At 66.9% G+C, this 55,118-nt stretch carries 48 protein-coding genes and 1 other RNA gene (1 of these 49 running past the window's edge); 12 read left to right on the top strand and 37 right to left on the bottom strand.

Annotated elements, in window-relative coordinates:
* Positions 1–174: 174 nt before the first annotated feature.
* From phaC to WT97_RS06550, 3 genes are all read right to left on the bottom strand, one after another.
* Positions 175–2,037 (bottom strand): class I poly(R)-hydroxyalkanoic acid synthase, encoded by a 1,863-nt coding sequence (phaC, locus tag WT97_RS06560; RefSeq protein WP_060353170.1) that lies wholly within the window; start codon positions 2,035–2,037, stop codon positions 175–177.
* A 360-nt stretch (positions 2,038–2,397) separates the two neighbouring features.
* Entirely contained in the window at positions 2,398–3,237 is an 840-nt protein-coding gene (gene pgeF, locus WT97_RS06555) for a peptidoglycan editing factor PgeF (RefSeq protein ID WP_059505031.1), read from the bottom strand.
* Between the two features lie 6 nt (positions 3,238–3,243).
* Positions 3,244–4,449: an RluA family pseudouridine synthase gene (locus WT97_RS06550; protein WP_060353169.1), complete on the bottom strand. Its 1,206-nt coding sequence runs from the start codon at positions 4,447–4,449 to the stop codon at positions 3,244–3,246.
* Between the two features lie 41 nt (positions 4,450–4,490).
* On the opposite strand from WT97_RS06550, the gene WT97_RS06545 reads away from it, so the two are divergent.
* Positions 4,491–5,315: an outer membrane protein assembly factor BamD gene (locus tag WT97_RS06545; RefSeq protein WP_034207426.1), complete on the top strand. Its 825-nt coding sequence runs from the start codon at positions 4,491–4,493 to the stop codon at positions 5,313–5,315.
* A 120-nt stretch (positions 5,316–5,435) separates the two neighbouring features.
* Here the strand turns inward: WT97_RS06545 and WT97_RS06540 are convergent, their stop codons facing one another.
* From WT97_RS06540 to WT97_RS06530, 3 genes are all read right to left on the bottom strand, one after another.
* Positions 5,436–7,685 carry an ATP-dependent DNA helicase gene (locus WT97_RS06540; RefSeq protein WP_059504905.1) on the bottom strand — a complete coding sequence of 750 codons (2,250 nt, stop codon included), beginning with the start codon at positions 7,683–7,685 and terminating at the stop codon, positions 5,436–5,438.
* A 55-nt stretch (positions 7,686–7,740) separates the two neighbouring features.
* Positions 7,741–7,956, bottom strand: coding sequence for a YdcH family protein (locus WT97_RS06535; RefSeq protein WP_006478692.1), 216 nt, complete (start codon positions 7,954–7,956; stop codon positions 7,741–7,743).
* A 76-nt stretch (positions 7,957–8,032) separates the two neighbouring features.
* Positions 8,033–8,782 carry a hypothetical protein gene (locus WT97_RS06530; protein WP_060353168.1) on the bottom strand — a complete coding sequence of 250 codons (750 nt, stop codon included), beginning with the start codon at positions 8,780–8,782 and terminating at the stop codon, positions 8,033–8,035.
* A 160-nt stretch (positions 8,783–8,942) separates the two neighbouring features.
* Here WT97_RS06530 and WT97_RS06525 point away from each other — a divergent pair, with 160 nt between their 5' ends.
* Positions 8,943–11,267, top strand: coding sequence for a Tex family protein (locus WT97_RS06525; RefSeq protein WP_059790776.1), 2,325 nt, complete (start codon positions 8,943–8,945; stop codon positions 11,265–11,267).
* Between the two features lie 111 nt (positions 11,268–11,378).
* Here WT97_RS06525 and WT97_RS06520 read toward each other — a convergent pair whose 3' ends face one another.
* From WT97_RS06520 to ndk, 17 genes are all read right to left on the bottom strand, one after another.
* Positions 11,379–13,295: a potassium transporter Kup gene (locus WT97_RS06520; protein ID WP_034207430.1), complete on the bottom strand. Its 1,917-nt coding sequence runs from the start codon at positions 13,293–13,295 to the stop codon at positions 11,379–11,381.
* Positions 13,296–13,567: 272 nt separating this feature from the next.
* The gene (locus WT97_RS06515) at positions 13,568–14,164 is read right to left on the bottom strand and encodes a phosphoribosyltransferase (RefSeq protein WP_006485899.1); all 597 of its coding nucleotides are present in this window, start codon (positions 14,162–14,164) and stop codon (positions 13,568–13,570) included.
* A 7-nt stretch (positions 14,165–14,171) separates the two neighbouring features.
* Positions 14,172–15,518, bottom strand: coding sequence for an adenylosuccinate synthase (locus tag WT97_RS06510; RefSeq protein WP_059504911.1), 1,347 nt, complete (start codon positions 15,516–15,518; stop codon positions 14,172–14,174).
* 113 nt (positions 15,519–15,631) lie between these two features.
* Positions 15,632–16,780: an ATP phosphoribosyltransferase regulatory subunit gene (locus WT97_RS06505; protein ID WP_006496416.1), complete on the bottom strand. Its 1,149-nt coding sequence runs from the start codon at positions 16,778–16,780 to the stop codon at positions 15,632–15,634.
* Positions 16,781–16,893: 113 nt separating this feature from the next.
* Positions 16,894–17,085 carry a DUF2065 domain-containing protein gene (locus WT97_RS06500; RefSeq protein ID WP_034207433.1) on the bottom strand — a complete coding sequence of 64 codons (192 nt, stop codon included), beginning with the start codon at positions 17,083–17,085 and terminating at the stop codon, positions 16,894–16,896.
* A gap of 36 nt (positions 17,086–17,121) precedes the next feature.
* A complete protein-coding gene (gene hflC, locus WT97_RS06495) occupies positions 17,122–18,021 on the bottom strand; it encodes a protease modulator HflC (protein WP_059790775.1) in 900 nt (299 codons plus the stop codon).
* Positions 18,022–18,036: 15 nt separating this feature from the next.
* The gene (gene hflK, locus WT97_RS06490) at positions 18,037–19,383 is read right to left on the bottom strand and encodes an FtsH protease activity modulator HflK (RefSeq protein WP_059504915.1); all 1,347 of its coding nucleotides are present in this window, start codon (positions 19,381–19,383) and stop codon (positions 18,037–18,039) included.
* A gap of 47 nt (positions 19,384–19,430) precedes the next feature.
* Entirely contained in the window at positions 19,431–20,603 is a 1,173-nt protein-coding gene (gene hflX / locus WT97_RS06485) for a GTPase HflX (protein ID WP_179949341.1), read from the bottom strand.
* A 72-nt stretch (positions 20,604–20,675) separates the two neighbouring features.
* Positions 20,676–20,915 (bottom strand): RNA chaperone Hfq, encoded by a 240-nt coding sequence (hfq, locus tag WT97_RS06480; protein WP_006399927.1) that lies wholly within the window; start codon positions 20,913–20,915, stop codon positions 20,676–20,678.
* Positions 20,916–21,056: 141 nt separating this feature from the next.
* Positions 21,057–22,394 (bottom strand): ribosome biogenesis GTPase Der, encoded by a 1,338-nt coding sequence (gene der / locus WT97_RS06475; protein WP_052100298.1) that lies wholly within the window; start codon positions 22,392–22,394, stop codon positions 21,057–21,059.
* Between the two features lie 247 nt (positions 22,395–22,641).
* Positions 22,642–23,787 (bottom strand): outer membrane protein assembly factor BamB, encoded by a 1,146-nt coding sequence (gene bamB / locus WT97_RS06470; protein ID WP_059504919.1) that lies wholly within the window; start codon positions 23,785–23,787, stop codon positions 22,642–22,644.
* A 41-nt stretch (positions 23,788–23,828) separates the two neighbouring features.
* Positions 23,829–24,458: a tetratricopeptide repeat protein gene (locus WT97_RS06465; RefSeq protein ID WP_059504921.1), complete on the bottom strand. Its 630-nt coding sequence runs from the start codon at positions 24,456–24,458 to the stop codon at positions 23,829–23,831.
* A gap of 55 nt (positions 24,459–24,513) precedes the next feature.
* Positions 24,514–25,854, bottom strand: coding sequence for a histidine--tRNA ligase (gene hisS / locus WT97_RS06460; protein ID WP_059790772.1), 1,341 nt, complete (start codon positions 25,852–25,854; stop codon positions 24,514–24,516).
* Between the two features lie 20 nt (positions 25,855–25,874).
* Complete coding sequence (gene ispG, locus WT97_RS06455; RefSeq protein WP_034207441.1) at positions 25,875–27,179, bottom strand: flavodoxin-dependent (E)-4-hydroxy-3-methylbut-2-enyl-diphosphate synthase; 1,305 nt, start codon at positions 27,177–27,179, stop codon at positions 25,875–25,877.
* Between the two features lie 112 nt (positions 27,180–27,291).
* A complete protein-coding gene (locus tag WT97_RS06450) occupies positions 27,292–28,314 on the bottom strand; it encodes a helix-turn-helix domain-containing protein (protein ID WP_059504924.1) in 1,023 nt (340 codons plus the stop codon).
* A 163-nt stretch (positions 28,315–28,477) separates the two neighbouring features.
* A complete protein-coding gene (gene rlmN / locus WT97_RS06445; protein ID WP_059781063.1) occupies positions 28,478–29,617 on the bottom strand; it encodes a 23S rRNA (adenine(2503)-C(2))-methyltransferase RlmN in 1,140 nt (379 codons plus the stop codon).
* A 55-nt stretch (positions 29,618–29,672) separates the two neighbouring features.
* Positions 29,673–30,098 carry a nucleoside-diphosphate kinase gene (ndk, locus tag WT97_RS06440; protein WP_040144283.1) on the bottom strand — a complete coding sequence of 142 codons (426 nt, stop codon included), beginning with the start codon at positions 30,096–30,098 and terminating at the stop codon, positions 29,673–29,675.
* A 249-nt stretch (positions 30,099–30,347) separates the two neighbouring features.
* Here ndk and WT97_RS06435 point away from each other — a divergent pair, with 249 nt between their 5' ends.
* Positions 30,348–31,046, top strand: coding sequence for a Bax inhibitor-1/YccA family protein (locus tag WT97_RS06435; protein ID WP_059790770.1), 699 nt, complete (start codon positions 30,348–30,350; stop codon positions 31,044–31,046).
* Between the two features lie 64 nt (positions 31,047–31,110).
* On the opposite strand, the gene rlmD is transcribed toward WT97_RS06435, so the two are convergent.
* A complete protein-coding gene (gene rlmD, locus WT97_RS06430; protein WP_059504928.1) occupies positions 31,111–32,508 on the bottom strand; it encodes a 23S rRNA (uracil(1939)-C(5))-methyltransferase RlmD in 1,398 nt (465 codons plus the stop codon).
* 223 nt (positions 32,509–32,731) lie between these two features.
* On the opposite strand from rlmD, the gene WT97_RS06425 reads away from it, so the two are divergent.
* Positions 32,732–33,586 (top strand): endonuclease/exonuclease/phosphatase family protein, encoded by an 855-nt coding sequence (locus WT97_RS06425; protein WP_059790767.1) that lies wholly within the window; start codon positions 32,732–32,734, stop codon positions 33,584–33,586.
* Positions 33,587–33,617: 31 nt separating this feature from the next.
* Here WT97_RS06425 and WT97_RS06420 read toward each other — a convergent pair whose 3' ends face one another.
* The 10 genes from WT97_RS06420 to ffs form a co-directional block, all read right to left on the bottom strand.
* Entirely contained in the window at positions 33,618–34,394 is a 777-nt protein-coding gene (locus WT97_RS06420; RefSeq protein WP_059504932.1) for a 3'-5' exonuclease, read from the bottom strand.
* Positions 34,395–34,397: 3 nt separating this feature from the next.
* The gene (rpoS, locus tag WT97_RS06415; protein ID WP_059504934.1) at positions 34,398–35,486 is read right to left on the bottom strand and encodes an RNA polymerase sigma factor RpoS; all 1,089 of its coding nucleotides are present in this window, start codon (positions 35,484–35,486) and stop codon (positions 34,398–34,400) included.
* Between the two features lie 11 nt (positions 35,487–35,497).
* Positions 35,498–36,403 carry a peptidoglycan DD-metalloendopeptidase family protein gene (locus WT97_RS06410; RefSeq protein WP_060353167.1) on the bottom strand — a complete coding sequence of 302 codons (906 nt, stop codon included), beginning with the start codon at positions 36,401–36,403 and terminating at the stop codon, positions 35,498–35,500.
* 5 nt (positions 36,404–36,408) lie between these two features.
* Positions 36,409–37,341, bottom strand: a complete 933-nt coding sequence (locus WT97_RS06405; RefSeq protein ID WP_060353171.1) for a protein-L-isoaspartate(D-aspartate) O-methyltransferase — start codon at positions 37,339–37,341, stop codon at positions 36,409–36,411.
* Positions 37,338–38,099: a 5'/3'-nucleotidase SurE gene (surE, locus tag WT97_RS06400; protein WP_034207450.1), complete on the bottom strand. Its 762-nt coding sequence runs from the start codon at positions 38,097–38,099 to the stop codon at positions 37,338–37,340. Before surE ends, WT97_RS06405 begins: the two co-directional genes overlap by 4 nt.
* A 216-nt stretch (positions 38,100–38,315) precedes the next feature.
* Complete coding sequence (locus tag WT97_RS06395; protein WP_060353166.1) at positions 38,316–39,521, bottom strand: CaiB/BaiF CoA-transferase family protein; 1,206 nt, start codon at positions 39,519–39,521, stop codon at positions 38,316–38,318.
* A 48-nt stretch (positions 39,522–39,569) separates the two neighbouring features.
* Positions 39,570–40,166, bottom strand: coding sequence for a recombination mediator RecR (gene recR / locus WT97_RS06390; protein ID WP_034207452.1), 597 nt, complete (start codon positions 40,164–40,166; stop codon positions 39,570–39,572).
* A 31-nt stretch (positions 40,167–40,197) separates the two neighbouring features.
* Positions 40,198–40,524: a YbaB/EbfC family nucleoid-associated protein gene (locus WT97_RS06385; protein WP_006482124.1), complete on the bottom strand. Its 327-nt coding sequence runs from the start codon at positions 40,522–40,524 to the stop codon at positions 40,198–40,200.
* A 95-nt stretch (positions 40,525–40,619) separates the two neighbouring features.
* Positions 40,620–43,019, bottom strand: coding sequence for a DNA polymerase III subunit gamma/tau (locus WT97_RS06380; RefSeq protein WP_060353165.1), 2,400 nt, complete (start codon positions 43,017–43,019; stop codon positions 40,620–40,622).
* 127 nt (positions 43,020–43,146) lie between these two features.
* An RNA gene (ffs, locus tag WT97_RS06375) (signal recognition particle sRNA small type) lies at positions 43,147–43,245 on the bottom strand.
* 387 nt (positions 43,246–43,632) lie between these two features.
* On the opposite strand from ffs, the gene trxA reads away from it, so the two are divergent.
* From trxA to WT97_RS06335, 8 genes are all read left to right on the top strand, one after another.
* Positions 43,633–43,959 carry a thioredoxin TrxA gene (gene trxA / locus WT97_RS06370; RefSeq protein WP_006402348.1) on the top strand — a complete coding sequence of 109 codons (327 nt, stop codon included), beginning with the start codon at positions 43,633–43,635 and terminating at the stop codon, positions 43,957–43,959.
* A gap of 195 nt (positions 43,960–44,154) precedes the next feature.
* Positions 44,155–45,417 carry a transcription termination factor Rho gene (rho, locus tag WT97_RS06365; protein ID WP_006478662.1) on the top strand — a complete coding sequence of 421 codons (1,263 nt, stop codon included), beginning with the start codon at positions 44,155–44,157 and terminating at the stop codon, positions 45,415–45,417.
* A gap of 127 nt (positions 45,418–45,544) precedes the next feature.
* Positions 45,545–46,045 (top strand): MerR family transcriptional regulator, encoded by a 501-nt coding sequence (locus WT97_RS06360; protein ID WP_059504942.1) that lies wholly within the window; start codon positions 45,545–45,547, stop codon positions 46,043–46,045.
* Positions 46,042–47,598 carry an MFS transporter gene (locus WT97_RS06355; RefSeq protein ID WP_059790757.1) on the top strand — a complete coding sequence of 519 codons (1,557 nt, stop codon included), beginning with the start codon at positions 46,042–46,044 and terminating at the stop codon, positions 47,596–47,598. The genes WT97_RS06360 and WT97_RS06355 overlap by 4 nt, the downstream gene beginning before the upstream one ends.
* Before the next feature lie 38 nt (positions 47,599–47,636).
* On the top strand, positions 47,637–48,470 hold the full coding sequence (locus tag WT97_RS06350) for a zinc-dependent peptidase (protein ID WP_059790754.1): 834 nt from the start codon (positions 47,637–47,639) through the stop codon (positions 48,468–48,470).
* A gap of 157 nt (positions 48,471–48,627) precedes the next feature.
* Positions 48,628–48,894, top strand: a complete 267-nt coding sequence (locus WT97_RS06345; protein ID WP_011549676.1) for a type B 50S ribosomal protein L31 — start codon at positions 48,628–48,630, stop codon at positions 48,892–48,894.
* A 143-nt stretch (positions 48,895–49,037) separates the two neighbouring features.
* Positions 49,038–50,870, top strand: a complete 1,833-nt coding sequence (locus WT97_RS06340; protein WP_095211837.1) for a glycosyltransferase family 39 protein — start codon at positions 49,038–49,040, stop codon at positions 50,868–50,870.
* 2 nt (positions 50,871–50,872) lie between these two features.
* A complete protein-coding gene (locus tag WT97_RS06335) occupies positions 50,873–52,228 on the top strand; it encodes an MATE family efflux transporter (RefSeq protein WP_060033941.1) in 1,356 nt (451 codons plus the stop codon).
* 11 nt (positions 52,229–52,239) lie between these two features.
* On the opposite strand, the gene lipA is transcribed toward WT97_RS06335, so the two are convergent.
* The 3 genes in view from lipA to WT97_RS06320 are tightly spaced (at most 4 nt apart) and all read right to left on the bottom strand, a layout consistent with a single transcriptional unit that may run on beyond the window.
* Positions 52,240–53,205, bottom strand: a complete 966-nt coding sequence (gene lipA / locus WT97_RS06330; protein WP_060353164.1) for a lipoyl synthase — start codon at positions 53,203–53,205, stop codon at positions 52,240–52,242.
* A gap of 2 nt (positions 53,206–53,207) precedes the next feature.
* On the bottom strand, positions 53,208–54,323 hold the full coding sequence (locus WT97_RS06325) for an acetoin dehydrogenase dihydrolipoyllysine-residue acetyltransferase subunit (protein ID WP_060353163.1): 1,116 nt from the start codon (positions 54,321–54,323) through the stop codon (positions 53,208–53,210).
* A gap of 4 nt (positions 54,324–54,327) precedes the next feature.
* Positions 54,328–55,118 carry the 3' portion of an alpha-ketoacid dehydrogenase subunit beta gene (locus WT97_RS06320; RefSeq protein WP_059504955.1) on the bottom strand. It continues 214 nt past the right edge of the window, so only the last 791 of its 1,005 coding nucleotides appear in the window; its start codon lies beyond the right edge, outside the window; it ends in the stop codon at positions 54,328–54,330.

The raw sequence follows: 55,118 nt of genomic DNA, 5'->3' as shown, positions 1-55,118 counted from the left end.
CCGCAATCTTTGCCAGCGAGCCGCCGAATTTGCCGACCGCGGTCCGCGCGGCCGATACGATCACTACATCCGTCATTTCCCTTTCCTCCAGGCCCGCACGACACGGCGCGTCGTTACCGGCCCCGTTAAAAAACTGCGGTGCGCCGGACAGCGTGCGCCGCTGTCCGGTTTTCGTCAATCGCGCTGCAACACGTAGCGCCCGGGCGCCGGCTCGATCGCCGGGAATTGCGCTGAACCCGGCTGGGCCGGCGGCGCGACCTTACGGCCGCCGTACGCGTCGAGCCACTCGACCCATGTCGTCCACCAGCTTCCGGGCTGCTCGGTCGCCGCGGCGAACCAGTCGTCCGCGGATTCGGGCAGGTCGTCGTTGACCCAGTAGCTGCGCTTCTTCTTCGCCGGCGGGTTGATCACGCCCGCGATGTGCCCCGACGCGCCGAGCACGAACTTCAGCGGGCCCGACAGGATCGACGTCGATGCGTAGGCCGTCTGCCACGGCACGATGTGATCCTCGCGCGAACCGTAGATGAACGTCGGCACGTCGATCAGCGACAGGTCGACCGGTTCGCCGCAGACGGTCAGCGCCCCCGGCTCGCGCAGCTTGTTTTCGAGATAGGTATGGCGCAGGTACCACGCGTACATCGGGCCCGGCAGGCTCGTCGAATCGCTGTTCCAATACAGCAGGTCGAACGGCGCGGGCGTGCGGCCCTTCAGGTAGTTGTCGACGACGTAGTTCCACACGAGGTCGTTCGGCCGCAGGAACGAGAACGTGTTCGCGAACTCGACGCCGCGCATCAGCCCCGGTTGCGTACCGTTCTTGCCGCCGATGGTTTGCTCGCGCATCTGCACGTGCGCCTCGTCGACGAACACGTCGAGGATGCCCGTATCGGTGAAGTCGAGCATCGCGGTGAGCAGCGTCATCGACGCGGCCGGATGTTCGCCGCGCGCGGCGAGCACCGCGAGCGCGGTCGCGAGCATCGTGCCGCCGACGCAGAAGCCGAGCGTGTTGATCTGCTCGCGCCCGCTGATCTGCTGCACGGCGTCGATCGCCGCGAGCAGCCCTTCGTTCATGTAGTCGTCCCACGTCTTGTGCGCGACCGATGCATCCGCATTGCGCCACGACACGAGAAATACCTGATGACCGTTCGACAGCGCATGCGCGACGAGCGAATTCTCGGGTTGCAGGTCGAGGATGTAGAACTTGTTGATGCATGGCGGGACGATCAGCAGCGGCCGCTCGAACACCTTGTCCGTCTTCGGCGTGTACTGGATCAGCTGGATCAGGTCGTTCTCGTACACGACCGCACCCTCGGTACACCCGAGATTCTTGCCGACCACGAACTGCGATTCGTCGGTCTGCGAAATCTTGCCGCGCTGCAAGTCGCCGAGCAGGTTCATCATCCCTTGCCGCAGGCTTTCGCCCTGCGTTTCGAGGATCGATTTCTGTGCGTCGGGATTGAGTGCGAGGAAGTTGCTCGGCGCGGCGGCGGCCGTCCATTGCTGGACCGTGAAACGAATGCGCTCGCGCGTCTTCGGATCGGTCTGAAGCGCGTCGGCCAGCTCCTGCAGATAGCGCGCGTTGAGCAGATACCACGCGGCCGCGAAGGCATGCGCGGGCGATGCCTTCCACGCGTCGCCGCTGAAGCGGCGGTCTTTCAACTCCGGGGGCTCGAGCTTCGCGGCGGCCGCCTGCTGCATCAGCGTCATGCAGTCGCGCGCGTAGTCGGCCTGCAATGCCTGGAGCCGTTCGGGCGGAATCGCGGCAACCGGCAGCTTCAGCCCCGCGAGCGGCGACGCCATCGCGCCGAGGTCGGGCATCGACGGCATCTGGAACGGAAACGACGTCGGGAACTGGAATGTCGCGAACGGGTTGACGGAGGCCGATGCCGTCGCGGCGCGTGCCGGATCGGCAAAACCGCGCCACGCGTTCAACCACGACTCGAACATCTGCTGCATCGGCTGGGCGGCCGGATCGAAGCCGGTACTGCCCGCGGAAGTGCCCGCATGAGCGGACGTCGACGAATTTTTCGATGCTGTCATTACCTGCCTTACCGGTGATTCGTGAGCGTCAATCGTGAAATCCTGCTCGCGCGCGGCGTGCCGGCTGCGAGCCGGGCCGTCATGCTCTGGAGAGGCGTCTCCAGATTCTGCCGCAGTGCGGTATTTTTATCATTATCGTTTTCCCCATGTGAAGCGCCCGGTCGAACCACTGAACATTTCCGCGCGGAGATAATCCGCGCACGATAGACGGGACAAGGGTTCCGGCGAAACATAAAATGTTTTGCCTGACTTGACGTCGGGATTTTTCATTCAGTCGCGCATGCAACGCCGCATTGCCGCCTCAATATCGAGATAACCCGATTTCGCGGCGCAACAAAACCGGCGCGCATGCGCATGCAATCAATCGGCCAGCCAGATCGCCGCGGCCATGCGGCCCGTCACGCGGTCGCGCCGATACGAATAGAAGCGCGCGCGCTCGGCGACCGTGCAGGCCGTCCCGCCGCTCACGTGCACCACGCCCGCACGCGCGAGCCGCAGGCGCGCGAGCGCGTAGAGATCGGCAAGAAACTTGCCGGGCGCGCCGTCTCTCGCGACGAACGCACGACGGGTTTCATCATGCTCCGACTGCGGAGCCGTGTCGAGAAACGCGTCGCGCACGTCGGCGCCGACCTCGAACGCCTGCGGGCCGATCGCCGGCCCGAGATAGGCATGCAGCGTGTCCGCCGTCCCGCCCGCGAGCGCCGCGACGCGCGCGGCCGTCTGCTCGACGATGCCGGCCGAGAGCCCGCGCCAGCCCGCATGCGCAGCGCCGACCGCGCGGCCCTGCGCGTCGCACAGCAGCACGGGCAGGCAATCGGCCACCATCACCACGCAGACGGCGCCGGCCCGATCCGTGACGCTCGCGTCGGCCTGCACCGGCGCCGTGGCGGCAGGCGCCGCGGCGATCACCTCGTCCGCCCGCACGATCTGCGCGCCGTGAACCTGCTCGAGCCATGCGGCGCCCGACTGGCCAGCGAGGGCGAGCAGGCGCGCGCGATTGACGGCGACATGGTCGGGATCGTCACCGGTATGCAGGCCGAGATTCATCCCGCCCGCCAATGCCGCCCCATCCTGCCAGCGCCCGTACGGGCCTTCGCTCACGCCGCCGTCGCGCGTCGTGATCAGCGCACGCACGCGCGGCGACACGCGCCAGTCGGGCTGCACGCAGTCCTGCCACGTCAACGGCGCCAGATTCGTCATCGGCACTCACTCCTCCTCATCGTCCAGGTACGGCTCGTCGTCGTGATACTCGCCGCCGAAATCGTCATCGCCGTAGGGATTGTCGTCGTCGAATTCCTCGTCGCCCTGCCCGAAGCCGAGCGCCGCGACCAGTGCGTTCATGTCGTCCGGCAGCGGGCAGCGCCACTGCATCGCCTTGCCCGTGACCGGATGCACGAGACCGAGCCGCCACGCATGTAGCGCCTGTCGTGCGAACCCGTCCGGCAGCGGCGCGACCGAGCGCTTGCCGCGCGCACGCCCGTAGACCGGATCGCCGAGCAGCGGATGCCCGGCGTGCGCGCAGTGCACACGGATCTGATGCGTGCGGCCGGTTTCGAGATCGCATTGAATCGCCGAAACCGGCTGACGTTGCCACAGACATGTGTCAACCGTGCGGAAATGCGTGCGCGCGGGCTTGCCCGAGGCGCCGGTGACCACGGCCATGCGCGTGCGCTCGCGCGGGTCGCGGCCGATCGGCGCGTCGATCGTGCCTTCCTCTGGCATCGTGCCCCACACCAGCGCGAAATAGCGGCGCTTCACCGTGCGGGCCTGCAACTGGCGCACGAGGTCCGTCTGCGCGGCCAGCGTGCGGGCGACCACCATCAGGCCGGACGTTTCCTTGTCGAGCCGGTGGACGATCCCCGCGCGCGGCAGGCCGGCCGCCGCGTCGCCGTAGCGATGCAGCAGACCGTTGAGGATCGTGCCGCTCCAGTTGCCGGCGGCCGGATGGACGACGAGACCGGCCGGCTTGTTGATGACGACGAGCGCGTCGTCCTCGTAGATCACGTCGAGCGGCACGGGCTCCGGCGTGAACGCGAGCTGCTCGGGCAGCAGATCGGGCACGAGCTCGATCTTCGCGCCCAGCGGCACCGGCTGGCGGATCTTCGCCGGCGCGCCGTCGACGAGCACGCGCTGCGCCTCGATCCAGCTCTGCAGGCGGCTGCGCGAGAATTCGGGGAACAGTTGGGCGAGCGCCTTGTCGAGACGTTCGCCCGCGAGCGACAGCGGCACTTCGACGATGCGCGGCGCGTCGTCGTGCGCCGCGGACGGCACCACGGGCGGCTGCATGGCGTCGCCGGCCAGATCGTCATCGAGGGAATCCCCCGACGCAGCGTCGGCGGGCCGATCGCTTGGGCTATAATCTTCGCGATTTGGTGTGCCCGGCTGGGCATTCTGCGAACTTGAACGGGTCATTTAGACTGGGTCACCGAGACTTGAAGCTAGGACATGCGAGCATGATGAATTCGACCAAACGCACGGCCAGAACCGTCGCCGCCCGGGCTGCGGCGGTAGCGGCCGCGGCCCTCATCGCCGGCTGCCACGGCTTGCCGCAGAAGCAGGACGAGACGGCTACCTGGTCGAACAACAAATTATACTCAGAGGCCCAGGACGCACTGTCCGGCGGCGACTGGGGCAAGTGCGCGAAATATTTCGAATCGCTGCAAGGCCGCGATCCGTTCGGCCATTTCGCGCAACAGGCGCAGATCAACGTTGCATACTGCAACTGGAAGGACAACGAAGCGGCGGCCGCCGACCAGGCCGTCGATCGCTTCATCCAGCTCCACCCGGATCATCCGGATATCCCGTACGCGTACTACCTGAAGGGGATGATCCACTTCAACGACGATCTCGGCCTGTTCGGTCGCTTCTCCGGCCAGGACATGAGCGAACGCGATCCGCAGGCGCTGCGCGAATCGTACGATGCGTTCAAGGTCGTCGTCGATCGCTTCCCGAAGAGCAAGTACGCGCCCGATGCGGCCGCGCGGATGCGCTACATCGTCAACGCGCTCGCATCGCACGAAGTGCATGCGGCCGACTACTACTATCGCCGTGGCGCGTATGTCGCGGCGATCAACCGTGCCCAGCTCGCGATCAAGGACTACAAGGGCGCGCCGGCGATCGAGGACGCGCTGCACATCATGATCCTGTCGTACGGCAAGCTGAACCAGCCGGAACTCGCCGAGGACACCAAGCGCGTGCTCGCGGGCACGTTCCCCGACAGCCCGTACGTGACGGGCCATGCGCGCCCCGGTGCGAAGAAGTCGTGGTGGCAGTTCTAAGCACGGCGCGCTGCAACACCCGTTGCGCATACGAAAAACCCGGCCATCGAGCCGGGTTTTTTATTGGCGCCGCATTCGGTTGACGCCAAGGCGTTCACGCGGCAAGCGCCGCGCGTGCGCTCACGCGCGCTTGTCCGCGCGGTGCTCGTCGAAGAAATCCTGCACGACCGCGATCTCGCGTGTGCGCTTGAACGGCGGCAGGCTTTGCCAGATCCGGCGCCCGTAAGGCTTGTCGACGAGCCGCGTATCGCAGATCATCAGCACGCCGCGATCCGTCTCCGCGCGAATCAACCGGCCCGCACCCTGCTTCAGCGTGATCACGGCCTGCGGCAGTTGATGCACGGCGAACGGGCTCAGCCCCTTCTTCGTCAGCGCATCGAGCCGCGCGGCCAGCACCGGATCGTCCGGCGGCGCGAATGGCAGCTTGTCGATCACGACCAGCGACAATGCATCGCCGCGCACGTCCACGCCTTCCCAGAAACTCTGGCTGCCGACCAGGATCGCATTGCCGTACGCGCGGAAGCGGTCGAGCAGCTCGGTGCGGCTCGCGTCGCCCTGCACGAGCAGCGGCATGTTCCAGCCGCGCGACTCGATCGCGTCGCGCAGCTTCGACGCGATCCGGTCGACCGCGCGCAGCGTCGTGCACAGCATGAACACGCCGCCGCCGGATGCCTCGATCGCCGGCAGCGCGGCATCGAAGACGGCGTCGGTAAATGCCGGCGAAGACGGCTGCGGGAGGTTGCGCGGCACGTACAGCAGCCCCTGCGACTGGTAATCGAACGGACTGGCGAGCGTCATCGAACGACGCGAGCTCAGGCCCATCTGCGCCGCGTAGTGCGTGAAATCGCCGCGCACCGACAACGTCGCCGACGTGAATACCCATGCACGCGGTACGCCCGCACGCTGTTTCGCGAAAATCGGCGCGACCGACAGCGGCGTTTCATGGAGCTGGACGGTATGCGCGAACACCTCGACCCAGCGCACCTTCTCGTTCGGATCGCCGTCGGCGGCCGCGTTGTCGCCGGCCGCCGACGCATCGGCCTTCGCTGCCGCTTGCGCCGCGCCGGGCGCGACCCAGCCCGCCAGCAGGTCCTGCAGCTCGCGGGCGCGCCGCAGGCACGCGCCGAGCGATTCCGCGCGCTCGGCCTGGCTCGCGAGCGCCGATGCGAGCGCATCGAGCGCAACGTCGAGCGCGTCGAGCGCACCGAACATCGGGTGATCGTCGCCGAGCTGTGCGAGCGACATGCGCACGATCTGGTCGTTCGCGAACGCGAGACGCAAGTCGCGCGCCGCGCGCTCGAGATCGCCGCCGAGCTTCACCCACTCCACTGCGTCGCGCGCATGGCTCAGGCCTTCGGCGACCGTGTCGCGCGCGAGCTCGAGGATCTGCGTCGTCGACAGCGTCTCGCCGAAGAACAGCGTCGCCGTTTCCGGCAACTGGTGCGCTTCGTCGAAGATGATCGTGTTCGCGTTCGGCAGCAGTTCGGCCATCCCCGTGTCGCGCAGCATGATGTCCGCGAAGAACAGGTGATGGTTGACGACGACGACGTCGGCCTGCTGGGCCTCGCGCCGCGCCTGCATCACGAAGCATTCCTTGTAGTGCGGGCATTCCTGGCCGAGGCAATTGTCGCGCGTCGACGTGACCATCGACCACACGGGCGCCGTTTCCGGCACGCTCGCGAGTTCGGCCTTGTCGCCGCTCTTCGTGATTTTCGCGAAGCGGACGATTTCCTGCAGATACGCGGTATCCTGCCGCGACGGCAGCCGGCCGTTGTCGGCCGTGCGTTGCAGGTAGTAATGGCACAGGTAGTTCGAGCGTCCCTTGAGCATCGCGACCGTCACCGGCACCGCGAGCGCGTTGCGCACGGTCGGGATGTCGCGCTGGAACAACTGGTCCTGCAGGTGCTTCGTGCCGGTCGACACGATCACCTTGCCGCCCCACAACATGGCAGGCACGAGATACGCGTAGGTCTTGCCGGTACCCGTGCCGGCCTCGACGATCAGCGTGTTGTCGCCTGCGTCGTTGTCGGATTCGGCCGCTGCGGCGTCATCCGCGGCCGGCCCGGCCGCCTTGTCGCCGTCGCCGAGGCGGCGCGCCGGCCGCTTGCGGGTTTCGAAGATCTCGGGATCGGGCATCCGGCGTGCGGACGCCTCCATCGCGGACGCGACCGCGCGCGCCATCTCGATCTGCGACGTACGCGGCCGATAGCCGTCGAGCGCGCGCGCCAGCAACCCGCCTTCGCCGAAGATCGTGTCGAGTTCGTCGACGCGCTTGCGGCTCAGCTCGAAAGTGCCTTCGGGCGCACGAACGCGCCCGGCGGACGTCGTGTCACGCCGGGCATCAGGGGTGGCTTCAAGCGGTGAATTCAAGGCAAGCGTTCCTGTGTCCAGCGCCCGAGCGGCGCCGGCGCTTGCCAGGCCGCGCTCAGGCGCGCTTATCCGGTTCGAGCTGCGATTGCAGCAAAATGATTTTGTCCTTGGCGGCCAGCTTTTCCTTCTTCAGCCGGTGCAGCGTGATGTCATCGATGTCGGAGTGTCCTTCCTTCAGCTCGATCTCCCGAGCGAGCTGCTGGTGCTGCTCCTGCAATGCAGCCAAACGGTTGTGCAATTCCTGCTGCTGTTCCGTGTGACGGTTTTGCATACCTGCCTCCTCATCGAAGCAGCGCGACGGCTGGCGTGCCGACGCGCCCGAGACTGAGCCCGATCAATTCAACACGTTACTGCCCCTGCTGTTGCTGCCTGGCCTTCTCGGCCGCTTCCTGCTGACGCCGCTCGACATCGGCCTTGTGCTGCGCGGCTGCCTTCTGCTTCTGCTCGTAGCGCGTGGCGTTGTCCGCCCGCTCCTGCGCCTTCTGCGCCGCCTGCTGGTGCGCCTGGTCGAGCTTGCGCTGGAAATCCGCCTGCTTCTGGTCGTATGCCTGCCTGTTCGCCGCGCGTTGCGGGCCTTCCGCGCCGCGCTGCGCCTGCTTCAGTGCATTCTGCTCCTGCTTGTCGCGGAATGCAGCCGCGTTCGCCGCGTCGGTCGCCGCCCGCTGCGGCGCTTCCGCCGCGTTCCGGGCCTGCTTCAGCGCCTGCTGCTGGTCGCGCTGCTGCGCCCGCACCGCGCGCTGCTCGTCGTTGAGCGCGAGCTGCTCCTGGCGAATGCTCGCGCGCTCCTCGCGCATCTGATCGCGCGCCTTGCCGAGACAGTGGTTGACGAAGAACTTGCTGTAACAATCGTGCTCCGCCACCGCATAACGATAATCGTTTTCCGCGGAGCGTTGATTGAGCACTTTTTGACGGGCGTCGAAATCCGGGGCGGCGGAGGCTGCAACGGGCGCGGACGCGGCGGCGTCCGGCGCGCTGGCGCCCTGGGCCTGCGCGAATGCGCCGGAAGGCCCGGCAGACAAAGCCGCGGCGAGCGCTGCGCCGAGCGCGACGAGAGAAATGCGGGAAGTTGGCAACGTCGTAGGAAAGCTGCGGGACATGTGTCAAATTCTATCACCCCCGGCTGGACGCTCCGCCATTTATGGCAAAATGCCCCGCTTCATTCACCCGCGGCCTCTGGCCCGGCGGGCCAGCCGGGCAGCCCGCCGCTCCGGGCCTGCCGGCCCGCGCCGCGATTTCAGCAGGCAGACCATCCACGACATGACGGAAACCGTAGCACTCAAGATCGTACAGCGCATCGCCACCGAACTGTCCGTCCAGCCGCGCCAGGTCGCGGCGGCCGTGCAACTCCTCGACGAAGGCTCGACCGTTCCGTTCATTGCCCGGTACCGCAAGGAAGTGACCGGCAATCTGGACGACACACAGTTGCGCCAGCTCGAGGAACGCCTCCTGTACCTGCGCGAGCTCGAGGATCGCCGCGCCGCGATCCTGTCGAGCATCGACGAACAGGGCAAGCTGACCGACGAACTGCGTGCCGCGATCGACGCGGCCGACAGCAAGCAGGTGCTCGAGGACCTTTATCTGCCGTACAAGCCGAAGCGCCGCACGCGTGCGCAGATCGCCCGCGAGGCCGGCCTCGAGCCGCTCGCGCAGGCGCTGCTCGCGAATCCGCTGCTCGACCCGCAGACCGAGGCGGCCGCGTATGTCGATGCCGACAAGGGCGTCGCCGACGTGAAGGCCGCGCTCGACGGCGCGCGCGACATCCTGTCCGAACAGTTCGGCGAGACGGCGGAGTTGCTCGGCAAGCTGCGCGACTACCTGCACGCCCAGGGCGTCGTGTCGTCGGCGGTCGTGGAGGGCAAGGAAAACGAGGAAGGCGAGAAATTCCGCGACTATTACGACTACGCGGAAACGATCAAGACCGTGCCGTCGCACCGCGCGCTCGCGCTGTTCCGCGGCCGCAACGCGGGCGTGCTGACGATCAAGCTCGGCCTCGGCGAAGAACTCGACGCGCAGGTGCCGCATCCCGGCGAGGCGATGATCGCGCGCCATTTCGGCATCGCGAACCAGAATCGCCCGGCCGACAAATGGCTGTCCGACGTCTGCCGCTGGTGCTGGCGCGTGAAGGTGCAGCCGCATATCGAAAACGAACTGCTCACGCAACTGCGCGAAACGGCCGAAACCGAAGCGATCCGCGTCTTCGCGCGCAACCTGAACGACCTGCTGCTGGCCGCACCGGCCGGCCCGAAGGCCGTGATCGGTCTCGACCCCGGCCTGCGCACCGGCGTGAAGGTCGCGGTCGTCGACCGCACCGGCAAGGTGCTCGCGACCGACACGATCTACCCGCACGAACCGCGCCGCGACTGGGACGGCTCGATCGTGAAACTCGCGCGCCTCGCCGCGCAGACGCGGGCCGAACTGATCAGCATCGGCAACGGCACCGCGTCGCGCGAAACCGACAAGCTCGCGAGCGAACTGATCGCGAAACACCCGGAGCTGCGGCTGCAGAAGATCGTCGTGTCGGAAGCCGGCGCGTCGGTCTACTCGGCGTCCGAGCTCGCCGCGAAGGAATTCCCGGAACTCGACGTGTCGCTGCGCGGCGCCGTGTCGATCGCCCGCCGCCTGCAGGACCCGCTCGCGGAGCTCGTGAAAATCGAGCCGAAGGCGATCGGCGTCGGCCAGTACCAGCACGACGTGAACCAGCGCGAACTTGCCCGCTCGCTCGACGCGGTCGTCGAGGATTGCGTGAACGCGGTCGGCGTCGACGCGAACACGGCGTCGGCCCCGCTGCTCGCCCGTGTGTCGGGCCTGAACGCGACGCTCGCGCGCAACATCGTCGACTATCGCGACGCGAACGGCCCGTTCCCGTCGCGCGAGCACCTGCGCAAGGTGCCGCGCCTCGGCGACAAGACCTTCGAACAGGCCGCCGGCTTCCTGCGCATCAATGGCGGCGAGAATCCGCTCGACCGCTCGTCGGTGCACCCGGAAGCGTATCCGGTCGTCGAACGGATGCTCGCGAAGATCAACAAGCGCATCGACGACGTGCTCGGCAACCGCGAGGCGCTAGCGGGCCTGTCGCCGATGGAATTCGTTGACGAACGTTTCGGCCTGCCGACCGTGCGCGACATCCTGGCCGAACTGGAAAAGCCGGGCCGCGATCCACGCCCGGAATTCAAGACGGCCACGTTCCGCGAAGGCGTCGAGAAGGTCTCGGATCTCGTGCCGGGCATGACGCTCGAAGGCGTCGTGACGAACGTTGCCGCATTCGGCGCGTTCGTGGATATCGGCGTGCACCAGGACGGCCTCGTCCACGTGTCCGCGATGTCGACGAAGTTCATCAAGGATCCGCACGAAGTCGTGAAGGCCGGCCAGGTCGTCAAGGTGAAGGTGATCGACGTCGACGTGAAGCGCCAGCGCATTGCGCTGACGATGCGCCTCGACGACGACGTGGCAGCACCCGGCACGTCGTCGCGCGGCGGCCAGGATCGCGGCAACGCGGGGCGCGGCGCAGCCCGTCCGCAGCGTACGCGCGAGCCGGAACCGGCCGGCGCGATGGCCGCGGCATTCGCGAAGCTGAAACGCTGAGTCGAAGGCGTCGACGCACAAAAAAACCCGCCGAAAGGCGGGTTTTTTTATTACTTCGGCGAAGCGCGCAGCCCGATTCGGCATGGGCCGCATACGCGGCCCGCTCGCCCGTCAGATCTCGATCTTCGTCCCGAGCTCGACGACGCGATTCGCCGGAATCGAGAAGAAATCGGTCGGTTTCGCCGCGTTCTGATGCATCCACGCGAACACGCGCTCGCGCCAGATCGACATGCCGGGCAGATGCGTCGGCACGACCGTTTCGCGCGCGAGGAAGAACGACGTGTCCATCAGCTCGAACGTCATGTCGTGCGTGCGGCCGAATTCCTCGAGCACGGCCTTCACGTCCGGCGTCTCGTTAAAGCCGTACTCGGCCTTGACGATGTACAGTCCGCCGCCCGCATCACGCGAACTCAGGCGCCTGTCGTCGCGCACGTACGGAATGTCGCGCGTGACGAACGTCAGGAAAATGGTCCGCTCGTGCAGCACCTTGTTGTGCTTCAGGTTGTGCAGCAGGCTGACGGGCACGAGTTTGTCGTTGCCGGTCAGGTAGATCGCGGTGCCCGACACGCGGTGCGGCGGATGCGCGAGCAGCCCCTGCAGGAACGGTTCGAGCGGAATACCGTCGGCCGCCGTGCGCTCCTTGACGATGTGACGCCCCTTGTACCAGGTCATCAGCAGGAAGAACAGCAGCGCGCCGATGCCGAGCGGCAACCAGCCGCCCTGCGCGACCTTCAGCAGGTTCGCGCCGAAAAAGCCGAGGTCGATCGCGAGGAACACCGCGATGATCGCGCCGACCAGCAGCCGGTTCCAGTTCCACACTTTCACCATCACGACGCACGCGAGCACGGTCGTGATCACCATCGTCGCCGTCACCGCGATACCGTACGCGGCCGCGAGGTTGTCCGAACTCTTGAAACCGACGACGATACAGAGGATCACAAACAGCAGCAGCCAGTTCACGACCGGCACGTAGATCTGGCCGATCGCGAGCTCGGACGTATGCAGCACCTTCATGCGCGGCACGTAGCCGAGCTGGATCGCCTGCGACGTCAGCGAATACGCGCCGGAGATCACGGCCTGCGACGCGATCACGGTCGCGACCGTCGACAGCACGACGAGCGGCAGCAGCCCCCATTCTGGCGCCAGCAGGAAGAACGGGTTTTCGATCGCTTTCGGATTCTGGATCAGCAGCGCGCCCTGGCCGAAGTAGTTCAGCACGAGCGACGGCATCACGAGCCCGTACGCGGCCAACCGGATCGGCTTTGCACCGAAATGGCCCATGTCCGCGTAGAGCGCTTCCGCACCGGTCAGCACCAGCACGACCGAGCCGAGCACGACGTACGCCTGCAGCAGGTGGTCGGCCATGAACGACGCCGCGTAATACGGATTGATCGCCGCGATGATGCCCGGCACGCGAACGATGTGATACACGCCGAGCGCCGCGATCACGACGAACCACAGCACCATGATCGGGCCGAACAGCTTGCCGACCAGCGCGGTTCCGTGCCGCTGGATCCAGAACAGCGCGATCAGGATCACGATCGTGATCGGCAGCACGAGATGGGACAGGTGCGGCGTCGCGATCTCCAGACCTTCGACGGCCGACATCACCGAGATCGCCGGCGTGATCACCGCGTCCCCGTAGAACATGCACGCGCCGAATATCCCGAGCGCCATCAGCGCGCCCGCGACACGGGTTTTCGAGTCGAGCGGCCGCAGCGACAGCGCCATCAGCGCGAGCACGCCGCCTTCGCCGTTGTTGTCCGCCCGCATCACGAACAGCAGGTACTTGACGCCGACCACCAGCACGATGGCCCAGAACAGCAGCGAGATCACGCCGAGAATCGACCCTTCGGTCAGCGGAATGCCGTGCGCGGGGCTGAACGCCTCCTTGAGCGAATACAGCGGACTGGTGCCGATGTCGCCGAACACGACGCCGATGGCTGCTATCGCTAGCGCCCGCATCGAGTGTTGTTGCGTCGAATGCGGCGCGTGTGCGGCGTCGGTCGCGTGAGTCGTGTCGTTCATATGAAGCGTAATAATCGGGTCCGGGTCGGACAAAACGAGCGCTATTCTACTCGCGCCCTCGTGAAACGCCGCCCTGCCGTGTTGCCGTGGAGCCACGTGATCCACGCCGCGCATGCAATCCGGCGCGACCTGTGGCAGGGCTGCCATCATAGCCGGGGCCGCGCCGCCTGCCTATCGGGTGCGCGGCGCGGCCCCGCGGCGCCCCGGCGCGCCAATGAAAAACGGCGCCGCAAGCGGCGCCGTACAAGGCTTTCGTTCGATCGGCCGGCCGCTTACGCGCCCGAACCGTCGCGCTGCGCGCGACCGCGCTTGATCCACGCCTCGAGGTTGTGCGGCCGAACCGTATCCCACTCCTCGAACGGCTGATGAATCCACGGATTCGTCGGCAGGAACTGCGTGTGATAGTCGGGCTTGACCTTCGAGCAACCCTTGTACCAGAGCACTGCCGAACGCACGGCCGTCACGGACGGATAGCGCTCCTTCAGGTGCTCCTGCACGCGCGCGAGCGTGACGCCCGAATCGACGAGATCGTCGACCAGCAGCACGTTGCCCGCCAGGTTGCCGCGCGTCATCGTGATGTACTGCGCGATGTCGAGCTCGCCCTGCTCGGTGCCGGCCGCTTCCCGGTACGAACTCGTCGCGAGAATCGCGAGCGGCACGTCGTAGATGCGCGACAGCTGGTCGCCAACGCGCAGGCCGCCGCGCGCGAGGCACAGGATCTGGTCGAACTTCCAGCCCGAGGCGTGCACCTGCAGCGCGAGCAGCTCGATCAGCCGGTGATACTCGTCCCAGCCTACCCACAGGTTCTTGTCGTCGTTGCGCGGATCGGTCATCAAGTCTGCCGCCGTCATCGTGATTTGCTGCGTCATCTGGGAATTACACCTTGAACGGATGGCGGAGCAGGATCGTTTCGTCGCGGTCCGGGCCCGTCGACACCATGTCGACCGGCACGCCAGCCACTTCCTGGACGCGGGCGAGGTATGCCTGCGCGTTCGCCGGCAGTGCGTCCCACGTATTGATCCCGACGGTGCTTTCCTTCCAGCCGGCGAACGTCTCGTACACCGGTTCGCAACGCGCGACATCGACCGCGCCGCGCGGCAGGATGTCGACGTCCTTGCCGTCGACCTGGTAGCCGACGCACAGCTTGACTTCGTCGAGGCCGTCGAGCACGTCGAGCTTCGTCATGCACAGGCCCGACACGCCGTTGATCTGGATCGAGCGGCGCAGCGCGGCCGCATCGAGCCAGCCGGTGCGGCGCGGACGGCCGGTGACCGAACCGAATTCCTTGCCGACGTTCGCGAGCGTGACGCCGATCTGGTCCTGACGCTGCGGGTTGTCCGCATCGTACAGTTCGCTCGGGAACGGACCCGAACCGACGCGCGTGCAATACGCCTTCGTGATGCCGAGGATGTAGTTGAGCTTCTGCGGACCGACGCCCGCGCCGGCCGACGCCGCACCTGCGACGCAGTTGCTCGACGTGACGAACGGATAGGTGCCGTGGTCGATGTCGAGCAGCGTGCCTTGCGCGCCTTCGAACAGCAGGTTCTGGCCCGCATTGTTCGCGTCGTACAGGCGGCGCGACACGTCGGCCACCATCGGCTTCAGGCGGTCGGCATAGCCGAGCATCGTGTCGAGCGTGGCCTGGAAATCGACGGCCGCGCCGCCCAGATACTGGGTCAGCACGAAATTGTGGAAATCGAGATTTTCGCGCAGGCGATCGGCGAAGGTCTTCGCGTCGAACAGATCCTGCACGCGCAGCGCGCGGCGGCCCACCTTGTCTTCGTACGCAGGGCCGATGCCGCGGCCGGTCGTACCGATCTTGCCCGCGCCCTTGCGCGCTTCGCGCGCCTGGTCGATCGCGATGTGGTACGGCAGGATCAGCGTCGTGGCTTCGGAGATGAACAGGCGATCGCGCACGTTCACGCCGGCTTCTTCGAGCTCGCCGATTTCCTTGAACAGTGCTTCGGGGGACAGGACGACGCCGTTGCCGATGTAGCAGGCGACGCCTTCACGCATGATGCCCGACGGAATGAGGCGCAAGATCGTTTTCTTGCCGCCGATGATGAGGGTGTGGCCGGCGTTGTGACCGCCCTGGAAACGCACGACGCCCTGAGCGTGGTCCGTCAGCCAGTCGACGATCTTGCCCTTGCCTTCATCACCCCATTGCGTTCCCACGACGACGACATTGCGCCCGGGAGTCACGTTCACTGCGCTGGCAGACATGTTGATTCGTTAGCTGGTTAAAAACGTATTCTACCTATGTTCGCGGGCGATTCCGAATTTTTCCGTTTCGCTTCAACGATATGCACGCCGAAGCACGGCCCGCGAGCACCTCTTTATCGGGGTTCGACCACCCACGCGCCGTTGCGCTCGACGAGCGAACGATCGCACGCGAATTCGTCGAGCACGTGATCGTGGCCCGGCAGCGCCTGGATCACGACCTCGCCCGCATCGCGCAGCGCCGCGACGGCCGCGCCCAACGCATCGTCCTGCGCCCACGGCGCGAGGATCGCGGTGCCGCGCGCCTCGACCGGCGAGATTCGTGCGAGCTCGCGCAGGTCGAGCGAGAAGCCGGTCGCCGGACGAGCCCGGCCATAGGCCTGCCCCACGTGGTCGTAACGGCCGCCGCGCGCGATCGCGTTCGGCACGCCGTCGATGTATGCGCTGAACATCGCGCCGCTGTGATACGCGTAGCCGCGCAGGTCGGCGAGATCGATCGCGACTTCGACGCCCTTCGCCTGCGACGCGAGCTGCGCGAGATCGTCGAGCGCCCGTGTGATTTCAGGCAGCACCGGCAGGCGCGTGCGCGCCTCGGCGAGCACGCTCGCGTCCCCGTAGAGGTTCGGCAGCGCGCGCAACGCGGCGCGCGTGTCGGCGCCGAGATCGTCGGTGAGTTCGTTCAGCAGCGGCACGTCCTTGCCCGACAGCGCGTCGTACAGCGACTCGCCACGCTCGGCGGCCTGCGCGTCGCGCGCCAGCAGCGCCGCGAGCACGCCCGCGTGGCCGAGGTCGAGACGGATGCGCGACAGGCCCGCGAGATGCAGCGCGTCGAGCATCAGTTGCTGGATCTCGAGATCGGCTTCGAGCCCGGCGTGGCCGTAGATTTCGGCGCCGATCTGGATTTGTTCGCGCGTCGCGTGCAGGCCGCGCGGACGCGTATGCATCACGTGGCCCGCGTAGCAGAGACGCGTCACGCCCTGACGGTTCAACAGATGCGCGTCGATCCGCGCGACCTGCGGCGTGATGTCCGCGCGCAGGCCGAGCGTGCGGCCCGACAGCTGGTCGACCAGCTTGAAGGTGCGCAGGCGCAGATCGGCGCCGCCGCTCGTCAGCAGCGACTCGAGATACTCGAGCAACGGCGGCATCACCATTTCGTAGCCGTACGAACGGAAGCGGTCGAGCAGCCTGCGGCGCAGCTCCTCGATCTTGCGCGCTTCCGACGGCAGTACGTCGGCGATATTCTCGGGAAGTAACCAGGTCGACATCGGTACGGTCCTACGACGGGAAACGGCGCGCGACACGCGCGCCGCGAGTTGAATCGGAACTTCGAAATCGGGCGGAACGAACGGCGGATGCGCCGTCCGGATCGGGGCTACGGTCAGGTCGCGAGCAGCAACAGCGCGAGCCCGAGCACCATCACGATCAGCCCGCCGATCCGGATATGATGCGGCGGCCGCTCGGCTATTCTACGAAACGTGTCGCGCCAGGCGACGGGAAACACAAAGGGGAACGCCCCCTCGATGATCAGCATCAGCGCTACTGCGAGCAACAACGAGCCAGCCAGGTCCATGCGAGCGACGGCGCCGCTCGACGCGGCGCCCCAAGGTCAATGTTTGCGGGGAGCGGGCGCCGCCGGTGCGGCACCGCCCGTCGGGCTGCGCATGAAGCGGAAGAACTCGCTGTCGGGATCGACGACGATGATGTCGTTGCGCTTGAACGTATTCCGGTAGGCCCGCAGGCTCGCGTAGAACTGATAGAACTGCGGATCGCGGCCGAACGCATCGGCGGCGATCGTCGCGGCCTTCGCGTCGCCCTCGCCCTTGATCGTCTGCGCGGACTTGTACGCGTTCGCGAGCACGGCCTGCTGCTCGCGTTCGGCGTCGGCCTTGATCTGCTCGACGTCGGCCGCGCCTTGCGCACGCACCTGGGCCGCCTGATCGCGCAACGCGCCGATCATCCGTTGATAGACGGCGTCCGTCTGCGCAGCCGGCAGGTCGACACGCGTGAGCTGGACGTCGACCACGTCGACGCCGAAACCGGCCGCGCTCGCCTTCGCCGCATCGCGAGCCGCATCGGCGATCGCGCGCTGGCCGCCGAGGGCATCGTCGAGCGCGCGCTTGCCGAATGCATCGCCGAGCGCGCTCTTCAGCGTACCGGACAGTCGTTCGCTCGCCGCCGCCGGGTCGCCGCCCGTCGCGGTGAAATATTTCATCGGGTCGCTGATCCGGTACTTCACCGCATACGCGACGAGCAGGTCGTGCTTGTCTTCGGTTGCCAGTTGCAGCGGATCGGACGACTCCAGCGATTGCAGGCGCGTGTCGATCAGCGTCGCCGTCTGCAGCGGCGGCGGCAGCTTGAAATGGACGCCGGGGCCCGCGAGTTCCGGTTGCGTGCCGTCGCGGCCCGACAGCACGGCCGTATGGCGCGGATCGACGGTGAGGACCGTCGACGATGCCGCGAAGGCGACAATCACGATTGCGACGACGAGCGCAATGATTCGGTTCATGTTCTGCGCTCCCCGTTACTTCGTATCGTCTTCACGCGACCGGCTGCGAAACGCTTCGCGCGATCGCAGCACGTCGACACCTGACGCGGCGGCGGCCGATGCGGCGCTCGCCGGCGCGGCTGCAGCTGCCGACGGCGCCGTGACCGCCGGTGCCGACGCCGCATCGGCGGCGGACGCGCCGGCCGACGTCGCGGCGTTTTGCCGGCCCTGCTCGACGAGCTTGTCGAGCGGCAGGTACACGACGCTGTTACCGCCCTTGTTGCCGACGAACACCTTCGTCGCGTTCGAATAGATTTCCTGCATCGTCTCGAGATACATCCGCTCGCGAATGACCGCAGGCGCCTTGGAGTACTGCGCATAGACTTGCTTGAAGCGGTCCGCGTCGCCCTCGGCTTCCGTGACCACGCGATCGGCATACGCCTTCGCTTCGTCGACGAGCTTCGCCGCATCGCCCTGCGCCTTCGGCAGCAGGTCGCTCGCATACGCCTGCGCGGCGCGCTTCGCGGCCTCGCGCTCGTCGCGCGCCTTCGCGACTTCGGCGTAGGCGGCCTGGGTCTGCTCGGGCGCCGCGACGCTCTGCATCGTGACGGCCGTCACTTCGAGCCCCGACTGGTAGCGGTCGAGATCGCGCTGGATCGCGCTGGAAAGCTGCTCGCGCAGCGCATCGCGGTCCTGGTTCAGCATGTCGGCCGCGCTGCGCGTGCCGACGATCGCGCGCACCGCGGCCTGCGCGGCCTGCGACACGCTGCGCTCGGGATCGACGCTGCGGAACAGGTAATCGGTGGCGGAACGGATCCGGTACTGCACGATGAAGCGCACGTCGACGATGTCGGCATCGCGCGTCAGCATCGCGGCTTCCTTCACGTTCGCCAGGCGCACGACGTTATTGCGGCCGATCTCGATCGAGCGGACCTGCGACGTGTCGACGATCTCGTGCGACGCGAACGGATACGGTGCGCGCCAGTGCACGCCCTGGCCGACCGTGCCCGACACCTTGCCGAGCTGCAGCACGACGCCCGTCTGGCCTTCCTGCACGACGAACAGCCCGCTTCCCGCATAAACCGCGACCAGCACGCCGATCACGATGCCGACGCCGACCCGTGCGGCCCGGCCATTGTCGGGACGGAAGCCGTTGCCGCCCTTGCCGCCGAACAGGCCGCTCAGGCGCCGGTTGAAATTGCGCCACATCTCGTCGAGATCGGGCGGACCGTCGCCGTCGCCGCCTGGCGGACGCTTCGATTCGTTCGCGCGGGGGCGGGATCCGTCCTTGCCATTGCCTTCGCCGCGTCCCCAGCGGGGATCGTTGATCGACAGCAAGGCGCGCATCCGCCGCCAGGTACTCCGCTCGTTGTATTCGTTCACCAGAGTTTGTTCACCAGATTGGACGCCGGCGAACCGGCCGGGACCGGTTAGCGCCCGTGTTCGGAAATCGTGTGGTCTTCGTGCGATTCAGCGGACGTGCCATCGAGCGCGTCGGGCAACGTCGCGCTGGAAAGGTGTTCCGCGGAGGCGATTTCGGCGATGGCGGCACGCAACGTATCGAGACCCTGACCGGTGCGCGCGCTCAAAAAGACGCGCGAAATATTACCATACTCGTCCCGCTCGACCGCGTCGCCGCGGGCCGCCAGCTCGGGCACGGCGTCGATCTTGTTGAACACCAGCACCTGCCGGATCGTGTCCGCGCCGATCTCGTGCAGCACGCCGTTGACCTGCTCGATCTGCTCGAGCCTGACCGCGCTCGACGCGTCGACCACATGCAGCAGCAGATCCGCATGGATCGTTTCCTCGAGGGTCGCGCGGAACGCCGCGACGAGTTGGTGAGGCAGCTCGCGGATGAACCCGACCGTATCGGACACGACGATCTGCCCGACCTCGTCGCCGAGGTACACGCGCCGCGACGTCGTATCGAGCGTCGCGAACAGTTGGTCGGCCGCGTACGCCTGCGCTTTCGTCAGCGCATTGAACAGCGTCGACTTGCCCGCGTTCGTGTAGCCGACGAGCGACACCGACATCGTGCCGCTGCGCGCGCGCTGCCGGCGCTGCGTGCTGTGCTGGCGGCGCAGCCGGTCGAGCCGCGACTTCAGCATCTTGATGCGTTCGCCGATCAGGCGGCGGTCGGTTTCGAGCTGGGTTTCGCCGGGGCCGCGCAGGCCGATACCACCCTTTTGCCGCTCGAGGTGGGTCCATGCGCGAATGAGCCGGGTCGACAGGTATTGAAGCTGCGCGAGCTCGACCTGCAGCTTGCCTTCGTGGCTGCGGGCACGCTGCGCGAAGATGTCGAGGATGAGGCTCGTGCGGTCGACCACGCGCCTGTTAAGCGCCTGCTCCAGATTGCGTTGCTGGGCGGGCGCCAGCGCGTGGTTGAAGATGACGATTTCGACGTTGTGCGCGTCGCACGCAAGCCGCAGTTCTTCGGCTTTGCCGCTGCCGATGAACATCTTGGCGTCGGGACTTGAGCGACGGCCCGTGAGGGTGACGGCGGGACGGGCCCCCGCGCTGGAGGCGAGAAGACTGAGTTCTTCGAGACTGGCTTCGAAATCGGTCTTGCCGAAATCGATGCCGACGAGCGCTGCGTTGATCAAATTATCGGGTGTCAAGATAAGGCGGCTGGCATCGGTCGCTCGCGGCGACCGGATGCCGGCCGCTGCAATTGGTTAGGACGAGGCTTCCGCGTCCGGGTGGAAATTCACCGGGCGCGCCGGCACGACCGTCGAGATGGCGTGCTTGTAAACCATCTGGGTCACCGTATTACGGAGCAACACGACGTACTGGTCGAACGATTCAATGTTCCCTTGAAGCTTGATGCCGTTGACGAGATAGATCGAAACGGGAACGTGCTCTTTGCGCAGTGCGTTCAAAAACGGGTCTTGTAACAATTGCCCTTTGTTGCTCATGGCGTACTCCATCTTTTTTTGCAGGTTGATCTGGATTGGCGACGAAGAAAAAGAGATCCGGCGCCAATCGCTACACTATAGCCGATTTTGCCTGCCCCGCCCGGGCATAGGCCATGCGGCCTGGCCGTTGCGGGACATGCGTCAGCCCTTGTCCGCGTACGGGTTATTCGACGAACGGAACTCTATGCGCAATGGAGTCCCGGTCAGCGAGAAAGTTTCGCGGAATCGGTTTTCGAGGTAGCGCTTGTAGGTTTCCGTCACCGCGTCGAGCGCGTTGCCGTGAATCACGATGATCGGCGGATTCTGGCCGCCCTGGTGCGCGTAGCGCAGCTTCGGACGCACCGGGCCGCGACGGCGCGGCTGCTGGAATTCGACGGCCTCGATCAGCGCGCGCGTGAGCTTCGGCGTCGGCAGCTTCGACATCGCCGCCGCGTAGGCGTCGTCGACCGAGCGCATCAGCGCGCCGATACCCGTCTTCTTCGCGGCGGAAATGAAGTGCGATTTCGCGAAGTCGAGGAATTTCAGCTTGCGGGTCAAATCCGCTTTCGCGCGGTCGCGCGCGTGGTCGTCGAGGCCATCCCACTTGTTGACGCCGATCACGAGCGCGCGGCCCTGCTCGACGACGAAGCCGGCGATGTGCGCGTCCTGGTCGGAAATGTCCTGCTGCGCATCCAGCAGAAGAATGACGACGTTCGCGTCGGAAATCGACTGCAGCGTCTTCACGACCGAGAACTTCTCGATCGCCTCGAACACCTTGCCGCGGCGCCGCAGGCCGGCCGTGTCGATCAGCGTGTATTTCTTGCCGTTACGCTCGAAGTCGACGTAGATCGAATCGCGCGTCGTGCCCGGCATGTCGAACGCGATCACGCGGTCTTCGCCGATCAACGCGTTGACGAGCGTCGACTTGCCGACGTTCGGACGGCCGACGATCGCGATCTTGATGCCGCGCGACGGATCGTCCTCGTCCGCTTCCTCGGGCTGGCCCGCGTACGCGACTTCGAGCGCCTCGTTGATCATGTCGGTCACGCCGTCGCCGTGCGCGGCCGAGATCGCGCGCGGATCGCCGAGCCCGAGCTCGTAGAAATCCGTCGCGACCGCCGTGTACTTCATCCCCTCGGCCTTGTTGACGACCAGGAAGATCGGCCGGCCGGTCTTGCGCAGGTAGTCGGCGATCGACTTGTCCTGCGGCGCGAGCCCGTTGCGGCCGTCGACGATGAACACGACGACGTCGGCTTCCTCGACGGCCTGCCGCGTCTGGCGCGCCATTTCGTGCAGGATGCCGTCCTTCGCGACGGGCTCGAAGCCGCCGGTATCGACGACCAGGTACGGCCGCGCGCCGACGCGCCCTTCGCCGTAATGGCGATCGCGCGTGAGGCCCGGCAAGTCGGCGACCAGCGCATCGCGCGAGCGCGTGAGCCGGTTGAACAGCGTGGATTTCCCCACATTGGGGCGCCCAACGAGGGCAATGACCGGTTTCATCTGTGTTTTCTACGGTGAAGCGCAGCAGCGGGAGGCCCGCTGCTGCGGGCGGCTGCGCTGAATGAAAATATCACGAATTCGCGCCGCGCCGGATGCGCGCGCCCGGCGCGCGTTGCGCGCCGTCGTCTTTCGTCTCGAACTGCCTTTCAAATACCGAGCGGCCGGGAACACCGGCCGCTGTCAAGTCGCGTGGCCGCGGCGCGCGGGACCCGCCCGCCACGCCACGGCCACGCCGGTTTCCTGCGCGTCAGCGCGGGCGGAACCCGTACAGGCCGCCGTCCTTCGTCTGCACGACGAGCGTATTGCCCGCGAGGACCGGCGCCGCCGTAATCGCGCTGCCGTCGGTCTTCATCCGCGCGATGAAGCTGCCGTCCTCGCGCGACAGGAAGTGCACGAAGCCCTTGTAATCGCCCATCACGACCGCATGCCCGAGCAGGTACGGCACGCCGACGTCGCGGCTCTTCAGCTTGTCGTTGCGCCAGAGCTGGTTGCCCGTGGCCGCGTCGTATGCGGTCACGACCGACCAGTCGTCGCCGCCGGCGACCACCGAATCGTCCTGCGCGAGGCCGCTGCGGCTCGAGAACGGCTTTTCCCACAGCGGACGGCCCGAGTTCGCATCGAAGCAGCCGAGCTGACCCTGGAACGTCACCGCGCAGGCTTGCGCACCCACGAGCGTCGGCGGGCCGCTGACGTCATTGATGCGCTCGACCTCGGTCACGCCCTTGGGGAACGACACCGGAGTCTGCCAGAACGGCTCGCCCGTCTGCAGGTTGATCGCGACGAGCCCGCCGCCCGGGAAGCCCGCCAGCACGGCCGCGTCGCCCGCGAACGTCATGCCGGCCGACACGCGCAGGTTCAGCGGCACCGCACGGTTGCGGTAGGCCCACTTCTGCTCGCCCGTCTGCGCGTTGAACGCGATCACCTGGCCGTCGATCGTGCGGACGATCACGAGACCGTTACCGACGAGCGGCGGCGAGAAGATCTCGCCCTGCACGCTGGTCTTCCACAGCTGCTTGCCGTCCGGGCCCAGCACGAACACGCCGCCCTTCAACGCACCGACCGCGGTCAGGTTGCCATCGCTGCCGACACCGGCCGACAGGTCCGAACCGACCTTCGAGCGCCAGAGCGTCTGGCCCGTCTTCGCGTCGATCTTCTCGACCGAACCGTTTTCGCCCGCCGCATAGACGGCGTCGCCCACGGCTACCGGCGAGAACAGGTAGCGCCCGCCCTTGCCGACGCTCGCCTTCCAGACCTGTTGCACGTCCAGGACAGGCTTGAACTCGGTGAGCGGCGTCGGCACGCGGCGCGCGTCCTTCGACGACGAGCAAGCCGCCAGAGCGAGGACAGCCGCCGCGCAGGCAACGGGCACAGCGTAACGTTTCAGCAAATTCATCGGTTAGCGAAGCAGAGTTAAGAGGTTGAGGGGACCGGGATTCAGCCGCCGAGCGCGTCCAGCTTGAACTGCACCAGCTGGCGCGCGGACTGGTCGTCCTTCGACAGGCCGTCGAGCGCGAGCTTGTAAGCGGCGCGCGCATCGTCGGTCTTGCCTTGCGCGGCCAGCAGATCGCCGCGGCGATCGGCCACGAGGCCCTTGAATGCATCGACCGGCGTACCCGACAGCAGCGCGAGGCCCGCATCGTACGCCTTCTCGTCGAGCAGCAGCGACGCGAGGCGCAGCTTCGCGATCTGCTTGTACTCGTCGTCCTTGGCGTGATCGACGGCCCATTGCAGCTGCGCCTTCGCGCCTGCCGCATCGCCGGCCGCGTACAGCGTCTTCGCGGCCGCAAGCGCCGTCATCTGCGCATACGGCGTGCTGCCGAACTTGTCCTCCATGTCGGCAGCCGCGCGGGCCATCGTTGCCTTGTCGTTCGCGGCGGCAGCCTTCTGGACTTGCTCGTACAGCCCGGACGCCTCGGCAGCCTGACGGCGCTGCCAGTAATTCCAGCCGTTGAAACCGGCCGCGACGACGAGTGCCGCGAGCACGATCCACGTGGTGAGGTTGCCCCAGCGGGCCCACCACGCCTTGAGATTTTCAATCGATTCTTGTTCGTCGTGATAACTCATCGGCGAGCGATTCCTTCCTGTTCAGGCTTTTCTTGTCGAGCGAATGCGAGCGCGATCAGTCGTCGCCGTCTTCGGCGGATGCAACCATCGCATTGATTAGGAATTCGGTCAAGCTTTCGACCGGTACGGTCTGCTGAACGTTCTTTTCCCCTTCCGCACCCGCGCCGCGCAACGCTTTCACGCCCACCGTGCCGTTCGCGACCTCTTCTTCGCCGAAGATCACCGCGAACGCGGCGCCGCTTGCATCGGCCCGCTTCATCTGCGACTTGAAACTCGCCGGCGCGCCGTCGGCGCTGCAGTGGAAGATCACGTCGAGGCCCGTGTCGCGCAGGCGTTCGGCCGCGATGAACGCCTGTTCGCGCGCGGTTTCGCCCTGATGCACCACATATACGTCGACGCCTTCCTGCTCGGGCGCCAGATCCTCTTCCTTCAACAGCTCGAGGATGCGCTCGATGCCCATCGCCCAGCCGCACGCGGCGGTCGGCTTGCCGCCGAGCTGCTCGATCAGCGGATCGTAGCGGCCGCCGGCCGCAACCGTGCCCTGCGCGCCGAGCTTGTCGGTCACCCATTCGAACACGGTCAGGTTGTAGTAATCGAGGCCGCGCACGAGACGCGGGTTGATCTTGAACGGAATGTTGTTCGCGAGCAGCAGGCGCTGCAGCCCTTCGAAGTGGGCACGCGATTCGTCACCGAGGAAGTCGATCAGCTTCGGCGCGTTCTGCGCGATTTCCTGCAGCGCGGGATTCTTCGTGTCGAGCACGCGCAGCGGGTTCGTATACAGGCGGCGCTTTGCGTCTTCGTCCAGCACGTCGACGTGCTGCTCGAGGTACTTGATCAGTTCGACGCGATGCGCGGCGCGCTCTTCGGCGAGACCGAGCGAGTTGATCTCGAGCTTGATGCCGGTCAGCCCGAGGTCGTCCCACAGGCGCTGGCACATCATGATGATCTCGGCATCCGCATCGGGGCCCGCAAAGCCGAGCGCCTCGACGCCGACCTGATGGAACTGCCGGTAGCGGCCGCGCTGCGGACGCTCGTGACGGAACATCGGGCCGATGTACCACAGGCGCTTCGGGCCGTCGTACAGCATGTTGTGCTCGATCGCCGCGCGCACGACGGCCGCGGTGTTCTCCGGACGCATCGTCAGGTGTTCGCCGTTCAGCGCGTCGGTAAAGCTGTACATCTCCTTCTCGACGATGTCGGTGACTTCGCCGATGCCGCGCGTGAAGAGCTGCGTGTGCTCGACGATCGGCGTGCGGATGTTCTGATAGCCGTACGCGCGCAGCAGCGATTTCACGGTAGCTTCGAAGAATTCCCACAGGCCGGCATCCTGCGGAAGGATGTCGTTCATGCCTTTGACGCCGGTGAGCTTCTCGATCTTGCGTTTCTGTTCAGTCATCGTTCGTGTGTGTGGACGAATTAGTTCAGGGCCTCGGTGCGGCCGTAATTGCGCGCGACGTAGTCGCTGACGATCTGCTGGAATTCCTCGGCGATCCGCTCGCCGCGCAGCGTCTTGACCTTCTCGCCGTCGATGAAGACGGGCGCGGCCGGGTTCTCGCCCGAACCCGGCAGGCTGATGCCGATGTTCGCGTGCTTCGATTCGCCCGGGCCGTTGACGATGCAGCCCATCACCGCGACGTTCATCTTCTCGACGCCCGGATATTCCTTGCGCCACACCGGCATCTGCTCGCGCAGATACGTCTGGATCTGCATCGCGAGTTCCTGGAACAGCGTGCTCGTCGTGCGGCCGCAGCCCGGGCATGCGATCACCATCGGCGCGAACGAGCGCAGGCCCATCGTCTGGAGGATTTCCTGGCCGACGATCACTTCGCCCGTGCGCGGCGCGCCCGGCTCCGGCGTCAGCGAAATGCGGATCGTGTCGCCGATCCCTTCCTGCAGCAGCACGCCGAGCGCCGCCGTCGACGCGACGATTCCCTTCGAGCCCATGCCGGCCTCGGTCAGCCCGAGATGCAGCGCGAAGCCGCAGCGGCGGCCGAGTTCGCGGTACACGGCGATCAGGTCCTGCACGCCGCTGACCTTGCACGACAGCACGATGCGGTCGCGGCCGAGGCCAAGCTCCACCGCGCGTTCGGCCGAGCCGATCGCCGACTGGATCAGCGCCTCGTACATCACGCTCTGCGCGTCCCACGGCTGCGCGCGCGCACCGTTCTCGTCCATCATGCGTGCGAGCAGATCCTGGTCGAGGCTGCCCCAGTTCACGCCGATCCGCACCGGCTTGTCGTACTTCGCCGCAGCTTCGATCATCTGCGCGAACTGCGTGTCGCGCTTCGCGCCCTGACCGACGTTACCGGGGTTGATCCGGTACTTCGACAGCGACTCCGCGCAGCCCGGGTAGTCACGCAGCAGCAGGTGGCCGTTGTAGTGGAAATCGCCGACGAGCGGCACGGTCACGCCCATCCGGTCGAGCTGCTCGCGAATCGCCGGCACGGCGGCCGCGGCCTCCGGCGTGTTGACCGTGATGCGCACCAGTTCGGAGCCCGCGTTCGCGAGTTCCTTGATCTGGATCGCCGTGCCGATCGCATCGGCCGTGTCGGTATTCGTCATCGACTGCACGCGCACCGGCGCGTCGCCGCCGATCGTCACGAGTTGCCCGCCCCAGCGGACATCCACCGCATGCGATACACGGCGCGGCTGATGCCCGCCGAACACCGGTTCGGTTGAACAAATCTGACTGCTGCGTGGGGATTGAGCTTCGGATTGCATCGATAGATCCATTTACGCGGAATGCGCCGCGACGCGGCGCATGAATTGAAAAAGCGCCGTGCCCTCACGGCCTGCCGATATCGACGGCAGGCCTTCGCCACGGCGCTTGACGTCAGGGCAACGTGAACCGCGCCACGTTACCCCGCGCTGCCGAATATTTTGCCGGATCGACCGGTTTTCCGTCGAACGCAACCGCGTCGAGACCGGCCTTGTTGCCGATCGTGACCTTGAACGGCCCGTCACCGGCAACCTGCTTCGTTTCGCCGGCACGCACCAGCGCCGAGAACAGCTCCTTGCCGTTCTTGTCGCGCACGCTGAACCAGCAATCCTGCTTGACCTTCAGTTCGACCATCGACTGGCCTGCCGCCACCACGACGCTCGCCGGCTGGGCCGGCGCGGCCGTGCTTGCCGCCGCCGTTGCCGCCACCGGCTGCGATGCGGCAGCCGTCGCGACCGGGGCCGCAGGCGCCGGAACAGCCGACGCAATCGGCTGCGCCGGGGCAGCCGATGCCGATGCGGCAGCCGGGGCCGGAACCTCATTCGCCACCGCCGCCGACGCGCCGGTCGCGGCCGCTTCTTCGGCAGACGACGATGCCGCCGCCGCGCTCGCGGCCGACGCATGCTCGGCGTCGCCGCCCTTCAAGCGTGCGAGCAGACTCGACGAATCGCCGCCAGTGTGCCACATCAGTACGGCGACCACCGCGACGATGACGATCCCCGTTCCCCACAGCCACGGATGGTGGCGCGACGAGCCGCCCAGCGGAATCGACACGCGGCCGCGCGGCAGATCCGTGCCCGACGACGCAGGCATCGACAGGTCGACTTCCGGCACCCCGCGCTCGCGGCGCAATGCCTGCGCGAACGGCTCCGGATCGACGCCGAGCATCTTCGCGTAGCTGCGCACGACCCCGAGCGCGAACGTCACGCCGGGCAAATGGCTGATGTCGCCGGCCTCGAGCGCCCGGAGCTTTTGCGGTGCGACCTTGAGTCGCGCCGACACGTCGTCGACCGACCAGCCCTTCGCCTCCCGAAGCTGCGCCAGCCGGCTGCCGACCGCCGCCAGCGATTCCAGTCCCGCCGGTGCCGGCTTCGCGGCATTCGTCTCTGCGCCGTTAGACGGCTGCGGCTCACTCATCCTTGTCCTCGCGTCGATTCTTCTTCACTGGCGGCTGCCGCCGGCTCCCGCCGGCCGGCATCCGCAACGGTTCATACCATGCGCGGCGCCGAGGCGCCGCGACCGATCGCTATTCGCGTGTTGCACCGCCAAAGGGTTCGGGCACCCCGGCCAGGCGCCCCCGTCAAACTGCCCGAACTTCGATGATTTTTCCTGCTGCGCCCGTTCGTTCCGCAAGGCGCGTACGATCCTTCACCGCGCCGGCCAGTTGCCCGCACGCGGCGTCGATGTCGTCGCCGCGCGTCTTGCGCACGGTCGTGACGACACCCGCGTCGATGAGGACCTGCGCGAAGCGCTTGATCTGCTCCGGCTTCGAGCGGATGAGGCCCGACTCCGGAAACGGATTGAACGGGATCAAGTTGAACTTGCACGGCACGTCGCGCGTGACGGCCAGCAGTTCGCGCGCATGCGCTTCGGTGTCGTTGACGCCGTCGAGCATGCAGTATTCGAACGTGATGAAGTCGCGCGGCGCGACTTGCAGATAGCGCTGGCACGCAGCCATCAGCTCGCGAAGCGGATACTTCTTGTTGAGCGGCACCAGCTCGTCGCGCAGCGCATCGTTCGGCGCATGCAGCGAAACGGCCAGCGCGACCGGCAACTCGGCGCCGAGGCGGTCCATCATCGGCACCACGCCGGACGTCGACAGCGTGACGCGACGGCGCGACAGGCCGTATGCGTTGTCATCGAGCATCAACCGCATCGCGGGCACGACCGCGCTGTAATTCAGGAGCGGCTCGCCCATGCCCATCATCACCACGTTGGTAACGACCCGTTCGGCCTTGCCGTTCGGACCGGGCGCGCGGCCTAGCGACGCTCGCAATGCAAATTCGGCCATCCGGAGCTGGCCGATGATTTCGGCTGTCGACAGGTTGCGGGAGAAGCCCTGCTTGCCCGTCGAACAGAAGCGGCAGTTCACCGCGCACCCGGCCTGCGACGACACGCACAGCGTGCCGCGCGTCTCTTCCGGGATGAACACGGTTTCGACCGCATTGCCGTTTCCGACGTCGATCAGCCACTTGCGCGTGCCGTCGGTGGAAACGTGATCGCTGACGATGTCCGGCATCACGATCGATGCGCGGCCCTTGAGCTTCTCCCTCAGGGACTTCGCGAGATCGGTCATGCCGTCGAAATCGCCGGCGTTGTACTGGTGGATCCAGCGCTGCAACTGCTTGGCGCGGAACGGCTTCTCGCCCAGGCTGCCGCAGTACGCGACAAGACCCTCGGCGTCGAAGTCGAGAAGATTGACGGAAGTTTCGCTCGTCATGATGTGCTGCCTTGCCGCGTGCGCTGAATCCTGCCTACTTGCTGTCAGCCAGGGCTTAACGCGAGTAAACGTTCATTTCCGGGAAGAAGAACGCAATTTCGACCGCTGCCGTTTCCGCAGCGTCCGAGCCGTGCACGGCGTTCGCGTCGATGCTGTCGGCGAAGTCGGCGCGGATCGTGCCCTTTTCCGCCTTCTTCGGATCCGTTGCGCCCATCAGGTCGCGGTTCTTCAGGATCGCGCCTTCACCTTCCAGAACCTGGATCATCACCGGGCCCGAGATCATGAAATCGACGAGATCCTTGAAGAACGGACGTGCTGCGTGAACTGCGTAGAACTTCTCTGCGTCGGCACGCGACAGGTGCGCCATGCGCGCTGCGACGATCTTCAGGCCGGCGCCTTCGAAACGGCTGTAGATCTGGCCGATCACGTTCTTTGCCACCGCATCCGGCTTGATGATCGACAGGGTGCGCTCGATTGCCATAAAAACTCCAAAAAATTAAGAAGTTACAGGTTCAAATGAATCCGCTATTGTAGCACGATCCCGTGTATCATTGCGATTGAACCCTTACACGAATGAAAGGTTCAGAATCCATATGTTTTGTGCCGCCGATCCATTGAAACCTCGCGGCACGGAACGTATCTTAGCCATAGCTGCCCCGGTTTGCTGCGCCGCACATCGCGCGCGCCGAACCGGCCCCGGACGCCCACGCGTTCAATGTTAGGAGAAACCATGAACGACTATCCGTACAATTTCGGCCGCGGCGACTCCGTCAGCACCGCCGCGGTTCGCAACCGCGTATTGCGGAACACGTACTGGCTGCTCGCGCTGTCGATGGTGCCGACCGTGCTGGGCGCCTGGGTCGGCGTCGCGACGGGCTTCTCGCTGTTCGCGGCCACGAGCCCGATGATGAGCCTGCTCGCGTTCTTCGCGATCGCGTTCGGCTTCATGTTCGCGATCGAGCGGACCAAGAACAGCGCGGCCGGCGTGTTCGTGCTGCTCGGCTTCACGTTCTTCATGGGCCTGATGCTGTCGCGGCTGCTGAGCTTCATCCTCGGCTTCTCGAACGGCCCGTCGCTGATCATGCTCGCGTTCGGCGGCACCGGCATCATCTTCGCCGCGATGGCGACGATCGCCACCGTCAGCAAGCGCGACTTCTCCGGGCTCGGCAAGTGGCTGTTCATGGGCGTGATCGTGATCCTGCTCGCCTCGGTCGCGAACATCTTCCTGCAACTGCCGGCGCTGATGCTCACCGTGTCGGTGCTCGCGATCGCGATCTTCTCGGCCTACATGCTGTTCGACGTCCAGCGCGTCGTGAACGGCGGCGAGACGAACTACATCTCGGCCACGCTCGCGATCTACCTCGACCTGTACAACGTGTTCACGAACCTGCTCGCGCTGCTCGGCATCTTCGGCGGCAACCGCAACTGACGTTCGCGGCGCACCATGAAAAAACCGGCCCGCGGGCCGGTTTTTTTTACGTCCGCCGCCCGGCTCAGTCGCGCTCGAACAGCGCGATCGATTCGACGTGCGACGTATTCGGGAACATGTTCACGACCCCGGCACCCTTCAGCCGGTAACCGGCCTCGTGCACGAGCAGGCCCGCATCGCGCGCGAGCGTCGACGGATTGCACGACACATAGACGATGCGCTTCGGCAGCGGGCCTGCGCCACTCTGCGCGATCTCGGCCAGCGCCTTCGACACCGCGAGCGCGCCTTCGCGCGGCGGGTCGATCAGGAACTTGTCGAATGCGCCGAGTGCGCGGAGGTCGTCGCCCGTCACTTCGAACAGGTTCCGGCATGCGAACGTCGTGTGGCCGTCGACACCGTTCTCGCGTGCATTCGCCAGCGCGCGCGTGGTCAGCGTGTCGCTGCCCTCGATACCCATCACTTCGCGCGACAGCCGCGCGAGCGGCAGCGTGAAGTTGCCGATCCCGCAGAACAGGTCGAGCACGCGATCGTCGCGCGACGGCGCGAGCAGGCGCAGCGCCCGCCCCACCAGCACGCGGTTGATCTGATGGTTCACCTGCGTGAAGTCGGTCGGCTTGAACGGCATGCGGATGCCGAATTCCGGCAACGTGTAATCGAGCGAGACGTCGAGCGGATAGAACGGCGTCACCGTGTCGGGGCCCTTCGGCTGCAGCCAGAACTGCACGTGGTGCTCGTCCGCGAACGCGCGCAGCAGCGCTTCGTCGTCCGCGTTGATCGGCTCCAGCACGCGCAGCACGAGTGCAGTGACTGCCGAGCCGACCGCGAGTTCGATCTGCGGCATCCGGTCGCGAATCGACAGCCCTTCGACGAGCCGGCGCAGCGGCACGAGCATTGCCGACACGTGCGGCGGCAGCACTTCGCAGCTCGTCATGTCGGCGACGTAGCTGCTCTTCTTCTCGTGGAAGCCGACCAGCACACCGCCCTTCTTCGCCACGTTGCGCACGGTCAGGCGCGCACGGTAACGATAGCCCCACGACGGACCGTGGATCGGCGCGAACATCGTTTCCGCACGCAGCTTCGCCAGATGCCACAAATTGTCTTCGAGCACGCGCTGCTTGACCGCCACCTGCGCGCGCATGTCGAGATGCTGCATCGAGCAGCCGCCGCAGGTGCCGAAGAATTTGCACTTCGGCTGCGTGCGCATCACGCTCGGGCGCAGAATGTCGACTACCGTCGCCTGCTCGTAGCTCGGCTTGCGGCGATAGCTCGAATAGGTCACGCGCTCGCCCGGCAGCGCGCCTTCGACGAAGATCACCTTGCCCGGCTGACCGTCCTCGGTCATCGTGCGGCCGACACCGCGCGCTTCCATGTCGAGCGATTCGATCTCGAGAACCGGGGCAGGCCCGGGCGCGACGGGCGCGTTTTTCGATTTGCGCGCAGAAGTGGGGACGGCTTCGGACACCAGCTTTTCCTGACAAACGTTGAAGAAGGCGAGATTGTAGACGACGAAAGCCCCCGTCGCGTGCTTTGGATGAGGCAGGCGTCGAACTTGCGCACAGACAGCCCTGTGGTGCGCCCGCGCCGCCATGCAATGCGGCTTCGGGATGCACGTGCGGCGAGCGGAGCCGCAAACCGGCCGGGGCAACGCCCAAGCCCCGACATTCCGCCCAACAGGAGATTCGACCATGCGATTGATCGACTGGAACATCCAATGGGGTCGGGACGCGGACGGCGTCGTCGATCTTTCCCGTACCGTCTCGGCCATCCGCCAGCTCGGCGATTTCGACGTGCTGTGCCTGCAGGAAGTCACGCGCGGCTTCGACGCACTGCCCGGCCGGCCACGCACCGACCAGTTCGCCGAACTCGCGGCGCTGCTGCCCGGCTATACGATCGTCGACGCCATCGGCGCGGACCTGCCGGCCGTCCGGCCGGACGCACCGCGCCGCCAGTTCGGCAATGCGATCGCGACGCGACTGCCGGTTGGGCGCGTGCTGCGCCGATCGCTGCCGTGGCCGGCCGACGCCGGCGCGCCGTCGATGCCGCGCGTCGCGCTCGATATCGAATTACACGCGCCCTTCGGGCCGTTGCGCGTGGTCACCACGCATCTGGAGTATTACTCGGCGCGCCAGCGGCTTGCACAGGTCGATGCGTTGCGCGACCGGCATCGCGAGGCTTGCGCGCACGCGAACCAGCCCGCCCCCGCCGAAACCGCCGAGGGGCCATTCAGCGCGACCGGGCAACCGCGCGATGCGATCGTCTGCGGCGATTTCAACAGCGCCTTCGACGGCGAGGCGTACCGGCGCTTCCTGGAGCCGATCGCCGACGCGCCGGGTTTCGTCGACGCGTGGGTCGCACGGCATCCCGGTCGTACGCCGCCGCCGACGGCCGGCGTCTACGATACGGCGCAATGGTCGGACGGGCCACTCGCGTGCGATTTCGTGTTCGTGACCGACACACTGTTGCCGCGCGTCATCGGCTGCGAGATCGACGGCGACGTACGCGCGTCCGATCACCAGCCGGTGCTGCTCGAACTGGCCTGATCGCACCGATTGCGGGCATGAGCCGCCCGCGCTACGCGTCGAAACCCGCCAGGTATTCGACCCAGTGCGCGGCCGGTTCCTGCGCAAGCGCGTTCTTCACGAGCAGGATCTCGTCCGCGTACTCGCTCGGCGTCAGGCCGCCGCGCATCAACTGGAACCGGCAATACAGCAGGTAGGTGTTGACGACGTCGGTTTCGCAATAGTTGCGGATTTCGTCGATCCGCCCGTCCTGGAACGCCGGCCATACCTGGCTGCCGTCCATCCCGAGCTTGCCCGGAAAGCCGCACAGCTTCGCGAGCGCATCGAGCGGCGCGTTGGCGCGCGCCTGATACATCGCGAGCACATCCATCAGGTCGGTATGCCGCGAGTGATAGCGCGAGATGTAGTTGTTCCACTTGAATTCGCGGTCGTCCTCGCCGAGATCCCAGTAGCGGGTGGCGGGAATGCCGTGCACGAGCGCGCGGTAATGGAGGACCGGCAGATCGAAACCGCCGCCGTTCCACGATACGAGCTGCGGCGTGTATTTCTCGATCACGCGGTAGAACGACTGGATCAGCGTGGCTTCGTTGTCCTGCGGCGTCCCGAGGGAGCGCACGCGAAAACCGTTGTTGTCGCGGAACACGCACGAGATCGCCGCGATCCGCTGCAGGTGGTGCGGCAGGAAATCGCTGCCGGTCTTCTCGCGACGTGCGGCGAATGCGTGTTCGGCCACCGCAGCATCGTCGAGCGTCGCGGGCAGGTCTTCCAGACGGCGAATGCCGTCGACATCGGGAATCGTCTCGATGTCAAAAACAAGAATCGGAGTCATCGGTTACAGAACGGCGTCCTTGCGCACGCCGTTGGAGGCGAAGAACCGCTTGAGGCGCACCAGCGCTTCCTGCTGGATCTGCCGCACGCGCTCGCGCGTGAGCCCCATCTCGTCGGCCAGCTCCTCGAGCGTCGCCGGTTCGATGTGGTTCAGCCCGAAGCGGCGCTCGATCACGTGCCGGTGCTTGTCGGACAGCCGTGACAGCCATGCACGCGTCAACGTTTCGAGCTCGCGGTGCTGCACCTCCGCGTCGGGCGACTGGCTCTGGTCGTCGGGCAGCAGGTCGAGCAGGCTGCTCGCGGGATCGAGGTCGAGCGGCGCGTCGAGCGACGCCGTGTGTTCGTTGAGTGCGAGGATATCGGTGACTTCCTCGGCGGTCTTGCCGGTGAGATAAGCGATGTCGTCGATGCTGGCTTCGCGGCGCTCGGCCGCCTCGCCCGTCGACATCGAATTCTTTTCGAGGTGGCGCTTCGCGCGCAGCACCTGATTCAGTTCGCGGATCACGTGCACGGGCAGGCGCACCGTGCGCGCCTGGTTCATGATCGCCCGCTCGATGCTCTGCCGGATCCACCACGTCGCGTAGGTCGAGAAACGGAAACCGCGCGTCGGGTCGAATTTCTCGATCGCGTGCATGAGGCCGAGATTGCCTTCCTCGATCAGGTCGAGCAGCGGCACGCCGCGGTTCAGATACCCCTTCGCGATACTCACGACGAGACGCAGGTTGCGCTCGATCATCACCTGCCGCGCCTCGAATTCGCCGGCCTTCGCGAGGCGCGAATAGCGCTGCTCTTCCTCGACGGTCAGCAACGGCTTCACGCTGATACGGTTCAGGTAATGCTGGATCGTATCGGCCGTGAGCTCGGCCTGCAGCAGCGTGCGGAAATCGTCGACGTCGGGCGCTACTTCCGGGCGGCCTTCGCGCTCGTCGTCGCCACCGTCCGCTTCGCCGTCGCGTACATCGAGATCACGTTCGTTTTCCGCGACGTCATCTTCGTCGTCCGTCGAAGCAGCTACTCGCCCCACCGATGCTTGCGTGGCACGACTGATCTTCTCAGACTCGGCTTGCGGCTCGTGGCGCTTCGATTTCGGCATGGTCGTCTCGGTTATTGAGGCGGCAAATACTTCAGCGGATCGACAGGCTTACCCTGCCGGCGAACCTCGAAATGCAGCATCACGCGGTCGGCATCGCTGTTACCCATCTCGGCGATCTTCTGCCCCTTCGTTACCGCGTCCCCCTCTTTTACCATCAAAGCGCGATTGTGTGCATACGCCGTGAGGTAAGTTGCATCGTGTTTGATGATAATGAGGTTGCCGTAGCCGCGCAGACCGTTGCCGGAGTAAACGACGCGGCCGTCTGCCGCCGCCTTCACGGCCTCGCCGGCCGTCCCGCCGATATTGACTCCCTTGTTCTTCGCATCGTCGAACCCGTTCAGCACGGGGCCGCGCGCGGGCCATGCGAACGTCACGGGGCCGCTCGGCGCGGCCGCCGTATCGCTCGAGCCAGTGGCCGCAGCCGGCGGCGTGGCGGCGAGTGCGGACGACGTGCCCGCGGCCGGCGTGGCCGGACCGCTGCTCAGCGGTGCGGTCGCGACCGTGCCACCGGCGATCGGCGCGGTGGCCGGCGCGCCCGCAGCCGGTACGCCCGCGACCGTGGCGCCGCCTGGCGGCGCCACGCGCAGCAACTGATCGACTTCGATCTGGTTCGGGTTCGCCAGATTGTTCCACGACGCGATGTCGCGATAGTTCTGCCCGTTCTCGAGCGCAATCCGGTACAGCGTGTCACCCGGCTTCACGCGATAGAAGCCCGGCGGCGGCGGGCCGAGCGGCACCGCGGGCTGTGCGGCGGCGGTCGTGCCGAGCGACCCGGAGCGGTCGACGACGGGCGCGTTGTCGAGCCGCGTCGCACAGGCGGCCAGTAGCGTGGAGAACGCAGCCACACAGATCGCGCGCTGGGCGAGCGTGAGCGGTTCCCTGGATCGGTTGTTTTGCATCGCGCGCAACATACTCATCGGTTTCAAATCACTCCGGATTTTAAAGGGACAAAGAAAACGCGATCAAGCCGGGACTCTCGCCATTGCGCGTGCGCGACGCGCTCGACGAGCGTGAGCACCTGGTGCTGCCCGCTCTGTGCGCCGACCGGCGCGACGAGCCGCCCGCCGATCGCGAGCTGCTCGAGCAGCGCCTGCGGCACGTCGAGCCCCGCAGCCGCGATCACGATCGCGTCGAACGGGGCCGCGGACGGCAGGCCGACACGCCCGTCGCCGTAGTGCAGACGGATGTTCGGCACGCGCAGCGGCCGCAGGTTCAGCTTCGCGCGCTCGTAAAGCGGCTTGATGCGTTCAATCGAATACACGTCGCGTGCCACGTGGCTCAGCACGGCGGCCTGATAGCCGCAACCGGTGCCGATCTCGAGCACGCGCTCGAGCGTGCGGCCGGCCATCGCGAGCTCGATCATGCGCGCGACGACCGACGGCTTTGAAATGGTCTGCTGGTGGCCGATCGGCAACGCCGAATCCTCGTAGGCCTGCGTCGCGAGGCCGGGATCCACGAACATGTGGCGCGGCACCGCTGCCATCGCGTCCAGCACGCGCGCATCGGTCACGCCGTTCGCGCGCAGGCGTTCGACCATCCGCTCGCGCACACGTTCCGACGTGAGCGCGAACGCGCCGGCCGGCGCGACGCTCGGCGCCGCCGGCTTCGGCAGCGCCGGCTTCAGCACGGTCGGCTTCGGTGCGGTCGCCGGCTTCGCGGCGGCGACACCCGGCAGCGGCGCCCGCACGCCGGCCGGCTTCACCGCAACGGGTTTCAGCACGGCCGCGGGTTTGTCGGCGGCCTTCGACATCGCGCCCGCCGCCTGGCGTTCACCGGCCCGACCTTCCGACTTGCGTGGCGCTCGCTTGAGATCTTCGAGCGCGAGCGGGAACCGCTTCGCGCGCTCGCCGCTCATGAAGCCCGCCCTCCGGCGCGCGCCCATTCGCGCGTCGCGGGCAGCATCTGCGTATGCGTGAGATCGAGCTGCAGCGGCGTGATCGACACGAATCCGTTTGCGACGGCATGGAAATCGGTGCCCTCGCTGGCGTCGAGCGCCTCGCCCGCGGCACCGATCCAGTAAATCGGCTCGCCGCGCGGGTCGGTCTGGCGAATCACCGGCTGCGACGGATGACGCTTGCCGAGGCGCGTGACTTGCCAGCCCTTCAGTTGGTCGTACGGCAGGTTCGGAATATTGACGTTCAGCAGCGGCTGGCCGGGCAGCGGGTGCGCGAGGTAGTGCGCGACGATTTCCGCGGCGACGCGCGCGGCGTCGGCCAGGTGGGCCCAGCCCTTGTCGACCAGCGAGAACGCGATCGCCGGCACACCGAACATGATGCCTTCGGTGGCGGCTGCAACTGTCCCCGAATAGAGCGTGTCTTCGCCCATGTTCTGGCCGTTGTTGATGCCCGACACGACGATATCCGGCCTCGCATCGGCCATCCCGGTCAGCGCGACGTGCACCGAATCGGTCGGCGTGCCGTTCACGTAGAAGAAACCCGTACCCGCTGCGCGCTGCACCGACAGCGGCCGCGACAACGTGAGGGAATTCGACGCGCCGCTGCAGTTCTGCTCGGGCGCGATCACCGTAAGCTCGGCCAGCGGCTGCAACGCTTCGCTGAGCGCGGCGAGACCGGGGGCGAGATAGCCGTCGTCGTTGCTGAGTAGGATTCGCATCCGGCGATTGTAACCGAGGAAAGATGGCGCGAGAGCGACAGTCCGGCCACCGTGGACGGGCGGGTATACGCATGGGCACGCGATGCGCCGCCGCACTGCGCGGCGGCGTTCTGCACACCGGGGAAAACGCCGGGCCGCCCGCTTTTCCGCGCGGAGAAAATCTCCTCGGGATACCATCGCCGAGAAGCCCGGCGCGAAGCGCCAGGCCGGGTGCGCTCAGATCGCGCCCGCCTCGCGCAGTGCGGCAATCGCCTGCGCGTCGTAGCCGAGGCCGCGCAGCACCTCGTCGGTATGCTCGCCGAGCGCGGGCCCGAGCCAGCGCGTTTCGCCCGGCGTGTCGGACAGCTTCGGCGTGATGTTCGGCAGCGGAATGTCGGTGCCGTCGGCCAGCTTGAAATGCTGGATCATCTGGCGCGCGACGAACTGCGGATCGGTGAACATGTCGGCGGCGCTGTAGATGCGCCCGGCCGGCACGTCGGCCGCGTTGAGCACGGCGAGCGCCTCGTCGATCATGCGCGGCGCGAGCCACGCGGCGATCGCGTCGTCGATTTCCTGCGTGCGCGGCACCCGCCCGTCGTTTTGCGCGAGCGCGGGATCGTCGGCGAGGTCGTCGCGCTCGATCGCCTTCATCAGCCGCTTGAAGATCGGATCGCTGTTGCCGCCGATCACGATGCTGCCGTCGCGGCATGCATACGTATTCGACGGCACGATGCCCGGCAGCGATGCGCCGGTGCGCTCGCGCACCATCCCGTACACGCCGTACTCGGGCACCACGCTTTCCATCATGTTGAAGACGGCTTCATACAGTGCAACGTCGACCACCTGCCCCGCGCCGCCGTTGACCTTGCGGTGATGGAGCGCCATCAGCGCGCCGATCACGCCGTGCAGCGCGGCGATCGAATCGCCGATCGAGATGCCGATGCGCGGCGGCGGCAGATCCGGATAGCCGGTGATGTGGCGCAGCCCGCCCATCGATTCGGCGATCGCGCCGAAGCCGGGCCGGTCGCGGTACGGGCCCGTCTGCCCGTAGCCGGACAGGCGCACCATCACGAGGCCCGGATTGTCGGCCGACAGCACGTCGTAGCCGAGCCCGAGCTTTTCGAGCAGGCCCGGACGGAAGTTCTCGATCACGATGTCGGCCTCGCTCGCGAGCTGCCGCGCAATCGCCTTGCCGGCGTCGGCTTTCAGATTGAGCGTGACCGATTTCTTGTTGCGCGCCTGGACGGACCACCACAGCGACGTGCCGCCCTGCTCCGGATGGAGTTTGCGCCACTTGCGCAGCGGGTCGCCGCCGTTCGGATCCTCGATCTTGATCACTTCCGCGCCGAATTCGGCGAACAGCCGCGACGCGAACGGCCCCGCGATCAGCGTTCCGAATTCGAGCACTTTGACGCCCGCGAGCGGGCCCTGGCTGACGCTCATGTGTCTCCCTGGCATGAGGAACGGCGCCGACGGCAGGCGGCGCCCGGCTTACATCGTGCGGCGGTCGAGCATCGCGCGGGCGATGGTGCCCGCGTCGACGTACTCGAGCTCGCCGCCCACCGGCACGCCGCGCGCGAGGCGCGTAACCGCCAGCCCGCGCGCCTTGAGCGTCTGGCCGAGGTAGTGGGCGGTGGCTTCGCCTTCGTTCGTGAAGTTGGTCGCGAGCACGACCTCCTTGACGACGCCGTCGGACGCGCGCCGCACGAGGCGGTCGAAATGGATTTCCTTCGGGCCGATTCCGTCGAGCGGGCTCAGTCGCCCCATCAGCACGAAATACAGCCCGCGGTAGGTCATCGTCTGCTCCAGCATGATCTGGTCGGCAGGCGTCTCGACGACGCACAGCAGCGTCGGATCGCGCTCCTCGTCGCTGCAGACCTCGCAGATCCGCGCTTCGGTGAACGTGTTGCACTTCTCGCAGTGCTGCAGGTGCTCGGTCGCGAACAGCAGCGAGCGGCCGAGCCGCTCGGCACCCTCACGGTCGTGCTGCATCAGGTGAACCGCCATGCGCTGCGCGGATTTCGGCCCGACGCCGGGCAGCACGCGCAACGCTTCGACGAGCGCGGACAAGGCGGACGGCTGTTTCATACGGCGGCAAACAGTGACAAGGACGCTGCGCTCAGAACGGCAGCTTGAAGCCCGGGGGCAGCGGCAGGCCCGACGTCATCCCGCTCATCTTTTCCTGCGACGTTGCTTCGGCCTTGCGCACCGCGTCGTTGAACGCGGCGGCGACGAGATCCTCGAGCATGTCCTTGTCGTCCGCGAGCAGGCTCGGGTCGATCGACACGCGGCGCACTTCGTTGCGGCACGTCATCGTCACCTTGACGAGGCCGGCGCCCGACTGCCCTTCGACTTCGATGAGCGCAAGCTGCTCCTGCATCTTCTTCATGTTTTCCTGCATTTGCTGCGCTTGCTTCATCAGTCCGGCGAGGTTGCCTTTCAACATGGGAATACTCCTTCTGGATCGTGTGAAAACCGGCACGCGGCGCGTGCCGGCCAATGTGTGCGGGGCGTGATTGTGCCTGTCGACGGGCGCTCGGTTCAATGCAGCGTCGGCGGCGCGCCGTCCGGCGCCGAATCGGCGAGCGGGCGCACCGAGCCGTCGACGATGCGCGCACCGAACTCGCGCACGAGCTGCTGGACGAACGGATCGCCGTGAATCTCCTGCTCGGCTTCGCGCTGGCGCGCCGCGCGGGCGGCCGCATCGAGCGCCGCCGCCGTGCGCCGCGCAGGCCCGACCTCGACGCTCACCTCGACCGGCTTGCCGAGCGCATCGGCCAATGCCGCCTTCAACTTCGCCACCTGCGCGGCGTCCGCATACTGCGGCACCGGCACGGACAATTTCAATGCCGTCGCATCGACGGCCGTCAGCTCGCTGTTGAACGCGAGCTGATACGCGACACCCTTCAGCGGCAGCCGCGCGGCCAGCGCCGGCCATTCGCCGTCGAAGCCGATCGGATCGAGCGCGATCGCCGGCGGCAACGGGCGCGAGTCGATCGGCGCGGCCGGACGCGCGTCCGCCGGCTTCGGCGTCACGCGCACATCGTCGGGACCGCTGTCGAATGCCGGCACGAAGCCGTCGTCGGAACCGCCGAACATCTCGTCGGCGCTGAGCGGTACGTAGTCGTCGGGCGGGATGTCTTCCCAAGGCGGCGACGGCTGACGCGAATCGGCTGCCTGCGGCGCACGCGCAACGGCACGCGGCGTCGGCACCTGGACAGCCGGACGCGGCGCGGCCGGCTTGTCGACAGCCGGCTGGGCTGCCGCCGGCTTGGCGGCAGCGCCTGCGCGGCCGCGGTCCGACGACACGCGCATCCCTGCATTGCGCAGCACGTCGAGCGCGGCGGCGGCACCGCCTGCGCGTGCCGTCGACCGCGCGGCGGCGGGCTCGGGCGATGCGGCGCGCGGCGCCGGTTCGCCCGCTGGAGCCGGTTCGTCGTTTCGCTGCACGGCGGCAACGGCAGACGGCTCGGGTTCCTTACGCGCGGGAGGCGGCATGTCGCCTGCGGGCGCCGCCTTCGCTTCCGGCTGCGGCGGCTCGATCGCTGGTGCGTCGGACGCTACCGGTGCCGCCGCCTCTGCCGGTGCTGCCGGTGCTGCCGGTGCTGCCGGTGCTGCCGATGACGGGACGGCAGCCGGCTTGATGACCGGCCGCTCGGCTTCGTCGCTTGATTGCGCCGACGCCGAACGTGCGACCGGCGCGGCCGGCGCCGCGGCGGGCGGCCGTGCTGCGGCAGCGGGCGCGGCCGATACCGGCTTCGCCGCAGCGGCGGGTGCCGCGGCTGCACGCGGCGTCGGCGCCGGCACCGCACGCGGCGGCACGGACGGCTGACCACCCGGCGCACTGCCGGCGCCAACGGCCAGCTCGAACGCGAGCATGCGCAGCAGCGTCATCGTGAAACCGGCGTATTCGTCCGGCGCCAAGCCGAGTTCGGCGCGCCCGACGGTCGCGATCTGATAGAACAATTGAACCTGTTCGGGGCTCAGCGTCTGCGCAAAACGACGCAGGTCGGCCGCTTCCGGCCATTCGTCGAGCACCGAGCCCGGCGCGAACTGCGCCCATGCGATCCGGTGCAGCAGGCTCGCGAGATCCTGCAGCGCGGTCGAGAACGACAGGCTGCGCAGCGACATCTCGTCGGCGATCGCGAGGATTTCCGGGCCGCTGCCGGCCGCGAGCGCGTCGAGCAGGCGCACCATGTAAGTCTGGTCGAGCGCGCCGAGCATGCCCGACACCGCCGACTCGGTCACCTCGTTCGCCGAATAGGCGATCGCCTGGTCGGTCAGCGACAGCGCGTCGCGCATGCTGCCCTGCGCGGCGCGCGCGAGCAGGCGCAGCGCCTGCGGCTCGAACGCGATCCGCTCTTCGCCGAGGATCCGCTCGAGATGCGACACGATGTGCCCGGCCGGCATCTGCTTCAGGTTGAACTGCAGGCAGCGCGACAGCACGGTGACAGGGATTTTCTGCGGATCGGTCGTCGCGAGGATGAACTTGACGTGCGGCGGCGGCTCTTCGAGCGTCTTCAGCATCGCGTTGAACGCGTGGTTCGTCAGCATGTGCACTTCGTCGATCATGTAGACCTTGAAGCGCGCATCGACGGGCGCGTACACCGCACGCTCGAGCAGCGCGGCCATCTCGTCGACACCGCGGTTGCTCGCCGCGTCCATCTCGACGTAATCGACGAAACGGCCCTCGTCGATCTCGCGACAGGCGCGACACACACCGCACGGTTGCGACGTGACGCCGGTTTCACAGTTGAGCGCCTTCGCGAAGATCCGCGACAGCGTCGTCTTGCCGACACCGCGGGTTCCGGTAAACAGATAGGCGTGATGGAGACGCCCGCCGTCGAGCGCGTGCGTGAGCGCCCTGACGACGTGCTCCTGGCCGACGAGCGAAGCGAAATCCTTCGGACGCCACTTGCGTGCGAGAACTTGATAGGTCATCGGGAAATTGTATCAGTAACGCTGCGTCGCGCCGACACGCGAAACGGTGCGGAACACGGGCAAGGCGCAGGTCGAACGGAGTGTGACGCAGAAATAAAAAACGCCCTGCGAACGGGGCGAGAAGGAAGGTGACGAGCCCAACCCTCGGCACTGGCGGAAAACGATTGTGGCTGCTTCGTTCCCGACCTGACCAGGTTCACCGCCCCACCATGCGAGGAGGCCCGTCACGGCATATTCTATCACTGCTTCCGGACGAATGCGACCGTTTGTTCGCATCCATGCGAATGTCGCCGGACAAACCGGCACGTCGTTCGATCGGACACGTTGAATGCGGCGCGCCCCTTGTAATTCGCGGACCGGCCTCCACCTGCATGGCACAACGGTCGAACGTCGCGTCGTACCCCTACTCGCGTAGCGGCTACTATCGCCGCCCGCAGCAGATAGCAATTTAGGCTAATATGACGCCCGAACGACCCGCGAGCCGCGGCATGCAGCGCTTACGCCCCCTTTCCGGAAGGCGGAGTGACCTGCCGCAGCGGCCGGCAGCCTACGGCGGCCGGTACGCCGCAACGCGCAAGCAGGCAGTCCCCGAACCGTAAGAGGTATTGACCCAATGAGCGAACAGATCAAACACATCAGCGACGCATCGTTCGAACAGGACGTCGTCAAGTCCGACAAGCCCGTACTCGTCGATTTCTGGGCCGAATGGTGCGGCCCGTGCAAGATGATCGCCCCGATCCTCGACGAAGTCGCGAAGGACTACGGCGACAAGCTGCAGATCGCGAAGATCAACGTCGACGACAACCAGGCCACGCCCGCGAAATTCGGCGTGCGCGGCATCCCGACGCTGATCCTGTTCAAGAACGGCGCGGCCGCCGCGCAGAAGGTCGGCGCGCTGTCGAAGTCGCAGCTCACCGCATTCCTGGACAGCCACCTGTAATACCGGCAGTTCCGCGGACGTGTTGTCAGTCGGCAACACGTCCGTCGTCAAGCCGCCGATCGCTCGCTCAAGCGCGAATCGGCCTATGCTAGAATTAAAAAACGTCGGCAAGACGCATTTAAGTCTCTGAGCGCCTCCGCTCGCCCTCCTCCCTTATTTTCTTTCGTCGCTTCTCCTCCCTGGCGGGTTCTCCGTATGCATTTATCCGAGCTCAAGTCTCTGCACGTGTCCGAACTGATCGAAATGGCCAATGGCCTGGAGATCGAAAACGCGAACCGCCTGCGCAAGCAGGAGTTGATGTTCGCCATTCTCAAAAAGCGCGCCAAGACGGGAGAGACGATCTTCGGCGACGGCACGCTCGAAGTGCTGCCGGACGGCTTCGGCTTCCTGCGCTCGCCGGAAATGTCGTACCTCGCGAGCACCGACGACATCTACATCAGCCCGTCGCAGATCCGTCGCTTCAACCTGCACACCGGCGACACCATCGAAGGTGAAGTCCGTACGCCGAAGGACGGCGAGCGCTACTTCGCGCTGGTGAAGGTCGACAAAGTCAACGGGCAGCCGCCCGAGGCCTCGAAACACAAGATCATGTTCGAGAACCTCACGCCGCTGCATCCGAACAAGCCGCTGTCGCTCGAGCGCGAAATGCGCGGCGAAGAGAACGTCACCGGCCGCATCATCGACATGATCGCGCCGATCGGCAAGGGCCAGCGCGGCCTGCTCGTCGCGTCGCCGAAGTCGGGCAAGACCGTGATGCTCCAGCACATCGCGCACGCGATCAAGCAGAACCACCCGGACGTGATCCTGTTCGTGCTGCTGATCGACGAGCGCCCGGAAGAAGTGACCGAAATGCAGCGCTCGGTCGCCGGCGAAGTGATCGCGTCGACGTTCGACGAACCGGCCACGCGTCACGTCCAGGTCGCCGAAATGGTGATCGAGAAGGCCAAGCGCCTCGTCGAAATGAAGCATGACGTCGTGATCCTGCTCGACTCGATCACGCGTCTCGCGCGTGCGTACAACACCGTGATTCCGGCGTCGGGCAAGGTGCTGACGGGCGGTGTCGACGCGAACGCGCTGCAGCGTCCGAAGCGCTTCTTCGGCGCCGCGCGCAACATCGAGGAAGGCGGCTCGCTGACGATCATCGGCACCGCGCTGATCGAAACCGGCAGCCGCATGGACGACGTGATCTACGAAGAGTTCAAGGGCACCGGCAACATGGAAGTGCACCTCGAGCGCCGCCTCGCGGAAAAGCGCGTGTATCCGTCGATCAACCTGAACAAGTCGGGCACGCGCCGCGAGGAAATGCTGATCAAGCCCGAGATCCTTCAGAAGATCTGGGTGCTGCGCAAGTTCATCCACGACATGGACGAAGTCGAGGCCATGGAATTCCTGCTCGACAAGATCCGCCAGACGAAGAGCAACTCCGAGTTCTTCGACCTGATGCGCCGCGGCGGCTGATCGCCCCCGCTCTGCGACACGGCCGCCCGCGCATCCTTGCCGGCGGCCGTTTTTCGATCCAAACCTGAACGTGAACGTACAGGTTGATCTATAATCGCGTCATTGTCCCGCCGAATCTCCCTGACCGATGCCGAACGATGCCTCCACCCCGCTATTGACCGTCAGCGACGCCGCCTCGCGGCTCGGCGTCACGCCGCGCACGCTCAAATATTACGAAGAGCGCGGGCTCGTTACGCCGTCGCGCAGCGAAGGCCGCTACCGCCTTTACGACGAAGCCGACCTCGAGCGCTTCGCGCGCATCCTGCGGTTGCGTGCGCTCGGCTTCTCGCTGCACGGCATCACCGAAATGCTGAAGCGCCCGCTGGAAGAAACAGGAGACGGCCGGCGCCGCTATTCGGAGGCGTCGCTGCGCGAGATCCGCGCCGGCCTCGCCGGGCAGATCGAGACGCTGGACCGGCGGATCGCGGCCGTTCAGCGCGAACTGAAGGAGGCCGTCGCGCTGCGCAAGGAGTTGCAACACGACATCGACTACGTCGAACGGCGCCTCGCCGGCGAAAACGCCGACGCGCTGATCGCGCAGCGGCAGGCCGAAGCCGGCACGCGGCGCGCACGCAAGGATCGCGAATGAACGCGGTGCCCGGCCGGCCGCCGCTGTGGAGCCGCGCGAACCTGCGCGGGGACCTGTTCCCGTGGGCCCTCGCGCTCGTCACCGGCATCGATTACTTCGACAACGCCGTCTTCTCGTTCTTCGCGAGCTACATCGCGGGCGGCATCAACGCGTCGCCCGACGAACTCGTCTGGTCGTCGAGCGCCTACGCGGTCGCGGCCGTGCTCGGCATCCTGCAGCAGCAATGGTGGGTCGACCGGCTCGGCCATCGCCGCTACGTCGCGGGCTGCATGCTGATGTTCTCGCTCGGCGCGATCGCGGCGGCGCTGGCCGACACGTCGCTGGCGCTCGCGTTCGCGCGCGGCTTCCAGGGCTATTTCATCGGCCCGATGATGGGCGCGTGCCGGATCCTGATCCAGATCAGCTTCAAGCCGCAGGAACGGCCGCCCGCGACGCGTGCGTTCCTGATCATGATCCTGCTCGGCAGCGCGCTCGCACCGATCGTCGGCGGGCTGCTGGTCGCGCATTCGACGTGGCGCGCCCTGTTCGCGTGCACGGCGCCGGCCGGCATCGCGTTCGCGATCCTCGCGTTGCTCACGCTGCCCGATTCGGGCCGCACGCCGGACGACGAACGCGGTTCCGGACACTTCTGGCCGTACGTGGTGTTCGCGCTCGCGCAAGGCGCGCTGCAGATCGTGCTGCAGCAGGTGCATTACCAGCTCTACAGCGGCTCGCCGATGCTGATCGTGCTGACGATCGCGGGGCTCGGCGCGCTCGCGTGGTTCGCGTATCACCAGTGGCATCACCCGACGCCGCTCGTGCGGCTGCACGCGTTTCGCGAGCGGACGTTCCAGATCGGGCTGCTGCTCTACATGTTCTATTACTACGAGACGACGGGCTTCAGTTACCTGACGTCGCGGTTCCTCGAGGGCGGGCTCGGCTACCCGGTCGAGAACGCCGGGCGCCTGGTGGGCACGATGTCGCTGATCTCGGCCACCGCACTGTTCGCCTACCTGCGCTACGCGAAATTCGTCACGCACAAGAAGTGGTTCGTCGTGCCGGGGTTCGCGATCGCCGTCACGGCCGCGCTGTGGATGACGCGGATGACGCCGCAGGTCGGCGAAGCCGCGCTGATCGTCCCGCTGCTGCTGCGCGGGTTGCTGCTGCTGTTCATCGTGCTGCCGGTCGCGAACCTCACGTTCCGGATTTTCGCGATCGACGAATACACGCACGGCTACCGGCTGAAGAACATCGTGCGGCAACTGACGATCTCGTTCGCGACGTCATCGGTGATCATCGTCGAGCAGCACCGGCTGGCCGTGCACCAGACACGGCTCGTCGAGCGCGCGAACGCGTTCGATCCGCTGTTCCAGCAGACCGTCGATGCGCTGACGCGCGGCTTTGCGGCCGCCGGCCACGCACCGAACGATGCGCACGGCCTCGCGATCGCGTCGATCGCGCGGATGGTGGCGCAACAGGCGTCGTTCCTCACGTCGCTCGACGGCTTTTACTTCCTCGCGGGCGTGGCGCTCGTCGGCGGCCTCTTCGCGGCATGGCAAAAACAGATCGATTGAGTTAAAAGACAGGCTTTGGATTTTCGTCCGCAGCCTCCATGCTTTCGAAACTGACCCGCTGGTTCGACGACCGCCGCCGCGACCGCGCGCTGCGCAGCCACCCGATTCCCGACGCGCTGTGGCACGAAACCGTCGAGCGCCTGCCGTTCCTCGCGACCTTGCCGCCCGACGCGCTCGGCCGGCTGCGCGAGCTGACGAGCCTGTTCGTCGCGAAAAAATCGTTTTCGACCGCGCACGGGCTCGAACTGACCGACGCGATGATCGTCGCGATCGCCGCGCAGGCCTGCCTGCCCGTGCTGAATCTCGACTTGTCGCTGTACGACGGCTGGGTCGGCGTCGTCGTGTATCCGGGCGAATTCGTGATCCGCAAGACCGTGCAGGACGAGGACGGCGTCGTCCACGAGGTCGAGCAGGATGCGAGCGGCGAGGCTTGGGAAGGCGGCCCCGTGATTCTGTCGTGGGAAGACGCGCAGATGACGGACGGCCGGGACGCGTACAACGTCGTGATCCACGAGTTCGCGCACAAGATCGACATGGTCAACGGCGCGGCCGACGGCTATCCGCCCCTTTTTCGCCGCTGGCATGCGCCGCATCTCGACGCACAGGCATGGGCCGACGTGTTCGAGCACGCGTACGACCAGTTCTGCGCGCGCGTCGACGCGGTGCCGGACCGCGCGTGGGCACGCTTCGAGCGGGACTCGCTGATCGATCCCTATGCGGCCGATCACCCGTCGGAATTCTTTGCGGTGTGCAGCGAGGCGCTGTTCGTGCGGCCGAAAGCGTTCGAGTCCGAATTTCCGGAGCTGTACCGGTTGCTCGCGCGCTACTACCGGCAGGATCCGGCCGGCACCGGCGCACTCGACGCGCCATGAAAATTATTCGTCAACCGTCTGATTTTCTGGCATAATCGCCGTTTTTCGACCTTAGGCAAGTGGCTCGCGCCGGGCTTGACGGCGGCCGAATCGCTCCCATCGGGGCGGCTCGACACGGCAAGCGGCGGGTTGGCTACCGCTATCACCAAGGAAAATCATGAAACCTGGCATTCACCCGGACTACCGCGAAGTCGTCTTCCAAGACATGTCGAACGGCTTCAAGTTCATCACGCGCTCGACGATCCAGACGCGTGAAACCATCGAACACGAAGGCAAGACCTACCCGCTCGCCAAGATCGAAGTGTCGTCGGAATCGCACTCGTTCTACACGGGTCAGCAAAAGATCATGGACACGGCAGGCCGTGTCGAGAAGTTCAAGAACAAGTTCGGCGCACGCGCGAACGGCAAGGCTGCAGCAAAGTAAGCTTTGCACCGATCCGGTGGTTGCAACGCACCGGTACCGCACGAAAGGGCAGCCCAGGCTGCCCTTTTTTGTCTCTGCTCGCCCGGCAGGCGCCACCCCGCGCCCGGGCAACGACCTGACGCACAACAGCGGGCGCGACTACAATGCCGGATGCTCGAAACCGGCTCGACCGCGCGCGACCGCGCCGGCCGCCCGCCCATAACAAATCGCTCATCTGCATGAAGCCTGTCGTCCGTCTCACCGCCTCCGCCACGCGTGCGCTGCCGCGCTGGCTGCTGCTCACGCTCTGCTTCGTCTACGCGGCGTTCGGCCTGTTCGGCCGCGACCCGTGGAAAAACGAGGATGCGGCGGGCTTCGGCGTGATGTGGACGATGGCCAAGGGCGGCTGGCACGACTGGCTGCTGCCGAACCTGGTCGGCAAGTTCATCACGACCGACGGGCCGCTCGGCTACTGGCTCGGCGCGCTGTCGATCCGCGGCCTCGGCCCGTGGGTCGACGCGAGCAACGCGTCGCGCGTCGACACCGGCGTGCTGTTCTGCGTCGCGTGCGCGTTCGTCTGGTACGCGGCCTACCTCCTCGGCCGGCGCGCCGAGGTTCAACCGTTCAAATATGCATTCGGCGGCGAACCCGAACCGCGCGACTACGGCCGTACGCTCGCGGACGGCGCGCTGCTGGTGCTCGTCGCCTGCTTCGGCCTCGCGGAACGCGGGCACGAAACGACGCCGCAGCTTGCACAGTTCGCGTGGATCGCAATGCTCGTCTACGGGATCGTGCGCGGCATCGACAAGCCGCTGCAAGGCGCACTGTGGTGGGGCCTCGCGATCGGCCTCGTCGCGCTGTCCGGCAACCCGGTGCTGGTCGTCGCGCTGCTCGCGGGCACGGCCGCGCTGTGGCTCGTGACGCCCGAGATGCGCAACCTGCGCCTGCCGCTGGTCGGCGTGCCGCTCGCGGCCGCGATCTTCGCGCTCTGGCCGCTCGCCGCCTTCGTCGCGGCGCCGGACGACGCCGCGTGGTTCTTCAACCAGTGGATCCACGGCAGCCTGATGCGCTTTTCGGGCCCGCCGACGGCCGTGCTCGGCTATGCGGCGAAGAACCTGCCGCTGTTCACGTGGCCCGCGTGGCCGCTCGCGATCTGGGCGTGGTGGAGCTGGGCCGGCATGCGCCGTCGCGCGCACATCGCGATTCCGCTGTCGGTTGCCGTGCCGCTCGTCGCGCTCGTGATCCTGCAAAGCCAGCAGTCGAACCGCATGTACATGCTGCTGCTGCCGCCGCTCGCGGTGCTCGCGACGTTCGCGCTGCCGACCCTCAAGCGCGGCGCGATCAACGCGATCGACTGGTTCGCCGTGCTGAGCTTCACGATCCTCGGCACCTTCGTGTGGCTCGTGTGGCTCGCGTCGCTCACCGGCTTCCCGCATCCGCTCGCACGCAACCTCGCGCGCCTCGTGCCCGGCTACGAGCCGCATTTCAAGATCCTGTCGTTCGTCTGCGCGGTGATCGTCACCGTGTGCTGGTGCTTCCTCGTGCGCTGGCGCGTCTCGCGGCAGCCGAAGGTGCTGTGGCGCAGCGTCGTGCTGTCGAGCGCGGGCACCACGCTGATGTGGGTGCTGCTGATGACGCTGTGGCTGCCGATCGTCAACTACGGCCGGACCTATCGCGATGTCGCGCAACAGATCGCCGTGCATCTGCCGTCCGACTACGAATGCATTTCGCCGGTGCGGCTCGGCGACGCGCAGATCGCGACTTTCGCGTACTTCGGCAACATGCACTTCGATTTCTCCGGCGACTGCGACGTGATCCTGCGCCAGGACCGCGCCGACTTCGGCGAGCCGAGCGCGATGTCGCAATACGTGTGGCGTCTCGTCTGGGAAGGCCGCCGCGTCGCCGACCGCGACGAGCGCTTCCGCCTGTACGAGCGCATCGAGCGGCCGAAGACGCCCGTCAAGCGGCGTCCGCCGCGCCGCCAGGCGGCCGATTGACGATGCTCGGCGACATCCGCCGGATCGTCGGTCTCGCATGGCCGGTGCTGGTCGGCCAGCTCGCGATCATCGCGTTCGGCGTGATCGACACCGCGATGGTCGGCCGCTACTCGGCCGTCGATCTCGCCGCGCTCGGGCTCGGCTCGTCGATCTACGTATCGATCTACATCGGCCTGACCGGCATCCTGTCCGCGCTGCAGCCGATCACCGGGCAACTGTACGGCGCGCGGCGCTATGCCGAGATCGGCGAGGAGGTGCGCCAGGCGCTGTGGCTCGCGCTGCTGCTCTCGATTCCGGGCTTCCTGCTGCTGCATTTTCCCGAGCCGCTGCTGCGCGTCGCGCATGCACCCGCCGCGCTGCACGACCGCACCGTCGACTACCTGCGCATCCTGTCGTACGGGCTGCCCGCCAGCCTCGTTTTCCGCATCTACAACGCGCTGACCAACGCGGCCGGCAAGCCGCGGCTCGCGATGATCCTGCAGATCGGCGCGCTGCTGCTCAAGTTTCCGCTGAACGTGTGGTTCATCTTCGGCGGCTTCGGCGTACCGGCGCTCGGCGGCCCCGGCTGCGGGCTCGCCAGCACGCTGATCAACTGGGCGCTCGCGCTGATCGGCTACGCGCTGCTCGCGAAGCTCGACGTGTTCGCGCCGCTCGCGATCTTCTCGCGCTTCTGCTGGCCCGTGTGGGCGCGCCAGAAGGCGATCCTGAAGCTCGGCGTGCCGATGGGCCTGTCGTACCTGATCGAGGTCACGTCGTACACGTGCATGGCGCTGTTCATCGCGCAGTTCGGCACGACGACGCTCGCCGGTCACCAGATCGCCGGCAACATCGGCGCGGTGCTGTACATGACGCCGCTGTCGATCGGCGTGGCGGCGTCGACGCTCGTCGCGCGCGCGCTCGGCGCCGGGCGCGCCGAGGAAGCCCGGCTGCTCGGCCGGCACAGCGTGATGTTCGCGTGCGGCGTGGCGGCCGCCTACGGCGTGCTCGTGTTCGCGCTGCGCCCGCTGATCATCGGCGGCTATACGCCGAACCCGGCCGTCGCCGAGGCCGCGATGCCGCTCGTCGCGATCGTCGCGTGCTACCACGTGTTCGATGCGCTGCAGGTCACGTCGGCGTTCGTGCTGCGCGCATACAAGGTGGCGGTCGTGCCGACCGTGATCTATGCGGTCGCGCTGTGGGGCGTCGGACTCAGCGGCGGCTACGTGCTCGGCTTCGACGTCGGCGGCATCGCGCCCGCGTGGCTGACCGGCGCGCGCGGCTTCTGGTTCGCGAACACGGTCAGCCTGATGCTGGCGGGCGCAGGGCTCGTGCTGTACCTGCGCCGCGTCGGCCGCGCGCACGCCACCGCCGCGGCCTGACGCGCGGCGCGCTACGCGTCCTCCAGCACGTCGGCCGCGTGATACGACGACCGCACGAGCGGGCCGGCGACGACTTCCCTGAAACCGAGCGCGAGCGCCTCGTCGCGCCAGGCGGCGAAGGCATCCGGACTCACGTAGCGCCGCACCGGCAAATGGTGCGCTGACGGCGCGAGATACTGGCCGAGCGTCAGCACGTCGACCTCGTGCGCGCGCAGGTCGCGCAGCGTGTCGCGCACCTCGTCGTCGCGTTCGCCGAGCCCGAGCATCAATCCCGATTTCGTCACGAGCGTCGGCCGCGCGGCCTTCGCCTGCGCGAGCAGTTCGAGCGAGCCGCGATAGTCGGCACCCGGCCGCGCCGCGCGGTACAGCGACGGCACCGTCTCGATGTTGTGATTGAACACGTCGGGCCACGCCGACGACAACGCGTCGAGCGCACGGGCCACGCGGCCGCGGAAGTCCGGCGTCAGCACCTCGACGCCGATGCCCGGCACGCTCGCGCGCACCGCCGCGATGCACGCGGCGAAATGCGCGGCGCCGCCGTCGCGCAAGTCGTCGCGGTCGACCGACGTGATCACGACGTAGCGCAACCCGAGCGCCGTCGCCGCATCGGCCAGCCGCGCGGGCTCGTCGGGATCGAGCGGCTCGGGACGGCCGTGCGCGACATCGCAGAACGGGCACCGCCGCGTACACAGCCCGCCCATGATCATGAAGGTCGCGGTGCGCTGCGTGAAGCATTCGCCGATGTTCGGACACATCGCCTCCTCGCAGACGGAATGCAGCCGATGCTCGCGCAGCACGGCGGCCATGTCGGCCACCGCCGCGCTCATCATCGGCCGTGCGCGCAGCCACGGCGGCTTCGGCAAGACCGCGCCGGCCGCGGGCTCGACGCGCACCGGAATGCGCGCGAGCTTGTCGCGACTTCGCGCGCCTGGCTGGCCGAGCGCCGTGAGACTGGGTCGTTCGAGCGCGGCGGCCATCGTCAGTCTCCGAGGAACGCGACGATCAGGCGGTTCACGTCGGCGGCCGCCTCCATCTGCACCATGTGGCCGCTGCCGGCGATCACCTCGGCGCGCACGCCGTCCGGCAAACCCTGCGCATGCTGCGCGGGTATCACCTGATCGCGCTCGCCCCAGATCACGAGCGTGCGCGGCGCAAGCGTCGCGAGCCGGTCGCGGAACACGCGCCGCTGCGCGGCGCCGTCGAACGCGGCATGCGCGATTTTCTCGAGCGCGGCCTGCACGCCTTCGAGCCGCTTGTACTTGACGAGATCCTCGACGAGCTGCCGCGTGACCAGCGCGTTGTCCGCGAACAGCGCGCCGAGGTGCGGCTTCAGCGTGTTGCGGCTGTTGCCGGCGACGAAGCCGTCGATGTACGCGCGGTTGATGTCGGTGCCGAGCCCCGCGCTCGCGATCAGCGTGAGCGATGCGACGCGTTGCGGCGCACGCTCGGCCGCCGCCATCGCAATCGCGCCGCCCATCGAATGGCCGATCAGATGCGCGCGCTCGATGTGCTGCGCATCGAGCAGCGCGAACACCGCGTCGGCCAGTTCGTCGAGGCTGCCGGTCTCGACCGCCTTGCCCGACTCGCCGTGGCCGGGCAGATCGAGCGCCCACACCGGCCGGTGCGCGGCGAGATCGGCGTGATTGAACAGCCAGTTGTTCAGGTCGCCGCCGAAGCCGTGGATCAGCACGGCCGGCGTGCCCGCACCGTCGCCCAGCTTCAGGAAGCGGATCGTGCGGCCGCCGATCTGCGCCTTCTCCGGCTGCGGGCCGGCCGCCTCGTCGGCAGCCGCGCTCGGCACGAAATCGCGCTGGAACTCGGCGATCGCCGCATCGATGTCGGCGTCGCTCGCATCGGCGGCCGCGACGACGCCGAGCAGCGCGCCGACGGGTAGCGTCTCGCCTTCCTGTGCCACCTGCCGACGCAGCGTGCCGTCGAACGCGCACTCGACGCCCGACGAGATCTTGTCGGTCTCGACGTCGAGCACCTCGTCGCCCTTCGCCACGCGCTCGCCGATCGCCTTCAGCCAGCCGTTGACCTGCCCCTGCTCCATCGACAGCCCCCACTTGGGCATCGTGATCATGTGAATCGACATCGTGTCAGCTCCTCGTCTTCAGGACCGCCTGCGCAATCGCATCGGCGGACGGGATATACAGGTCTTCCAGTACGCCGGCGAACGGCGCGGGCGTATGCGGCGCCGTGACGAGCCCGATCGGCGCCTTCAGCGAGCGGAACGCGCGCTGCGCGACGAGCGCGGCGATGTCGGTCGCGATCGAGCAGCGCGGGTTCGCTTCGTCGACGACCACCACGCGCCCGGTACGCTCGGCGCTCTCGAGAATCGTTTCCTCGTCGAGCGGAGACGTCGTGCGCAGGTCGATCACGTCGCACTGGATGCCGTCCTTCGCGAGCGTCGCGGCCGCGTCCATCGCGAGATGCACCATCCGGCCGTACGTGACGATCGTCGCGTCGTCGCCGTCGCGCATCACGTTCGCCTCGCCGAACGGAATCGCATAGGATTCCTCCGGGACATCGCCCTCGCGCGTATAGAGCAGCTTGTGTTCGAGGAAGATCACGGGATCGTTGTCGCGGATCGCCTGGATCAACAGCCCCTTCGCATCGTACGGCGTCGACGGGCACACGACCTTCAACCCCGGGATGTGCGTGAACAGCGACGTGAGCATCTGCGAGTGCTGCGCGGCCGCGCGCAGGCCGGCGCCGTACATCGCGCGGATCACGACCGGCGTCACGGCCTTGCCGCCGAACATGTAGCGGAATTTCGCGGCCTGGTTGAAGATCTGGTCGAAGCACACGCCCATGAAATCGACGAACATCAGTTCCGCGACGGGCCGCATCCCGCACGCGGCCGCGCCGACCGCCGCGCCGATGTAGC

The organism is Burkholderia sp. MSMB1459WGS, from assembly GCF_001534535.1.
Classification (GTDB): Bacteria; Pseudomonadota; Gammaproteobacteria; order Burkholderiales; family Burkholderiaceae; genus Burkholderia.
This window is presented reverse-complemented; position numbering and strand designations above follow the sequence as displayed.

What these genes read in the sequence shown, in the direction of transcription:
- phaC (WP_060353170.1), bottom strand. Translation starts at nt 2,037, where the DNA reads ATGACAGCATCGAAAAATTCGTCGACGTCCGCTCATGCGGGCACTTCC.
- pgeF (WP_059505031.1), bottom strand. Translation starts at nt 3,237, where the DNA reads ATGACGAATCTGGCGCCGTTGACGTGGCAGGACTGCGTGCAGCCCGAC.
- WT97_RS06550 (WP_060353169.1), bottom strand. Translation starts at nt 4,449, where the DNA reads ATGACCCGTTCAAGTTCGCAGAATGCCCAGCCGGGCACACCAAATCGC.
- WT97_RS06545 (WP_034207426.1), top strand. Translation starts at nt 4,491, where the DNA reads ATGATGAATTCGACCAAACGCACGGCCAGAACCGTCGCCGCCCGGGCT.
- WT97_RS06535 (WP_006478692.1), bottom strand. Translation starts at nt 7,956, where the DNA reads ATGCAAAACCGTCACACGGAACAGCAGCAGGAATTGCACAACCGTTTG.
- WT97_RS06530 (WP_060353168.1), bottom strand. Translation starts at nt 8,782, where the DNA reads ATGTCCCGCAGCTTTCCTACGACGTTGCCAACTTCCCGCATTTCTCTC.
- WT97_RS06525 (WP_059790776.1), top strand. Translation starts at nt 8,943, where the DNA reads ATGACGGAAACCGTAGCACTCAAGATCGTACAGCGCATCGCCACCGAA.
- WT97_RS06520 (WP_034207430.1), bottom strand. Translation starts at nt 13,295, where the DNA reads ATGAACGACACGACTCACGCGACCGACGCCGCACACGCGCCGCATTCG.
- WT97_RS06515 (WP_006485899.1), bottom strand. Translation starts at nt 14,164, where the DNA reads ATGACGCAGCAAATCACGATGACGGCGGCAGACTTGATGACCGATCCG.
- WT97_RS06510 (WP_059504911.1), bottom strand. Translation starts at nt 15,518, where the DNA reads ATGTCTGCCAGCGCAGTGAACGTGACTCCCGGGCGCAATGTCGTCGTC.
- WT97_RS06505 (WP_006496416.1), bottom strand. Translation starts at nt 16,780, where the DNA reads ATGTCGACCTGGTTACTTCCCGAGAATATCGCCGACGTACTGCCGTCG.
- WT97_RS06500 (WP_034207433.1), bottom strand. Translation starts at nt 17,085, where the DNA reads ATGGACCTGGCTGGCTCGTTGTTGCTCGCAGTAGCGCTGATGCTGATC.
- hflC (WP_059790775.1), bottom strand. Translation starts at nt 18,021, where the DNA reads ATGAACCGAATCATTGCGCTCGTCGTCGCAATCGTGATTGTCGCCTTC.
- hfq (WP_006399927.1), bottom strand. Translation starts at nt 20,915, where the DNA reads ATGAGCAACAAAGGGCAATTGTTACAAGACCCGTTTTTGAACGCACTG.
- der (WP_052100298.1), bottom strand. Translation starts at nt 22,394, where the DNA reads ATGAAACCGGTCATTGCCCTCGTTGGGCGCCCCAATGTGGGGAAATCC.
- bamB (WP_059504919.1), bottom strand. Translation starts at nt 23,787, where the DNA reads ATGAATTTGCTGAAACGTTACGCTGTGCCCGTTGCCTGCGCGGCGGCT.
- WT97_RS06465 (WP_059504921.1), bottom strand. Translation starts at nt 24,458, where the DNA reads ATGAGTTATCACGACGAACAAGAATCGATTGAAAATCTCAAGGCGTGG.
- hisS (WP_059790772.1), bottom strand. Translation starts at nt 25,854, where the DNA reads ATGACTGAACAGAAACGCAAGATCGAGAAGCTCACCGGCGTCAAAGGC.
- ispG (WP_034207441.1), bottom strand. Translation starts at nt 27,179, where the DNA reads ATGCAATCCGAAGCTCAATCCCCACGCAGCAGTCAGATTTGTTCAACC.
- WT97_RS06450 (WP_059504924.1), bottom strand. Translation starts at nt 28,314, where the DNA reads ATGAGTGAGCCGCAGCCGTCTAACGGCGCAGAGACGAATGCCGCGAAG.
- rlmN (WP_059781063.1), bottom strand. Translation starts at nt 29,617, where the DNA reads ATGACGAGCGAAACTTCCGTCAATCTTCTCGACTTCGACGCCGAGGGT.
- ndk (WP_040144283.1), bottom strand. Translation starts at nt 30,098, where the DNA reads ATGGCAATCGAGCGCACCCTGTCGATCATCAAGCCGGATGCGGTGGCA.
- WT97_RS06435 (WP_059790770.1), top strand. Translation starts at nt 30,348, where the DNA reads ATGAACGACTATCCGTACAATTTCGGCCGCGGCGACTCCGTCAGCACC.
- WT97_RS06425 (WP_059790767.1), top strand. Translation starts at nt 32,732, where the DNA reads ATGCGATTGATCGACTGGAACATCCAATGGGGTCGGGACGCGGACGGC.
- WT97_RS06420 (WP_059504932.1), bottom strand. Translation starts at nt 34,394, where the DNA reads ATGACTCCGATTCTTGTTTTTGACATCGAGACGATTCCCGATGTCGAC.
- rpoS (WP_059504934.1), bottom strand. Translation starts at nt 35,486, where the DNA reads ATGCCGAAATCGAAGCGCCACGAGCCGCAAGCCGAGTCTGAGAAGATC.
- WT97_RS06410 (WP_060353167.1), bottom strand. Translation starts at nt 36,403, where the DNA reads ATGAGTATGTTGCGCGCGATGCAAAACAACCGATCCAGGGAACCGCTC.
- WT97_RS06405 (WP_060353171.1), bottom strand. Translation starts at nt 37,341, where the DNA reads ATGAGCGGCGAGCGCGCGAAGCGGTTCCCGCTCGCGCTCGAAGATCTC.
- surE (WP_034207450.1), bottom strand. Translation starts at nt 38,099, where the DNA reads ATGCGAATCCTACTCAGCAACGACGACGGCTATCTCGCCCCCGGTCTC.
- WT97_RS06395 (WP_060353166.1), bottom strand. Translation starts at nt 39,521, where the DNA reads ATGAGCGTCAGCCAGGGCCCGCTCGCGGGCGTCAAAGTGCTCGAATTC.
- recR (WP_034207452.1), bottom strand. Translation starts at nt 40,166, where the DNA reads ATGAAACAGCCGTCCGCCTTGTCCGCGCTCGTCGAAGCGTTGCGCGTG.
- WT97_RS06385 (WP_006482124.1), bottom strand. Translation starts at nt 40,524, where the DNA reads ATGTTGAAAGGCAACCTCGCCGGACTGATGAAGCAAGCGCAGCAAATG.
- WT97_RS06380 (WP_060353165.1), bottom strand. Translation starts at nt 43,019, where the DNA reads ATGACCTATCAAGTTCTCGCACGCAAGTGGCGTCCGAAGGATTTCGCT.
- trxA (WP_006402348.1), top strand. Translation starts at nt 43,633, where the DNA reads ATGAGCGAACAGATCAAACACATCAGCGACGCATCGTTCGAACAGGAC.
- rho (WP_006478662.1), top strand. Translation starts at nt 44,155, where the DNA reads ATGCATTTATCCGAGCTCAAGTCTCTGCACGTGTCCGAACTGATCGAA.
- WT97_RS06360 (WP_059504942.1), top strand. Translation starts at nt 45,545, where the DNA reads ATGCCGAACGATGCCTCCACCCCGCTATTGACCGTCAGCGACGCCGCC.
- WT97_RS06355 (WP_059790757.1), top strand. Translation starts at nt 46,042, where the DNA reads ATGAACGCGGTGCCCGGCCGGCCGCCGCTGTGGAGCCGCGCGAACCTG.
- WT97_RS06350 (WP_059790754.1), top strand. Translation starts at nt 47,637, where the DNA reads ATGCTTTCGAAACTGACCCGCTGGTTCGACGACCGCCGCCGCGACCGC.
- WT97_RS06345 (WP_011549676.1), top strand. Translation starts at nt 48,628, where the DNA reads ATGAAACCTGGCATTCACCCGGACTACCGCGAAGTCGTCTTCCAAGAC.
- WT97_RS06340 (WP_095211837.1), top strand. Translation starts at nt 49,038, where the DNA reads ATGCCGGATGCTCGAAACCGGCTCGACCGCGCGCGACCGCGCCGGCCG.
- WT97_RS06335 (WP_060033941.1), top strand. Translation starts at nt 50,873, where the DNA reads ATGCTCGGCGACATCCGCCGGATCGTCGGTCTCGCATGGCCGGTGCTG.
- lipA (WP_060353164.1), bottom strand. Translation starts at nt 53,205, where the DNA reads ATGGCCGCCGCGCTCGAACGACCCAGTCTCACGGCGCTCGGCCAGCCA.
- WT97_RS06325 (WP_060353163.1), bottom strand. Translation starts at nt 54,323, where the DNA reads ATGTCGATTCACATGATCACGATGCCCAAGTGGGGGCTGTCGATGGAG.